A 44,767-nucleotide genomic window follows, 5' to 3' on the forward strand; every position below is an offset into this window, starting at 1 on the left:
TGGCGCAGAAGTCATTAGACGAACAGCGCGGAGCTATACAAAATAACCTGATAAAAATGCTAGGCGCAGATGAAATCAAGCGTCTCGGCGTGGCTGGTTTTAAAGAGCTGGTAGATCGTGAGCTAGGCCGCTTAAGGCGAATTGCGGCAGACCCGCCAACATGATCCCATCACTATTTCCATTAGTTCAACAGCGTGGCCCACAGCCGCGCTAAAGGCGATCCAGCCAATCCTCAAACTGTGCAATAAATGCACTCCCGCCCCACTCAATTTTCTGAATTTTCGCTCTCATTGGGTAGCGTTCACCGTGCTAGGTTAGTTATCCACATTTAAATGCATGTAGGGCCTAACATTCAAAGCATCTATAGGAAATACATGCAAAACTACTTCCCTATGGGTTTTCTATTACATAAATATATTTACCTTTTACGTCCCACTACGTGGGGATAATGTCCGCCCTTGCAGCGGCCAATGGCCGCGCCGGTTCGGAAATCGGCGCAAGCGCCTCAAAGGTAGCTCCCAGGCGCACGCGCCCGGGCAAATCGCTGAATATTTCTTTTGTCTCCGACCGGAAACACATTTATAGCGTTAATGCCGAGCCATGAAAGGCGCTTACCAGGAAGAGGGGGCAAATTCGGCCCCTGTGGCCAGCTGTGAGCATTCAGCGAAAAATCGCGAACGTTCCTGGCTATTGAAGCAGTAGCCCATATGAGCGTTCTACGCAGCAGGAAAGCCGGTCTAAGAGAAAGTTAAAACTTGTATGTTAGGACAAAAAGTCCTAATGTATATTCATCGGTAATAAATCAAATGGATCACAAATGACTGATGCAAAAATAAAAGCGGCTCAACAGGACGCTATTGCGAAAGGGCTAAACCCTAAAACACTTCTCCCATATGTGGCCGGCTGGGAACGGCCAACAGGTGACGATATGCGAATCATCATGACGCTAGCCGGCTTCACCGGTTCAGCTGCAGGGAATTACGCCGGCGTTGAAGGGCGGACAATCAGAAAGTGGATCGCCGGCGCACCTGGTCCAACTTATGCCGGTTGGTGCTTGCTTGTTTATGCTGCAGGCCTTGGCATGATACCGCCAAATCACAAATGATAGGTTTGAAATATACAAATCGGAGGTTTGTTTAATGAGCGGCATAATGTTGAAGCGCAAAGGGCGAGCCGACTTTATGGACATGTTTTCCGCCGGCGCCTTTTCCAAAGTTGTGGCCACAAAGAACGAGTTTGACCGCTGGCAGCTGTTCGGCCTGTGTGCTGCTGGAAACATGGCGGTGTTTGTAGAGAAAGCGCGCGGCGGCGTCCGAGAATGGTCCGGCCTGGATTACCTGGCGGAGTTCTGCGGGAAGATGGGGATCGAGCGCTGGGAAGTACACGCGCGCCGGATTAATAATTAAATAATTAAAGAAATCTTTAAAATAAGTCTTGCAGGGTAGGAAAAAAAGTCCTAGTATATCTCTATCGGCCGGGCATACCGCCAAGGCCAAACCGGAGATAAACCCGATGAATAACAAAGAAATCGCACAAACTATCCTGAGTCAACTCGGCGGCAACCGTCTTATTGCAATGACCGGCGCGAAAAATTTCGTGGCCATCGAGAGAGGGCTGCAGTTCGACCTCCCGAAAAAGGCGCATTACGTTAAAAACGGCATCACGCGCTTGCATATCGTTCTTGACGCCTCAGACACATACACCATCAAGGCGTTTAAAATTCGAGGGATGAACGTTACAGCGGTAAGTGAAGACAGCATGATCTATTGCGATGTGCTGCAGGCGACTTTCACTCGCTTAACCGGTTTAGATACACATCTGTGATTAAGGCCCCTCCGGGGGCTTTTTTTTTGCCGTTTTTATTTGTACTGGGGTTGTACGCCGGAACCCCAGAAAATTCCGTCACCAAAGCTAAAGACCATATGATTTGCATGACGTTGAATAAATTACGGGTTATGTGACGACTTTCAGCGTCAGAATCGTTGTTTTAATGATTGTCACTCAACCGGTCGTTTGTGTGATAGCCCCGCTGTTGCTGAACACGGAAAAATCCAGGTTTGCGGCGTAGAACCCCTGTACTGTATAAAAATACAGTTATTTGGGGCGGTATGGGATTTCTTACGATCGGCGGTACGGGCTACCTGTTTCAAAAACTAGGTGAGGAACTGCCTAAATTGCCTTTTTATTATTGTGGGGGATCCTTTGTGATACATCCGACGTCCTCTGGATGTGTTGTTTATCATTGGCAGGCGGCCCGCTGGCAGCTTTACAACGATCTGGTATACAAAGATCAGAATGAGGCTTTTAATCACGTCTATGAGGCGGAGAGCGCGCGCTCGGATAAACTTGAAAGAGCGATTAGGGATAAGTGATTAAAATAGGCGTTAGGCCGGGTTTTTGCCCTCAAATCAGAAACGCTATTTTGATAACAAATTAGCAACAATCATTAGCCCGGTTTTCAGGCTCTAAAACCTGCCCTTTTACCTGGTTAGTGTTGTTTCCGCGATGAGTACCAATCGCGCACGGCGCTTAACGGCCATTATGTTAAAAAGTCCTCAAATCGCTGAAATCTTCTTACTTGAACAAATATTAATACCCACCGTGGGTATTGGTGTTGACGGTGGGTATAGATCAGGGTATAATTACCTCGATTTTGACTAAGAGAGGGAAAATGACAAGCGATGAACTAATAAAGAAAGTAAAGGCGAACGGTTGGGATTTGGTGCGGATCAATGGGTCACATCATATTTTCGAGAAATCAGGGGAACCCCTACCGTTAGTAATTCCGCATCCGCGCAAAGATATGGCGATCGGAACGCTCAATAAAATACTAAAACAAGCAGGTCTGAAATAACGTAGTAAAGCGGTCCCCGGGCCGCTTCTTTAAGCAAACCAAAAGGTGCAACCATGAAATATCCAATTTATCTACATCAGGCAGACGACGGATCGTTTTCCGGTTTCGTGCCAGACGTGATCGGTTGTTACTTTGCTGGCGATACTATAGATGATGCCATTACGGATGCATCAAACGCGCTCGATGCTTATTTTGAGTATACGAGTGAAAAAGGCCAAGCGCCCGCAGAAGCTAAAACAGTAGCTGACCATCTTCATGATGAAGATTGCACAGGTGGAACCTGGGCTTATGTCGATATGGATTTAACGAAGTACGACGGAAAAGCAACAAAATTAAATATCACAATGCCGCAGTTTTTATTGGCTCGCATTGATGATTTTGTGAACTCACATCGTGAGTATCATAGTCGTAGCGGGTTCTTAGCTGAACTGGCACGACGTGAGCTAGCGAAACACTCGTAAGTCATAATTTTTTTCTTTCTTATCAAAATCAGGAAAGCCCGCCTTGTGCGGGTTTTTTCTGTCTTGATTTAAATAATTAAAGAAATCTTTAAAACAAACCTTGCAGTGTAGGAAAAAAAGTCCTAATATATCTCTATCGGCCGGGCATGACGCCAAGGCCAAACCGGAGATAGACCGATGACTTTAGATGTGACGATTCTTGGCACTAAGCGCTTTAACCTAGTATCCCGTGGTAATGATATGACGCTTGTGTTTGATGAAAAATTTGAATGGTGGGAAATGCATACGGATAACGCCTCCCATCGTGCCTATCGCGGCCTGGGCGTTCGAATTTTTAACACCTTGGCGGAAGTCGAGAAAGCATATAAGAGCTGGCGCGGTATAGGCGCGTTAGTTAATAATCTTGATTTAAATAATTAAATAAATATTTAAAAGCCCGCCAATTGCGGGCTTGATGCTTTATATGAGGCTGTGACACGTCACGCTAAAAAATGTGACGCGTCACAGGGGCTTTATTACCTAAAGACCTACGTTCTTTGCTGATTCCCCAGCATTACACCCTATCCGGTAAGCGGATCCAATCTGGACGTATTCAGCGCGTTCTATACCTGATAACTTTTGCGCCTGCAGGTCGAACTGCTTAATTTTATTGCGACAGGTTGCCGGCTTACCTTTGTAGGCATCGCGCGCCCCACGCCAGCACATATCAAAAAGAACATCTGGGCTTGCTGGCCCGTTCCCGCTGGCCATTGTGTTACATGTGCCATTAATACGCATTTCAAGCATAGCGGTGTTTTTTGCGTGTACTGCAGGTGCCAGGAGCATCGCCAGGGCGGCGGAAATAATAACTCTTTTCATTATTGTGTTTCCTTTCAAAAAATCGCCACTCTTGGTGGCTAAGTAAGCAATAAAGGCTACTGTGTAACTTTATTGAAGCTGAGTGATTAGATAAGAAACTTTTGTAGATTGAATATCAATCAATTGTTTTTTTGTCGATGCTGTTGCATTTTATTTGATCTGAATTTTGTGATCAAATCTATGTTTTTGACAGTGATTTAAATTTTTATGGATGTGCATTTTTTTTGGAGATATAGTTCGATTCTGAGTTTTATAATAAAGGGTGTATATGTTTAAAAAACTGTTTGGTATACCATTGATTATTGTTTCAATATTTAGTGGGGCATGTAATGCTAGCAATACTTACATGATGGATTTTAGTACGCCGGCAAAATATGTGTCTTCGTTAAATAACATAAGGAAAGACTTAGGTAGACCTCTTTCTAATATTGGGAACTCACAAGCGCAAATATTCGAGCTCTCTCCTCAAGCTGTGGGGAGCCGAGATGGTATTATAGTGGCTGTTCGCGGCATTGACTATCATGGTGATGACGAAATAACACCTGTTAGCTTTGTATTGGATCCAACTAATTTATATGTGGCTGGGTTTATAGCAAATAATATCTATCACCGTTTCTCAGATACGGCAGAAATTAATGCGCCTGGTGTAAGTAGTACAATTCAAATGAATCAGGAATCATCATACACAGCCCTTCAAAGGGTGGCAAATATGCCTCGCAATGGAATGGCGATAAATAGAGCTGTTCTTTCAGATGGTTACGCGCAATTGGCTAGATTCTCTGAAAGCAGTCTTAATCAAGAGACAGCAAGGGCAATGCTACGCTATATAACTGTAATTCCTGAAGCTTTACGTTTTAGACAAATTCAAAGAAATTTTCGACCTTCGTTAGATTTAGGTGGTGAAGGTTATGTTATGGGTGATTCGGATATTGGCTTGACGCTAAATTGGTCAGGAATAAGTTCAACTCTTAACTCTGTAGATGAAATTGAATCCCCAGGCATCCGTGTTGGTGCTATTGATTTGCCCAATGCAACAGCTATTCTTGCAACAATTGCCATTTCATTAAATTGCAATGCTAATTATCGAACGGCGGGGGAATGTTCTGTTAATGATTCAGTTATCATAGATAAGGTTGTTTGGAATAAAAAGGAAATAGCTGCTTTTCTTTAAATGTTATTTGGATCTATAAATGGAGTTTAACATGAAAACTAGTATTAAAATTATCGGCGCCATTGCCATTTCGGCTTGTTCTTTGTTGGCACATGCGGGTGAACTACCTGAAAATCGCGCTTTTGGTTATGTGACATCTATTAATGTTAAGCAAGGGGATTATAATGACTTGGCCCAAGTATTTGTTACTACATCCACAGGTAATACTATAGAGTGCAATGAAAGGGTTTCTGGGAATAACCGAAGTCCTAACTTCATAGAGGTTGCAAAGTTATCTATGATTTTCCATTATAATGTAAGTACGCCATATAATGAACAGTGCAATCTAAAAGTAGCAATCTAAAAGTTCAACCCGCCGCTAACGGCGGGTTTTTTATTTTTAGCTGCTATTTTTAGATAATCTAGTTATTCCTGCCTGTAACATTGTTGCTAGCACATCAACACTAATCACCCGTTCAACAACAGCTTTCATGCATTCCGAATCGGTTGGCATGATGTACACGGCGCCAGGTGGCAGGATTTTAAATTGCGGCTCGAGCCTGGCGCTAAATGTCAGCTCGGCCTTGATACCATGCAGCAGATCCGCCAGGAGGCCCGAGGCGGCCTTGTTCACATCTACCGGGTCCCAATCTGCCATGCTTATCTCGTTCTCTTCTGCGAACGTCCTACAGTCCGCCAGGACGCTTAACACATAATCGCGGGCCTCGTTCCGATATGCCGGCGCCGCTTTAAATTGTTCGTGTTCCTGGGCGCCCTTTGCGGCGATCTCCTGCAGCTGCTTTTGCTTCACCTGGTCGGCTTGTTTCTGCTGCCTGGCCAGCTCCTCGGCCATCATGTTAAAGGCTTTGATGTAGGCGATCTTAATGGCCATCGCTTTCTTGCCGGTGAAGCCCATCACCAGGAGCATAAAGCCGTCTTTGGTCATACGGTAAATTTTCGAATCGCGCTGGCCACCTTTGCCAAAGGTCACTTTTTGATTATGAGCTGAAAAGTTAGCTGATAAAAAATCAGACGGTACTTCTAACGTCTCAATGCGCTGCATAACGTTTTTGTGTTCGCGGGTGAAGGCTTCAGCAACGGCTAATGATGTGGTGATCAGTTGGCCGTTCTGTGCTGTGATGAAATGCTCAGGGGTGGCTAAAAGCGGGTTTTGAGTTGTCATGGTGAGTATCCTGTAAGCGTTTTAAAATCACCGCCAGAAGGTCTCAATCTTTAACTGGTGGTGAGCTGTATGGGGTTGAGACTACCGGGCTTACAGGAAACCGGCCATCCTTGCGGATGCCCCACACAGCCCACCATTGAGGTATAGCTATGCTCAGCGCATAAAAAAACCGCTAACGCGGCATATGCGCCTGTAAGAATTCCGGGGTCTCAATCCCGGTCGCAGATTTTGCTACGACGTGGGAAAGATACCGCCTGGCCATCCTGCGCGCAAGTGGAAACATCGGCGCAATTCTGCGCCGATAATAATTTAAGCTGATTTACCCAGGCAGCGGATCAACATATCGCGCAACCATGCCGGCCGGTTGGCCAGGAGCGAGCATAGGGCGCCCGCCTGCAGTGATGGGAGGTCAGTTAGACGTGTTTTCAAAAGTTGGTTATATTGTTGCTCAGACATTATAACTATCTCCGTAGTTACTTGTGTCAGTAACGGCCGGGCCGCAATCCCGGCCGTTACACCTTTAAGCCTTAACCGTGTTTTTGTTTGTACTCGGCAAAGGACCTTTCTAAAAGCTCTTTCATGCTTAAATTGTTCATTGTTGCGAACGTTTTGTAATCAGTGAAAAACTCAGGGTCAACGTTAAAATTCATTGCCTTGCCGCCGTTGGACACCCTACCCGCTTTTGCCGTTGTCTCGATGCCGGTTGCGGTCTGGTCCAGGGATGGAGCAATGCCCTTCCCTTTTGGCTTGTTAGCTGGTTTCGATGGGCCTGCCATACTGATGCTCCTTTAAATATTTAATTATTTATTTAAATCTTTAATTTGTTAAATGTTCCAGCCGATCAATGATGCCCTGGACAACCTTGTCCGCCCTTTCACGCGGCGCGACATATGCGCATTCAATGATGCTGCGGCCGAGGTCCTGCGTTTTGCTGAGCGCTGGTTTTTGTGGAATGTAACCATCAATCATAAAATAAGGGGTCTGGCCTATGTATGCTCGGGCGTCCTCATAGTCCTGCGCGTTCTCGGCTACGGCACTGAATGCGATCGCCAACTTGTTGATAGGGATGCCGGCTTGCACCAGGCTGTTAGCCGTATTCACGGTGGATTCCAAATCATCGAGGCTAAAGCGTGTAGGGATAACCATTAGATCAACCATGTGGGCGATCTCGATAGTCGATTTTGACGCGAACGCGGCGCAGTCCAGCACAACCATATCCCACGAACCGCTTTCGATTTTCTTCTTCACCAGGGACGGCGCCCCGAATGACTGGACATCGAAAACAGGCTCGATGTTGTTGGCAATACGCCGGCGCATCCAATTGGCCATAGTGGCCTGGCCGATATCCAGATCAGCGCCAAGTACGGTCCAATCTGATTTTGCATAAGAGACGCCCAGGGCACGCGCCAGGGTTGATTTTGAAACTCCGCCTTTACCGGAGGCTAAAGCTACTGAAAGGGTCATTGTCGAAGCTCCTTTAAATATATATTTAATTAAAGATTTAAAGATTAGATGTATTGGAGCCTATCGCAAGGAAGGTTGGGTGTAAAGAGTGTTATAAATATTTATTTAAATAAATAATTAAAGATTGCGGGCGACATACGGCCCGCATTCAACTATGGAGATAGCACTATGTTTTTTATTTCTTTAATATCAATTTCTTGGCTTTGAACTAGTGAGAGTAAAGCCTCTGCTAGATCTTCGGATTGATCTTCTTCATCCAGTGCTCGCTCAATAATCGCGCAGGCTCCGATGTTTTTGGCAACCATGCGAAGCATCGAGAAAGTTAAAGAGGGGATATCCTCGATCATAATTCGGAACCTATCTATTTCGATTTCTTGTTCTAAAATCAACGACAGCCCCGCCTCAAGGTATTCCTTTTGAACTCCAACCACATCGTTAGAGCCCGTAATAATTACATTGTTTAACAATTTAATTAGAATAGATTCCAACGCTTTGTTTTTTGACAATATATCATTCGATATCTTGGTGTAGTTTAAATAAGAACTATTATCATGTCCTTGCATAATGACCTCTTTGGGCTTATTCCATTGCTGCGAAATGTGGTTATAAATTCATTTTGTGGTTGATTTTGGCCTGAAAAATGCACGACTCCCTGCCGTGCTAATGATTACCGCCAGACCCCCACGAAAACGACACGACCAAATACCGAAAGGTCATCATTTTCCTCAGTGATATGTGCCGGAGGAAAGTGGATGTCTTTCGTCGCGTAGATAATAAACCCTTGTTTACCTATTTCTTTGCGTGCCGCTCTAATTAGGATTCTTCCAGTATCAGCTCTAAATGCATAAATGTCTGTTTCTGTTACTGATGTTGCAGAAGTGTCTACTAATACGTTGGCACCTTTAGGAACCTCTTCGAGAAGATTATCTGGAGATTCGATTAGAGCTAACTTTGCTGGAGACAAGCCTTTACTGTTGAGCAATGCATTATTGAATGCCAGTGGATCCTCTATGGTTGTCGTCTTCCCAGCTAAGAAAGGATCGGCAGTAGAGAATGCCAGGGCGTCTGTATCGCCTTCATAATCAGTTAGCCCTGCTAGATAAGCCGCAGAAGTCCTATAAATATTTGCCAATCTTCTGATTGCACCTAATGGTGCCTGCCTAATTCCAGCCTCATAGTTTTGTAAGGTACTGCGCGGTATACCTGTTTCGTTTTGCACATCGATCACGCTTTTCCCCGCGTGATTTCTCTTCTGCTGCAACCGCAAGCCGATAACCTGCGTTATTTGTTCGTCTCTAGTTTTCATTCCGCACCCTTACCCAAATTGCAGTTAGGTTACTACAAATTGTAGTTTTGTATAAATTTTTTGCTTGTAACAACCTCAATTTGTGGTTATTTTTAAATTAAGTGTGGTTTGTGAGGGCGGGCCGTGACTCTTTCGGAATGGATTAAACTGCAGGGCGGGATTAAAAAGTGTTCTGAAAAACACGGTTTCTCACCGTCGGCGCTGGGGGCTTGGTCACGTTTAGAACGGTTCCCCAACCCCGATAACCAGGAGCGGATTATCGAGGCTACAGGCGGCCTGGTGGCGATCAATCAAATGCGTGAATTATTTCTAAGTAGCAAGAACGACAGCGAAATTAAGACACTGCGTCCGCGCCGTCTGCAGGGGTCGCTGATGGTCCGCGACCTTGGCCGCTTGAAAAAAATTTTTGATGAGCTGGAGCTGCCGGCGTATCGATGCAACTTGAACGGCCCCGGGATTGTCGCTCGCTGGGCAACGACAAACGTAACGGTTCAAGAAGTCCGAAATGCCGTGTTGGCGCTGTGGGATGTAGGCCGTGACGCTGGCAACGTTGAAGAAATTCACACGGCGATCCGCGAGGCCCGCCGTCTCTCTTTGAGAGGGTTATCATGATGATATTGGCGTTTATCGGTGGCCCTCACAGCGCGCAGGAAACTATGGCGGCTCAATTGGCCAAAGACCTGAAAGGGTGTTTCCGGGTTGAGCATGTGAATAACGACGCCAATAATTGGACGCCGGTAGAGAAGTGCGACAGGTTGCGCCGTGCGCTCTCAACTCGCAAAGCTAGCGACCTGGTGATCGTGGTTACTGGCATCACCCTACAGCGCGAGCTGGATTTTTTGCGCTATCGAAAGGCAACAATCTGCATCCCCCACGCCCCCCTACACAGACTTTTTGACGACAATCCGATCATGCCTGCAGACGTCTTTGTCTGTAGCCGTCCCGGCGCCCTGGATACCCCGCAGAAACGAAAAAAATACATCACCCCAGAGGAGGCTTTCTCCGCTTGCTATAGCCGCCTGCGTGGCTTTAAGGGGGCTGTATGAGCTATGTAATCGGCGCCGCGCGTTATTGCTCTAACCCATCATTCTGGCGCTTTCTGGCGGCGGAAACTAATACGCCAGTAAACGACAAAGAGGCGGCGGCTAACCAGCTGCGCATCTTGTGCGGCATCAAGTCCCGCAGCGAGCTGAACAGCAACCCATACGCACGAACGGCTTACGCCGGCCTGATCACTCGATTTAACGATTTTTTGCGGAGAGAGCGCCAATGAACGGCCGCACGCCAACCAAAAAGGAGCAGCTTTATATCACGGCGGTGATTCAGTTTGTTGGCTGCATTGCCTGCCTGCTTGATGGCCGCGAAGTTGAAAACCCGGGCGCGTGGACTGAATTCCATCACGATCCCGATTTTGGTAGCACGTCCCCGAGTTGCCATTTTCGGGGCTATGGCGCCTGCGCTGCGCATCATAGAGGCGTGACGCCCCCAGGCGCTCGACTACCTGCAGGCTTTGCGGTTCGCCACCCTGTGGGCAAGCCAAGCGTTAAATTTGCCGAGAAATACGGCACAGACGCTTATTTGTGTGCGCTGACGTGGGAGCGTTTACCGCAGAGCGTGAAAGACGAAATAGGGTTCGATCTCAGCCTGGGCGAAATACCGCCAGAGGCCAAATAACAATGCTGAAATATTCGAAATTACGCCAAACACCAGGGAAGTACGGAAATAAAAAAACGGTTGTCGATGGCTTCACATTCGACAGCAAAAAAGAAGCTGCCTATTACGGCCAGCTCAAACTAATGCAGCGCGCCGGCGATGTAGTGATGATTTTGCGGCAAGTGCCGTTTCATCTGCCTGGCGGCGTGAAATACGTTGCGGATTTTATGGTTTTTTATGCCTCCGGCATTGTTGAGGTTGTCGATGTTAAAGGCGTTCGCACTGCCGAGTATCGAGTAAAGAAAAAGCTGATAGAGCATCACTACCCGATCACCATTATCGAGGTTTAGCTATGCGCCCTCATGAGCTGGACGCCGTTCTGGAGCAGTGGGCCAGATGGATCCGAGCTGATGGCTATGGCGGCTCAACGTTCGGGTCAATGTTGGAAATGATGATGGTTACGGGCTGCACGTTTTCAGGTGGTGGCCGTGGCCAGGCACTGTGGACGGTTGAGGCAGATGTGGAGGGAGCAGTCATGGCCCTGGCCGCAGCTAACCGGCAAGCCGCAACGGTTATCAGAATAGAGTACGGGGCGTGGGATCTGGGGGGCCTCGACAAAAAAGCCAGACAGATAGACAAAGCCCACGCCCTTTTTATGTCGCTGAGCACGTACAAACGGCGCCTAGCAAAGGGCCGCGAGTTTATAGCGGCATGGTTGAGTAAACGACGAGCCGAGGCTCGATAGGGGGAGTAATGGAAAAACGCCGCCTTGCCGACGACAGAACGGCAATCCAAGACGCGATAGATATTTTAACGAAACTGACCGACGGCCATTCCCTGCGAATGGTACACGGGGTTTCTACGCGGCAACTGACTGCCGCCCGCGACGAGCTGGCGAAAGTGCTGGCCGGGTTGGGCCACTATGCGCAGTAACCGCCAGGAGGCGAGGGAAGCCGGCGACGTTAAGTTTTTAGGCCGCGTGTGCACCAAGTGCGGCGGGAATATTCGGTATGTGCGGAGCGGCTTTTGTGTTGATTGTCAGTTGAAAACCAACAGAGCGGAACGTGACGCCAGGAACGCGCCAACATCGTTTAGAAATCGCGTTTTTGTTATAGGTATACCGCCCGGTTTAAAGAAATAAATAATTAAATAAATCTTTAAGCATCACTTGATGGTTAGGACTAAAAGTCCTATTGTCTTTTCACCGGCCGGGCATACCGCCAGGGCCAAACCGGAGATAGACCGATGAAAAATACCACTTACGACCTGGGCAATAACGAAAGCGTTAGCGTTGGTGTTTTCCCTAACAGTGACGGCACTTTTACCGCAATGACCCGCACCAAAAGCAAGCCATTCAAGACTGAAACCGGCGCCAAGAACTGGCTAAAGCGCCAGCTGGCTGGCAAGCCTGCAGTCAACAAATTCCGCCTTCAATACCGTGTGTGCGGCGTGTGGGTGAACGGTAACACCTTTCCGACAAAGCAGGGCGCCGAGACGTGGGGCGCCCGCGAATGCCGCAGCATGACGCGCTATGACGGCTATCAGGTTGTTCCGCTGCGGTAAATACCGCCAGGCGCGCCCGTCATGCCGGCGGGCGCACAACTGAAAGGGCATTCCCGCCGATCGCTGGTGGATGGCAGAACGGGGGCGTTACTGACCTGGAATGCTCTTTCAGTTGTGATGTGTGCAAGCGCACTGCAGCGCCGGCCGACGCAAAGACCTGTAAATCGGCTGAGCCGCAGCAGCTGGCGGCCAATACCAAAACTGAGCGGCAGGAAATAAGCAGGGGTAGCGCCCTGGTGTCGCAACACTGATTGCTGTGTGTAGTCATTGGCCCCGCTAGCCGGGGCGTTTTTTTACACTGAACCCGGCTTTAAATCTTTATTTAAATAATTCTTTAAAGGACACCTCGACAATGTGCCAAAAGAAAGAAATCACCGCTGTAGAGCTGGCGGCTTGCCCGTTTTGCGCCGGCGCCCCGGCGGAGGTTATCCGCTATGAAACCACACAGAAGCCGTTAACGCTCGGCGATGAGTTGATCCCGGGTTGGTACGAGGCAATTGTTTTTTGCCATGAGTGCGGCGCCCAAAGCGGCGAGGTATCAGCCGAGGTACATCAGCCAGAAGATATGGAATTGCTGATCGCCTCCTCCCGTGTGGAGTGGAATCTACGCGACAAGCGCAACCAAGACCTTTACGCCTCCGCGTTATCTGATGGCCTCATTGTTGCCCCAGTTGGCGCCGATGGCTGGATCCCCGTTAGTGAGCAATTGCCGCCGTATGGCGTACCCGTTGACGTGGTGTGTATGGGGCACGTCCAGCACATAGCGCACAAGCTGGCGCAGGACGGCGAGGCCTTTAGCTGGGAGATTTGCTCAGAAGACCATGAGGAGCTGGTGGAGCTGGATGCTATTTCACACTGGCGCTACCGACCTATTTTCCGTACTGCAGAAGGAACCGCAGCATGAAAGCATACACATTTACCGGTACAAAAATCGGCTTTGATGCCGAAGAAATCAGCCAGGTAATCGCGCAGGCCTTGGCCAATAAATACGGCTTAGTTTGTAGCGTGGAAATCCACGCCGTTAACCCTGGCTCGTACAGCGATGATTTTTCTATCCAGGTCATCCCGGGTGAGAATCGGCTGGTGGCTGCTGTCGTGGAACGTGATCAGGAAGGTTTCTGGACGCACCCGGGTTATTTCGAGCCTGCCGGCGGTGGAGAGTATGGCGCCCCGGGCGAGTTTGAGGCCTGGCTTGATGCGTTCAATCTCGAATGTGTAGCGCTGGCCATGTCAGAGGATGACGGGATCCCGGATCAGGACGTTGTTGATTGGGATTATGGCCATTGGGACGCCAGCAATTGGAACCCAACGGCACCAGATGGTGAAGGCTGGTTTATCGGCTCGATTCACGACACCGAAGATGGTCCGTTCTGCGTCTGGCTGCGTGCTAAGGCTGGTGGCCAATGAAATCTAACCATGCAGCCCGCCGGCAGCTGGGCATGTCGTATAAATTCAGCCGGCGCCAGCGTTATCCGTGGGTGTTCCTATTCATCCCGCCACCAATTGCACTGCAATTCTTGCTCCCGGAGCGCGCTAAGGGGCTGGGTGTGACGGCTGTGAAGTATGAACCGACACCGTTTCACAATTTCATTATCGACGCAGACGCATACGGATATTACCCGGTATCGGCATTTTATCCGGCCCATGTGGCCAACGGGAGGGGGTAGGGATGAGCCAAAGCATAGAAGTAAAGGTCCGTTACGCCAGTGGGACCTATATCGCCAGGCATCAAGGAAAGCAGGCATCAAACACGGCCAGCGCCAAATGTGCGGCTGAAAGGCTGGCTGGTAAGTTATTCCGCGAACTGCAGCGGGTATCTGTGATGCGCATCGATGCTGGCCAGGATTATCAGCCTGGCATGTTTCGGATCACGCCGGACGAGTCGCAAAAATGCCGTGCGTGTGGATGTTCCTGGAGCCGTGCGTGCGCTGGTGGCTGTCATTGGGTTGAGGCCGATTTGTGCAGCAGCTGCGCACCTGGGGAGGTCCAGCTATGAGCGTCACACTGTCACAAGTTACCAGTCTTTTAGAGAGCCAGGGGCCATCTTCCCTTGAAACCCTGGCGCACATCCTGGACGAGCAAGAGAGCACGCTGCGAGCGCTGCTAACAGGCGCTTATCGTCGCGGGCATTTTGGCTTTGATAGCGGGCTTTATTTCGTCCTGAGTGAAGCGGAGCAAGCCGCCGTTAAATTAACCATGTCCCCGCCTGCAGCGCCGGCGCCTAAGCCGACACCTAAGCCCGAACCTGCGCCGGCAACAAAGGCAGCGGCAAAACCTGCTGTTACGTCTGCGCAGCTGCGCGAACTGCTGAGAAAGCGCGGAAAAATGACAGCTGCAGAGCTGGCCAAAGAGCTTGGCATCAAATCGGGGATGATTGGGCCGGCATTCTCACATGACCGTAAAGCGGGGCGTGTCGTGATTGTGACGCTGGATAAGGTGAATTACTACAAACTGGCAGAGCCGCGCGATACGGCCCCGCCTGCAGCTCCTGCAGCGCCAGAAGATAAGCCCGCATTACCTCCCATCGCTGATACACGGCTATATCCTGGAGCCTCCCTCAAAGAGGCGCCAGCGGGCAGCGTGCCGGCAGTGGCCAACACTCAAACGCTGACTATTCCCACGGTGGACTTTATTACCTCTGAAATTCATAGGCTGGTGGGCGAACTCCGCCAGGCTAAGGAGCTGCGCGCGGCAATCATCAACCTGACCCGTTTAACAAAGGGCGCCCAGGTGGAGGATGTGAACTGATGGCCAAGCAAATCAATTTTGAAGGAGCACAGCTTATTGGCGGCGGTGGGCTGATACAGGGCGATATTTATGTGCGCCGCAGTTGGATGATTATTCTTGCCGATGGCACTAAATATCAGCGTGAAGTCTATGGCCGGAGCGATGAGCCAGGCTTGGAAATATGGGAAAAGTGGTGCAAACCCGGCCCGGACGTTTACCAGGCGCCGCACTGGCGTAAGGCATCGAAAGCAGACCGTATGCAACTGCAGCAATGGCTGCGCGCACATTCTGATTATTTGCCTGATGGGGGGCCTCATGGACAATAGACAACCGGATCATTTGCCTGCCGGCGTTTCAACAATCCCGGGAATTCTTGCGGATAAGACGACTAACCAGACTCAGCTGGCCGTAACGCTGGAAATAAGCCGGGGAACGCTGAGAAAGTATTTACACGATAATGCCGGCGCCTATCACGTTGTTGTTAATGGTGTGTTTTACAGCCGCCAGGGCTATCAGAATGGAGCTGTTAAGCAATGAATATAACCGAACATGGAAACACATTTACCTGCGATTGCGGGTTTAGCTGGCAGCGTGGTTTCAGTGGTTCGCACGACTGCGCGCAGGGGTTACGCCGCCAAATCGAAGACTTGAAAGCCACAGCGCCAGGACTTGGCAAACTCCCGCCGCTGACTGCTGAATTAGCGAACATCCTCGGCCGGCCTAATTTCCAATGCTGCCACCTGGCGCAGGCGCTGCGAGCTGGTGGCCATGACATTCCGCGAAAGGCAGAGGCAGAACAGGCTGCTGTGATTTATTTCATGCTGGGGCATTACCTGGAACACGGTGAGAAATGGAGCGAGAAGGCCGAGGAGGAGTTACAACGGCTTGTAGCATCGGGGGCGCTTTAATGATTAGGGACCTAAAGGACATCGCCAACTATTGGCGCATGGTTAAATCTGGTGGATTTTTATCGCCTAAGGCTGACGCTAATGAAATCAGCATAACTATCTATGCGTTAGATGCCGCCATTAAGAGGATCACCCTGTTGGAGCTGTCGCAGCGGCAAGACACTACAAACTGTATCGAGGGTGATTTGAGTTCTGAGGTCACGCTGGCTTTTATTCGGGCGTTGATGGCCAACACGGGTACAACTGCCGGTAGTGATTTAGACACTCCGCTGCTGGTGGATTCTGACTATCGCCGGCGCGCGCGTGATTATGCGGCCGATATGTTCCAGCGTTGGTATCGCCAGGCGACAGCGGCGGGAATTTCTGTAGATGACTTTAACCGGGCTGATATTGATAAATTTGCTGATGGGTTGCTGGCTGATGCCCTGACGCGTTTTAGGGTTGAGATAGGATTTAATCAGCATTTAGAGGCTAAGGTAAGTTTCCTGCCGCAAGATGTTATCCAGTTGGCGCCGTCCAGCAGGGAGAGCATGAGTAATTTAGTTCAAAACGTAGTTGATACGGATGTACTGCAAGAAATGCTAATGGCTGGCGTTGCACGCTTGGGACGTGCGGCAAAATAAATGGGTGGCTGTGACGCGTCACGGTTAAAAAATGTGACGCGTCACAGTAGGGGAATAAATCATTATTTCTTATTCAAGTCGTTGCTAACTGTTTTCTGAGATACGCCTAAGCGGTCGGCAATTTGTTGCTGGCTCAATCCCGTGCTCCGCAGGCGTTGCGTTTCTTGCCGACGCTGAGCCAAGGACATTGGATCGCAAGTTGAAACAGTTCGTTCTGAGAAACCCGTCCCCTCATAGGTGGTAACTCGGACGTGTTGGCCGGTTCTTCCACTAATGCCGGATACTGTGACTTGACCCGATTTACTGGATGCTTTCCAATCGGTCAATTGTAAATCCTGTACCAAATTACCAATAACTGGAGCGGTGGAAGGAGCTAGAGGAGGTATAACCTTTGGTGGTTTTGCCATTTTATTCAATCTCTTTTTTAAGTAGGTATGTAATTTACTAGTAAATCTGCTATTAAAGTATGGTGCTCCATGAAGGCCGTCAACATTCTTTTCGGTTTCATAAATCGACAGCTTAATTTCTGCTCGATAGATGCCGGGAAAAATAAATGACCACAAAATGAATCAATAAAACTTCAAAATGAATTGACGAATGTGAGCCTTTGCTATACCTTTTTTCATAACGTGATGTATTTGCGTTCTCGGTACAGATGACCTCGCTTCACCCAAAAGCCCTAGCCTAACCGCTGGGGCTTTTTCTTTGCTGGCTGCGCTTATGCGTGGACTTTTTCCTTTCTGATACCCGGAGCCGGGCAATGAATAACCAACACCTGCCGCCGGGATTCCTGGAGGCGACTTTGCTGTGGATGAAAACTAATGCACCCGTGCTTTATGGATCGTTCGCGGCGTTTGGCATGGCTACCTTGCTGACGCTGCGCGATGGCAAGTCATGGATGGATGCCGTTTATGCCGGCGCCATTTGTCTGCTGATCTCGATGGGCGTTATCAATTCGCTGGAGCTATTCGGAATGAGCCAGGACAACGCCTTGCTGATTGGCGTTGTGATCGGCGGGATAGGTGTAGAGCGTTGCCTGGCAATCTTGCGCGCCTTTTCCAGCATGAAAACGCATGTACCAATGGAAGAGAAGGATAAACCGAAAAATGACCGCTAATTATCGTTTCAGCGAACGCAGCGAAGGCAATTTAAAAGGCGTCAATTCCGAGCTGGTGGCTGTTGTTCGCCGTGCCCTGGAGTTGTCGCCCGTTGATTTTACCGTTATCGAGGGGCGCCGAACCCAGGAAAGACAAAAGCAATTGGTAGCCGCCGGCGCGAGCAAAACCATGAATAGCCGCCATATTTCCGGGAATGCGGTAGACCTGCTGCCCGTTGGCGCTAACTGGAATGATCATAAATGCTGGCTGCCGGTGCTGGTGGCCATGCGCCAGGCTGGCCAAGAGCTTGGCCTAAAGCTGCGATTTGGCATCACCTGGACGGATAATCCAGAAGATAAGCCGGCGAAGTTCCTGGACGCTCCCCACGTCGAGATCCCCGCGTGATAGCCGCGTTACTTAAATATTGGCGGGTGGGCCTGCTGGCCGTGCTTGTTGCTGCCCTGGCTGTTTCGATGTGGTCCGTCTCGTACTACTCAGAACGAGCAGAGCGGGCCGAGGGGCAGGCGCGCCAGCTGCAGGCCGATAACTCCCTGCAGGGGGAGGCTATCGCTACCCAGGGGTTTCAGTTTTACCGAATGAACCAAATAGCCGGCGCGGTTGCTGGGTATCAAATGGCCGTCGGCCTGAAATCAGAAGAGGCGCAAAATGAAATCCGGACGATTGTTAAGCGTGATCCGGTTGGCCGGCAGTGTGTTAATCCTGTTGTTGCTCAGCGGGTGCTCAACTACGCGAACCGTTTACGTGCCGGCGCAGTGCCAGGCCTTGCCGCCGGCGCTACTGCAACAGATACCGCCACCGCTGCCGCCGGCTGCCGATTGACCTACGGCCAGGCTGTTTACTGGCTTGAGCCGCTCCTGGTCACTGTGGACAAGCTGAACAGGCAACTGCAGGGAATACAGGAAGCCGACGCGGTGCGGACGGTAAAGCAATCAACCAAGGCCATATGATATGCAGGGCTATATGCTTGGGTGGAATACCGGTAACATTAAGCCACAACTAACACGTCAGGAGGACGAATGAAGCGTTATTTGTTACCAATGGTATTTATGTTCGCGTTGAGTGGTTGCGATCAAGCACCCCGGTTTGATGCATCGAGTCAGGAGGCTTTCTCATATTCAGGCGAGAAGATCATTGATGCTTTGCCTAAAGATAAAAAAGAAGAGTTGTTGCGTGCAGGTGTAGAGATTGAGCGTTATGCCGACGTGGCAACAGGCGGTAGAGATAAGGCCGCTGCTAGTAGGATGTATATGACTATTTTCGATGGAAAAACTGTTGATGAAGTCATAAAGGAGTCCAAAGAACTAAGAATAAAGACAGAGGAAAAACTCCAACAAAAAATGTCTGTCAACAACGGGTAAAAAGTGATCCACTTACCGTCACCACCAACGGTCGAATATTGATCCACCTTGTTTACTCAGGATTAGCTTCCGCTATAACCCCGGCCTTTCGTTTCTGCTTCAGCCGATAGCTCTCCCCTTTTATCTGGACTACGTGTGAGTGATGTAAGATCCGGTCCAGCATCGCCGATGTCAGGGCTGCATCACCGGCGAACGTCTGGTCCCACTGCCCGAACGGCAGGTTAGAGGTCAGGATCATCGCGCTCTTCTCGTAACGTTTGGCTATGACCTGGAAGAACAGCTTGGCTTCCTCCTGACTGAACGGCAGATAGCCTATTTCGTCGATGATGAGCAGTTTTGGGGCCATGACACCGCGATTGAGTGTCGTTTTGTAACGCCCCTGACGCTGGGAAGTCGACAGCTGTAACAGCAGGTCCGCTGCTGTTGTGAAGCGAACCTTGATGCCCGCCCGTACTGCTTCGTAGCCCATGGCTATCGCCAGATGTGTTTTTCCCACGCCCGAGGGGCCCAGCAACACGATGTTTTCGTTACGTTCGATGAAGCTCAGGGAGCGCAGCGACTGGATTTGCTTCTGAGGTGCGCCGGTGGCGAAGGTGAAGTCGTATTCCTCGAACGTCTTCACCGCCGGGAAGGCTGCCATCCGCGTGTACATCGCCTGTTTACGCTGATGCCGGGCCAGTTTTTCCTCATGTAACAGGTGCTCCAGGAAGTCCATGTAGCTCCATTCCTGCTCCACTGCCTGTTGCGACAGCGCCGGCGCCGCGCCGATAAGACTGTCCAACTGGAGCTGTTCGGCAAGCACCATTAGTCGTTGATGTTGTAGTTCGACCATCATGCGGCTCCTCTGCAGAACGTGTCATAGATGGACAGCGGATGATGCAACGGTTGCCTGTCGAAGGTCACCAGGCTTTCGTCTACCTGCACGTCATACTGTTTTTTCTCCGGTGGCAGTGCCAGCATGGATTGCTGTTCCTCCACCCAACGATCACAGGGGCGGGTCCGGATAGTTTCATGTTTCCGTTGATTGGCCACATCGTACAGCCAGCGCAGGCCGTAACGATTTGCGGTTTCAACATCGACTGTGATCCCCATCGGGCGCAGTCGCGTCATTAACGGGATGTAGAAGCTGTTGCGGGTGTACTGCACCATTCGCTCCACCTTACCTTTAGTCTGTGCCCTGAAGGGGCGACACAGCCGGGGAGAGAAGCCCATCTCTTTGCCGAACTGCCACAGGGAAGGATGGAACCGATGCTGTCCGGTCTGGTAAGCATCTCGCTGGAGCACCACCGTTTTCATATTGTCGTACAGAACTTCCCGCGGTACACCGCCGAAGAAGCTGAACGCATTGCGGTGACAGGCTTCCAGGGTGTCGTAGCGCATGTTGTCAGTGAACTCGATGTACAGCATCCTGCTGTATCCCAGAACGGCAACGAACACATGAAGCGGTGATTTGCCGTTTCGCATGGTCCCCCAGTCAACCTGCATCTGCCGCCCGGGCTCGGTTTCGAAGCGAACGACCGGTTCTGCCTGTGCTGGCAGGGTCTGTTTGCGGATGAACTCTCTCAGGATAGTCAGCCCTCCACGATAGCCCAGCTCCATGATTTCCCGGGCAATAACAGTCGCCGGGATTTTGTAGGGATGCGCATCGCTGATCCGCTTAGAGATATAATCGCGGTATTCATCGAGCAGTGATGATGATGCCGGGCGTGGTGAATACTGCGGCTTTTCAGATTTGGCTTTCAGGTGGCTACGGACAGTATTGCGCGAAATACCCAGTTCCCTGGCGATGGCCCGGATACTCATTCCCCGCTTGTGCAGGACTTTAATTTCCATACGAATCTCAAAAGTGATCATAAGCTCCCCTGTATTCAGAGGAGCAGATTAACCCCTGGATCAATTTTCAACCGCTGGGGTGGATCAGTTTTGCACCGTTGGTAACAATGTCTTCCAACTAGTCAGTCTAACCCACCTTTCGGTGGGTTTTTTATTGGCTTTTGAATGAGAACTCATGAGGTCAATATCGAGGTTAGGTGTTAAATGATAATGCTTCTCAAATGCTGCGGGTCCTTCCTGGAGTTCAAAACACCGAGGGGCGGTAGACGCGCGAAAAGTCGCTATTTATGAGTTTTTTAGACGCGGATCCTACTTCCTTCTCACTTAATACCTAACCCATTGTTTTTAATTGATTCACCTATAGCCAAAGCGGGAAGCGATCCGGCTGGGATCCTCTCGATTTTCGGGAAATCACTTCCCGGTTAAAAAAATGTTAATAAAAAGGAGTTTCGGGGGGATTTATGAATGTAACAAAGGCACAACTGGCGGACCTCTTCGAAGTTTCAACACGCACTATCACCACTTGGCAATCGCAAGGGATGCCGGTTGTGGCCGGCGATGGTAATGGTGGTAAAGGCGGGGAAAACACCTATTCGACAAAGGACGTTATTACCTGGTACGCCGACCGCGAGGCCTCGTTAGAAAACGAGATATTGCGTAAAGAGCTGGATGCCCTGCAGCAAAGCGGGGAAGAGGCCTTGCAGCCCGGCACTATCGATTATGAGCGCTACCGTTTAACCCGCGCTCAGGCCGATGGCCAGGAATTAAAGAACGCCAAAGACTCCGCCGAGGTAGTGGAAACCGGCTTCTGCATGTTTGTCCTGTCAAAGGTTGCGGGGGAGATTGCCGGCATTCTTGACGGCATTCCTCTCTCAATGCAGCGGCGCTTTCCTGACCTGGAAAATCGGCATATCGAATTTTTAAAGCGGGATGTGGTGAAAGCCATGAATAAAGCGGCTGCGCTGGATGAAATTCTTCCGGGGTTGCTGAATGAGTATATCGAACAAACGGATTGATCGGCTGCGTTATTGGGTTGCCGCCGGTCTGCGTTCGCTATTCCGCCCCGTTCCTATGACGGCTGTCGAATGGGCTAACGAATTTTATTACCTCCCCAAAGAATCCTCCTATCAAGAGGGGCGCTGGGAAACGATGCCGTTTCAGGTTGCGATCATGAACGCAATGGGGAGCGATGACATCCGGGAGGTAAACCTGATTAAGTCGGCGCGCGTCGGCTATTCAAAAATGTTGCTGGCCGTCGTGGCGTATTTTATCCAGCACAAACAGCGAAACGGGCTGTTGTGGCAGCCGACGGATGGCGACGCTGAAAATTTTATGAAGTCGCACGTCGAACCGACGATCCGCGACGTTCCCAGTCTCTTAGCAATGGCGCCCTGGTACGGAAAAAAACACCGCGATAACACGCTTTCGATGAAGCGTTTTTCGAACGGTCGGGGTTTCTGGTGCCTGGGAGGTAAAGCGGCAAAAAACTACCGTGAAAAATCGGTCGATTATGTTGGCTATGACGAACTGGCCGCCTTTGATGAGGATGTGGAGAAAGAGGGGTCGCCGACGTTCCTGGGTGATAAGCGCATAGAAGGCTCAGTGTGGCCAAAGTCGATACGCGGATCTACACCGAAAATCAGGGGCATATGCCAGATAGAACGCGCCGCCAGTGAATCCGGGCATTTGATGCGTTTTCATGTGAAATGCCCGCATTGCGGCGAGGAGCAGTTTTTAAAGTTCGGCGATCGTGAAACGCCATACGGTTTTAAGTGGGAATCAGGGAAGCCGAAGACGGTTTTTTATCTCTGTGAGCATAACGCCTGCGTGATACGTCAGCAGGAACTTAATTTTAGTGATGCGCGTTATATCTGTGAAAACACGGGCCTTTACACGTCTGATGGTCTCCGCTGGTTCGAATCGACGGGGCAGGAGGTTGATCCCCCTGAATCAGTCTCCTTTCACATCTGGACCGCTTACAGCTCGTTTACTACCTGGGCGCAAATCGTTAAGGACTTTAGAAAGACGAAGGGCGACACGGGCAAGCTGAAAACGTTCACCAACACGACGCTAGGAGAAACCTGGGCCGAGGAAGTGGGGGAGCGACCGTTACCTGAAACCCTGGTTGAACTGGCAGAACATTACCGGGCAGAGGTACCCGATCGTGTGGTTTACCTCACTGCCGGCATTGACTCCCAGCTCGACCGTTACGAAATGCGTGTTTGGGGCTGGGCGCCAGGTGAAGAAGCCTTCCTGATCGACCGCGTGATTATCATGGGCCGGCACGATGAAGAAGAAACGTTGCTGCGTGTTGATGAGGCCATCAACAAACAGTACCAGTTAGCCGACGGCACGATCATGACCATTGGCCGCGTTTGCTGGGACTCCGGCGGTATCGACCCGGCGATTGTTTATAACCGTTCGAAAAAGCTGGGCCTCTTCCGGGTAATACCGATCAAGGGAGCCAGCGTTTATGGGAAGCCTGTGGCCAACATGCCGCGAAAGAAAAACAGTCATGGCGTTTTTCTGACAGAAATCGGCACAGACGTTGCCAAAGAAGTCATTTACAGCCGCTACAAACTAGAACGTTCCGCTGATGGCTCCCCCGTTCCTGGGCTTATCCACTACCCGAATAATCCGGCGGTTTTCGACCTGGCCGAAGCCGAGCAGATGACGGCAGAGGAACTCATAGAAAAATATGAGAAAGGGAAAATTAAATTGCTCTGGGACGCCAAAAAACGCCGAAACGAGGCCCTCGACTGTTTTGTTTATGCCCTGGCGGCTTTGCGTATCAGCGTTTCGCGCTGGCAGCTGGATTTGGATGTGTTACTGGCCAGCCGCCAACAATCACCGTCCGGCCAGCAGGCCAGAAGTAATAATGACCTCGCCGCTATTGCGGCTCAATTGGGAGGATAACGTGGCGACACTGGCACAATTGGAAGAAGCCCGAAAAGCCTTACACGAACTGCTAACGGGTAAACGTGTGGCATCGATTCAAAAAGACGGGCGCGCCGTGACATTCACCTCCGCCACGTTAAACGAGCTGCGCGCCTATATCTCTGATTTAGAGGTTCAACTGGGGTTAGCCAGTCGGCGCCGAGGTCCGGCGGGGTTCGGGGTATGAATAAAAATCAAACTTTACTTGGCCCGGATGGCGCGACGCCGCTGCGTGAATACGCCGGTTATACCGGTGGCGGTGTAGGCTTTGGTGGCCAAATTGCCGGCTGGCAACCCTCTTCACAAAGCGTAGACGCCGCATTACTGCCGCAATTTGAACGGGGGAACGCCCGGGCTGATGACCTGGTGCGAAATAACGGCTACGCAGCCAATGGCGTGCAGTTGCACCAGGATCATATCGTCGGCTCATTCTTTCGCCTTAGCTATCGGCCAAACTGGCGATATCTCGGCATCGCTGAGGAAGAATCCCGAGCGTTTTCTGACGAGATAGAGGCGGCCTGGCGAGAGTACGCAGAGGACCCCGATTGTTGCCTGGACGTGGAGCGCAAACGAACCTTTACGATGATGATCCGTGAAGGCGTGGCCATGCACGCGTTTAACGGGGAAGTCTTTACCCAGCCTTGCTGGGATCGTGCTCCGCATCGGCTGTTTCGCACCCAGTTTAAAATGGTCAGCCCCAAACGTATCCGAAACGCGCCCGGAGTACTCGACAGTAAAACGCAACGCGCCGGTGTTTCGCTGGACAAATATGGCGCCGCCATTGGTTACAACGTGGTGGATGACAGTTACCCGAGCTGGGGCGCCCGGCGCTTTTCCTACGTACCCCGCGAGCTGGCGAATGGTCGGCCAGCGATGATCCATATTTTTGAACCGTTGGAAGATGGCCAAACACGTGGGGCTAACCGGTTCTACAGCGTGATGGAGCAAATGAAGATGCTCGATACGCTGCAGAATACGCAGCTGCAGAGTGCGATTGTTAAGGCGATGTATGCCGCAACCATTGAGTCGGAGCTGGATACAGAAAAAGCGTTTGATTACATCCTGGGGGCGGGGAACGTGAAAGGCCAGGAACCCCCGATGAATAAATTCCTGGAGCAATACCTGATTTATTACCAGGCCGCGCAAGTGAAGTTTGGCGGCGCCAAAGTCCCGCACCTGTTCCCAGGGGATAAACTGGAACTGAAAACCGCGCAGAACGCGGATAACGGCTATTCAGTCTTTGAACAATCGCTGCTGAGATATATCGCTGCCGGCCTGGGGGTGTCCTACGAGCAGCTTTCCCGTGATTATTCGCAGGTGAGTTACTCCAGTGCCCGGGCATCGGCTAATGAATCCTGGCGTTACTTCCTTGGTCGCCGCAAGTTTATTGCGTCACGCCAGGCGAGCATGATGTTTTCCTGTTGGCTGGAAGAAGCATTGATCCGTGGGGTGGTAAAAATGCCATCCCGCGCACGTTTCTCATTCAGTGAGGCGCGATGTGCCTGGAGTAATTCAGAATGGATCGGCGCCGGCCGCATGGCCATTGATGGCCTGAAAGAGGTGCAGGAGTCCGTCATGCTGATAGAGGCGGGCTTAAGTACCTTTGAAAAGGAATGCGGCAAGCTGGGCGAAGACTATCAGGAAATTTTCCGGCAGCAGGTTCGGGAGGCAGAAGAACGTAAGGCAGCCGGCTTAACACAGCCTGCGTGGGTGGCTGCAGCTTTCCAGGCTCAGCTGCAGAATTCTACACAAAACGAGGGAGGTCAGCGTGGATCAAGCGCGTAACTTGCCCCATATCGCCAGTATGGCACTCAATGAGCCGCTTTTATTAGAACCCGCCTACGCGCGGGTTTTCTTTTGCGCGTTGGGTAACGAGCTGGGCGTGGGGCGCCTGATAGATGGCACAACAAACACGGTCTTATCACCGCCGCAAATGACCGAATTAGCCGCGTCCTATGGTCCCGGACGAATGACTGTCTCGGATAACGGCTATGACATCCAGGACCGGATCGCCATTGTCCCGATATCGGGGACGTTGGTCAGCAAGTCCGCCGCTTTGCGTCCGTATTCTGGCATGACCGGCTACAACGGGATTGTTTCCAGGGTAACCGCGGCAATTAACGATCCCGACGTTGACGGGATTTTGCTCGATATGGACACCCCGGGAGGGATGGTCGCCGGCGGATTTGATGCGGCCGATATTATCGCCCGTCTGCGTAGTCAAAAGCCGATCTGGTCATTGGCCAACGATATGAACTGCAGCGCCGGTCAGTTGCTGGCCAGCGCGTGCTCTCGGCGCCTGGTCACGCAAACGGCCAAAGCCGGCTCTATCGGGGTACTGATGGCCCACAGTAATTACGCCGGCAATCTGGAGCAAGCCGGCGTCGATATCACCCTGATTTTTGCCGGTGCTCACAAGGTGGACGGGAATCCCTGGGAAGCCTTGCCAAAGGAGGTCCGGGCAACATTTCAGGCAAAAATGAACGCGATCCGGCAATCCTTTGCGGAAAAAGTATCGGGCTATACCGGTATTTCCGTTCAGGCGGTGCTCGATACCGAAGCGGCCGTGTATACCGGCCAGGAATCGATAGACGCAGGTCTATCCGATGAGTTGGTTATCAACACCGATGCGTTAGCGGTCATGCGTGAGGCTATCAGTAACTCAAAAGTAACCCGGTCTATAGGAGGCCAAATGTCAGTAAATCAAACCCAAACCGTAGCGGATACGCCAACTGGATCGGAAGTGGCCACAGCACAAACGGCAGCGGCTCAGCCCGCAGGAAGTGTAACAGCGGCCGTTAATGATGCCATTCAGGCCGAAAATGCCCGCATCATGGGGATTTTAGATTGTGATGAGGCCAAAGGCCGCGGAGTCTCTGCGCGTGCCTTGGCAGCCACGCCAGGCATGACGGTAGAAAATGCCCAGCGCATTCTTGCCAGTATGCCGGAAAGCGCTCAGGCCCGGACTGAAACGGGACTTGATCGCCTGATGGCCGATTCTCCCGAAGCCCTGGGACAAGGGGCAGCGGCAAAGGCCGAAGAAAACGACTTAATGAACACCCCGGTGTAAGGAACCCCAGAATGGTAAATCAAGAAGAGTTTAAGCATATTCAGCCCCTTGGTGGCAGCGATGCGGCACATACTGCGATCGGCATTAGTGGCCTTACTGCGGCAACGCCGGCACTCACCCCGCTAATGTTGAAAGAAGACACTAACAAGCTGGTGGCATGGGATGGGGCAAAAGCCGGGACGGCCGTTGCTATTTTGGCGCTGGCCATCGATGGCCCTCAACCGAAAATCACGTACTACAAATCCGGTACATTCCGGGTTGAGGATGTGCAATGGCCAGAAGCAGCGGCCACTGATGAACTGAAATTTAACGCCTTTGTTGGCTCGGCTATCAGCGTTAACTAATAGCTCCCGATCACCACTTTATAACCGCGCCTGGCGCGGTTTTTTTATGAGGAAAACTCATGTCCCAATCCATGTACTCGACGAGCAAATTGATCGCCGTCACAGAGACAAAATTCAAGTTTGACCCGCTGTTTCTGCGTGTTTTCTACCGTGAAAGCTACGAATTTGATACTGAAACCGTAGACCTGGCCAAGATCCCCGGAGAGGTCGCAATGGCGGTTTATATCTCTCCAACGGTTGAGGGTAAAGTGCTGCGTTCGCGTGGCGGCCTGACCACGCAATTTAAGCCGGGTTACGTTAAGCCAAAGCACGAAGTTAACCCGCAAATGGTGCTGCGTCGTCTGCCAGATGAAGATCCGGAGCAGTTGAAAGACCCCGCTTATCGTCGTAATCGCATCATCCTGCAGAACCTGAAAGATGAAGAATTGGCTATCGCCCAGGTTGAAGAAAAACAGGCTGTCGATGCTGTGATCAGTGGCAAATACATCATGACCGGCGAAGCGTTCGAAGAGGTCGAAGTAGACCTGCAGCGCGACCCGGCCAACAACATCACGCAGGCTGGCGCCGGTCGCTGGTCTACCCAGGACAAGGAAACCTACGACCCGACCGGAGATCTGGAGGAGTACGCGCTCAATGCGTCCGGGATTGTCAATCTGGTTGTGATGGACCCAAAAGCCTGGTCCCTCTTCCAGTCTTTCAAAGCTGTGCAGAAAAAGCTCGATACCCGCCGGGGATCTGTGGCTTACCTGGAAACCGCGTTGAAGGATTTGGGTAAAGCGGTGTCGGTTAAGGGCATGTATGGCGATGTGGCCATCGTGGTTTACGTTGGCCAGTATATCGACCCTAAGACCCAGAAAAAAACCAACTACATGCCTGAAAACACCTTTGTGATGGGTAATAACGAGGCGCGGGGCATCCGAACCTATGGCGCTATTCAGGATGTTGAGGCGCTGAACGAAGGCATTACCAAGGCCCGCCGTTATCCAAAAAACTGGATTCAAACGGGCGATCCGGCGCGCGAATACACCATGACGCAAACCGCGCCGCTGATGCTATTGGCTGATGCTAATGAATTCGTGGTGGTGAAAGTCGCTTAACCCATCCTGTAGGGGCTACGGCCCCTTTTCCCCTGTTTTAGAGAGAGAACACAATGGCTGCTAAAGACGATTTGATCACCAAGCTGGGCGAGTTGGGCAAGGTGCTGGGCCGTGAACTGAGCACGGAAGGAACTATCGCAGTTTTGCAACTGCGGATCCGCGAAGCCGAAGAGGAAATCGAGGCTCTGGAGGAAGACGGCGACGGTACCGACGGTGGCACCGGTGGGGCGTCTGGTTCCGGTCCGTTGCTGCAGACGACCACCGAACAACGCCAGCCAATGGCGCCAAAATCAGAAGGCGAAATCGAGTGGGTACCGGTTCGCGTGCTGACGACGTTGCATATCAACGCATTGCATGAAACGCGAAATCAACCGGTGAAAATGGCGTATGCCGGCGATACGGTCCGCGTTCTGGCCTCGGACGTGGACGAGCTGGAAGACGCTGGCCACGCGACAGAGCTTTAAGGGGGCGGCATGGATGGGTTCGATAACCTTTTTGATGAGGCCCTTTTCGATGCTGACAGCCGAATTATTGAGGTGATGGGGCGGGAAATGGTGGTGTCTATCAATGGTGCGCCGACGCCTGTCCGTGCCGTTTTCGATGAGCCTGCCGCTGATACTTCCCTGCCTTATGGCGCCGCAACGGTTCAGGACGTCGCCCCTCGGCTATTTGTTAAAACGGCGCTGATTGCAGGCCTGAAACCGAAAGATCGGGTGGAGATTGGCGCAGAGTCCTTTTGGGTGGTGAAGGTCGGCCCGGACGACACAGGAACCTGTGTTGTTACATTGGCGCGCGGAGTGCCAGGGAAGCCCGCGCCGGCGATCGACAAATGGAGTAAATGATATGGCCCGCGCAAGCAGGTTAAGGCGAGATTTACCCTTTGATATCGATCTGCAGGTACTGCAGCGGATCGCAATTTCTGCCGGCGCCAACCATACGCAATACATGCGCGCGTATAGCAGGGCCTTAAATCGCACCATGACAACGCTAAAAAAACGCGTTGTTGGGGATATGAAAGCCGGCATAGCGCCCCGTAACTTATCCCTTATTCGTAAGCGTCTGTTGTCGTTTCGCTTAACCCGTGGCGCGCAGCTGGATGAGGGGAAATTGTGGTTTGGTCTGAATGCAATCAAGGTTAAGGATCTCAAAGGCCGAGTTAAAGGTCGGATCCGTCCGCACCATGACCGCAGGGCCCCCCAGACAGGGCGATTTATTGCCGCCAGGCGTAGGGCCTCGGCAGAGGTCGGTTTTGAGCCTAAAGGCGAATTGCTGACGGCTAAAAACTTCCCTGATGGCGAGGTGGGCCGAACGCGTGCCGGTCGGCGAACGGTATTAATTCGCGACCCGCAGACCCGCCGCGCGAAAGAGGCGGAGGTCGATATTTACGCCCCGATGCTGGACTACATCGAGGACAACGCCTTTTCAGACGTTGCGCGGATTTTCTTCCATCACTTTGAAATGGATTTAAAAGGCCGCGTGAAGATGCGGATTAACGTGTGAGGGACGTATGCCAACACCGATTTTAATGGCCAGCTATCACGATGCGATATTGTCTGCGCTGCGCGAAATTGCGTGGGTAGTCAACGCTGATGATTACCCGGAGGTAGTCACGCAGTTGGAAACGCCGGCGGTGTATTTGTCTATCGCCGGCTGGGAGAACTCCCCCGGCTCTGATGGTCAGTTGCGCGTTGAATTTGAGCACGATCTCTTTGTTGTTGTGGACCGCTCAGCGACGGCCGACATTTCAAAACCTCAGATATATATTCGCACGGCTGCAGCTGACCTTAGCCAATGGATAGAGGGTAAAACGTTTGGGCTTGAAGGGCTGGAGCCGGCGGAGTTTGTCAGAGCTGGCCCTGATGATTTTGATTTGGCGCTGGATGATTACATTGTCTGGCGGATCACCTTCACCCAGGTGGCCGCGATGGGTGAAGATCCGTTTGAATCGAAAGCAGGCCCACTGAAAAAGGTATTTTTGGGCAAGGCTCCGAATATCGGCAGCGCGCACATTGACGACTATCGGCTGATCTACGAGAAAAAAGAGGGCGCCGGCGATGAGTGATGACGCGTTATCAGACCTGCAGCGCCGGGTTGCCAATATGGTCCGCCGGGGGGTTATTCATTCTGTACGGCATGGCCAGCAACCGGCCTGCCGCGTCGAACTGGGCGACATCATCACAGCCTGGCTTCCTCTGTGTATGGGATTTTCAGGCGCAAATCGCACGGAGTCCAACCCCTGCGCAGTTGGGGACCCTGTGACCGTGTTATCTGAGGCCGGGGAACTGAATAACGGGCGGGTGCTTCCCGGTGGTAATACGGGCGTCATGCCGGCGCCAGAAGGCAGCGACGCGGAGCACATCACCCGATACAGCGACGGCGGCGAGTTTCGCTACAACCGCGAAGACCACGCCTTTACGCTGGCACTGCCGGAGGGCGGCACCTATGAAATTATCGGTAAAGGGACGTTACGCGGGCCGGTAGAAATAACGGACACGCTGACGGTGAAAGGGAAAACGGAGCTGCAGGCGGATACTGCAGTCACCGGGGACCTGTCCGCCACAGGGAAAATCTCCGACGGCAAAAGCTCTCTGGACCGGATCCGGGAAATTTTCAACACCCACACACATCCCGATCCGCATGGCGGGAACACCGACAAACCGAACAACGAAATGTAACCCGCTCCGGCGGGTTTTTTTATGGGGGCACTATGCAGGGAGTTAATGCAGCCAACGGTAAACGCCTGGCGGATACGCCTCACTTGCGCCAGTCCGTCTTTGACATCCTGACCACGCCGATCGGTAGCCGCGTTCTGGTCCGGGATTACGGCAGCGATTTACTGGACCTGGTGGACAACCCCCAGGACGAAAGCACGCGGGTGCATATCATCGCCGCCACGGCCAGCGCCCTGGCGAAGTGGGAGCCGCGTCTGCAGGTGAAAACGGTGGCGGTCCAGTTTGCCGGCACCGGGCAATTTGATTTGACGATTTACGGCATCAACACAGAAACGGGCTACCCGATCACTTTGGAGGAGTTAACGATAAATGGCGACCAATTCCGCGACGATTAACCTTTCAGAATTGCCCGTTCCTGACGCGGTGAAAGTCCCTGACCCCGCGCTGATTTTTGCCGGCTGGCTGGCGCGACTCCGCGAGCTGGACCCGGATTATGATGCCTTGCTGGAGTCTGACCCGGTGTTTAAACAAGGGGAGGTCCTGGCGTATCACTCAACACTGATCCGCCAGGGCATGAATGACTCTATTCGTGCGGTGCTGTTGGCCAGCGCCCAAGGGAACGACCTGGATCAGTTGGGCGCTAATTTTGATGTGTTGCGCTTGCTGATAACACCGGGCGACCCGAACGCCGTCCCGCCAGTGGCACCAGTCTATGAAGACGACGAGGCGTTTAGAACCCGGATACAACTGGCATGGTCCCGGTTAAGTACCGCCGGCGCCGAAAACACCTACACCTTTTTTGCCGCGTCTGCAGACCCTGACGTTTTAGATGTTCGGGCATACGGCCCCGAAGATCATCAACTGCTTGGAGAGGTGTATCTCTATGTGCTGTCCCGGACCAATGGGGGGATCCCGTCGGCGGAGGTGCTGAAAAAGGTTGCCGAAGCGGTCAATAAAAAAGAGGTCCGGCCGCTGACCGATTTTGTCACGGTGAAGCCGGCGGAAATGGTGGATTTTGAAGTCATTGCAGATATCCAAATCCCCTACGGCCCGGACACTGACACGGTGATGAAAGCGGCAGAGGATGAGCTGGCCAAGTACCTGGCCATTGTTAACCGTCTCGGCCGGCTGGTGTCGTGCTCGGCCATTGACCGCGCATTGCATCAAGCCGGAATAGTGACGGTAAAACTCACTTCACCCGCTGCAGATATCAGCATGGCAATGGGGCAGGCGCCGCGATGCTCAAAAGTGACGCTGCGTAAGGTGATCATTAATGCCGAATAAATTTAAAACCCTCCTCCCGCCCAATGCCATCCCGGCAGAGCGCGCCCTGGAGCAGGCGACAATTGAGGAGGTGCTCTCTATCCCTGACCTGATCCGGATAGTGAAAAATCCGGCGTTGTGCCCTGTTGAGCTGCTGCCGTGGCTGGCGTGGGAGTACAGCGTGGATACCTGGAACACGGATTGGACAGAGGCGGAGAAACGGGCGGCAATCGCCCGGGCGGCGTATATCCATCGACACAGGGGGACCCGGGCGGCGATCGAAATGTCGTTATCCTCTTCACCGTTCGCTAGCGATGTAGTCGAGTGGTTCGAAAAAACGCCCCGGGGAGAGCCTTACACGTTCTCTCTCGATGTGACCCAGGACGACCGGCCGATCACGTTAACGGACGTGCAGGACCTGAAAAGCGCGGTAATGAAAGGTAAAAACCTGCGCTCCTGGTTCGATGTGTCGTTTAAAGGCAGCCTGGACGGTAAGGCGATTTTAGCCGGCTACATGATTGCATCTGAGTCATTCTCAATCATCCCTGTGTTTGAGTTTATCGGCGTACATATCAACGGCTGGATGACGTCGGAGTTTGCGCCTACGTCGTCGTTTGATGGGGCTGTTTACACGCTGGTAACGCAAGGCAACTTTGGCGCGATCACCTGGCACGTAACAGGCCCGGCGACGGTGGCCAGTGACGGAACGGTAACAATCACCGGTCCCGGGGCAGTCGCTATCACGGGGACAGATGCTCGTAACCGCTCGATCAGCCACGCAATCAACCCTGTTCGTTACCTTGTTCCCACGCCGGCAGATATTCAGCTTAGCCAGTCTGAGATGCCCGCGTTTATTGAAAAACAGGGCGGCAGAATGTGCCTGGTTGAGGATTTAATTCGTTGGCCGCAAGCCGGCGGAACGAAGGTCCGCGAAATGGGGCATCTGTGGGGGGAGTGGGGAAACATGGCAGCCTACGGCTGGCGCAAGTTTTGGATGGGTTCAACCTCGGAGGAAGCCCGCTGGGTTACTGCTTCCCCGGGGAGTCCCTCAAATTTCAGTCGGTTTGTGCGGTTAACCTCTGCGACAACCGGCAGCGTTTCGCCGTGGGACCCTAACGATTATTCGACGGCTGCAGTGATTGAAGTGGAGAAAAAATAATGGCCTCAGGATTAATTTTAACCGCCGTCGGCGCCGAGGCGATAGAGACGGCTTATCAGGCCGGTGAGGTGGTCACTATCCCGATCGTCGCGTTTGGTGATGGTGGCGGGGCCTCTGTGACCCCTGACCCTGCAGTAACCAAGCTGGTTAATAAATTTGGGGATGTGCCCTTTACGCAGGGGGATTCGGGTAGCGGCATGATTGCCGGCCAGGCAGTCATAAACGCCCGTGAATATCCAGGGGAAGTAGTCCGTGAGTTCGGGCTGATGAGTAGCGCCGGCGTTCTGATTGCCTATGGCGCCTATCCCGACAGCTATTTACCGGAGCAAAACGACTCCATCGTAAAAGAGCTGGTGATTAGCTTTGCCATGCCGCTGGTACACGCTGAAAGCGTGGTGCTGGAGATTGATCCGAATGTATCGGTATTGACGATTGAAGAAGCGGACGCCCGTTATCTTTTCAGAAAGGGCGACACGGCGACGGGCGATCTGGGCGCCCCAATGTTCCAGGCAAACGGCACTAACGGCATACCGGCCGGCGCAGGCATGTACAAGGAGCAATTAGATAACCACGCCCCATTTTATTCACCTGATTATCACTGGTCTGTAACGCCAGGAAGCACTTATATCCCCCTCGTTAAAGGGCGAGGCACTCGAAAAGGCAAAGGGTGGCCGACGGCCGTCAGCTTTGGCTACCTTATGCCAGGAACGGATATGCACGCGCATCCTGTCATCCATGCTATCGGTGATAGCGGGATGGAGTGTATTTGGGAGTTTGATACCCAAACCGGAGGCCTAAGAAGTAAAGCCGGGACGTTTGCAATAGAAGAACAGCAACCGATTGTGCCGCTGCCGTTTTCGGGTGATTCCCCGCCGCCTGGCCATGCATTAATGCTGGGGCAGGCTTTTGATAAAAACGCCTATCCGCGCACGGCGCAGGCGTACCCGTCGGGTGTTTTCCCCGACATGCGAGGCCGGACTATTTTGGGGAAACCGGATGATCGCGTCCCGTTATCGTTGGCTGATGGTGAGGTTAAGAGTCACGGCCACGGCGGTGAAGTGGCCGGTGCTGACTTGGGTTCACCAGAAACAACAGAAAGCGGGGGATATAGCCCGAAACTGCGTTCTTATCCATCCAATACGGCATTAGACGGGGGATCCAGTAGCCGTCACTCCATTGACCAGGATCGCGGGTTTACTGATTACGGACTGATTGAAGGTGTTCCACCGCATAAACACAACATCCCGTTAGGGTGGCACGGCCACGGTTTACGCATTGACGCGTTCGGCGCTGCGAAAAACACCGTTGATAACATCGCATTTAACTACATTGTGAGGCTGGCATGACAGAGAGCTTTGAGTTTTCGGATATTCCCCGCTGGGTATGGGTTTACCGCTTTGACGATGCCGGCATTTTTACCGGCTCCCTCAATTTTTACGTGGCACCGCATACAGGTTTGCCGGCTAATTGCACCCCGTTAAAGTGCAATCCGAAGACGGGCCAGGCGGGTGTATGGGATGGCGCTCGCTGGGAGTATGTGCCGGACGTGCGAGGCGCGAAATATTGGGATCAGCGTGGAAATCAGTTTGTCATGATGGAGCTGGCCGCGTTTCCAGAATGGGCTGTAACTGATGCGCCGCCAGCGGCAGAGCCTGGCCATGCTGTTTTGCATACGGGCGACGCTTGGCAGCAAATTGAAGACCGATCAGGGCAGACCTATTACACCGCAGACGGTAGCCCCCAGGTAGTGCCCGACACCTATTTCATCTTGCCTCCTGACTGCACATTTACGGCGCCAGCAACCCCCTGGGACCAGTGGGACGGTGAGCAGTGGGTAACAGATACCGCCGCCCAACAGCGGGCTGCAGTAGAGCAAGCCGCGCAAACCCTGCAGCTGTTGCGGCAGCAGGCAGATCGGCAGATTGAATTGCTTAACGACGCTGCAGAGACGGGGATTAGCGAGGAAGGCGATGAACAACGCCTGGCCAACTGGAAAAAATACCGCGTGCTGTTAAGCCGCGTCGATATCAGCCAGGCCCCCGATATCCCCTGGCCCGCGTTGCCAGCCTGATAAACAACCCCCTGACCGCCGCCGGCGGTTTTTTTATGCCTGGAGATAACAATGGCAGATTTACATGGTGTGGAAACAATAGAGCTGAATATCGGCTCGGTAGCCGTGACAACCATTCAGACCGCGATTATCGGGCTGGTGGGGACGGCGCCAAATGCGTCTAAAGGGACGGTAGCAAGCCGGACCACGGGCACCCCGTTACTGGATAATGAACTGACGTTTAACGCCTCAGCGCCGGGGCGCCTGGGCAATCAGTACAGTGTTAAGGCAGTCGCCGGCGCTGCAGAGGCGAAAACCTCGGCCAGTTATGCGGCCGGGGTGCTGTCGATCATCCTGGGCGCAGATACTGAGGGCGTGATAACAGCGACCGCGGCCGAGGTGGCTGCAGCGGTGAAAGCCGTGGCCGATAGCAAAATCATTGCCGTTGAAACCACGGCACCGGGGATTGTGGCGCCATTCACGGCCCTGTTAGCCGGCGGGACCGATGAGCCGTTTCCGCTGAATACGCCGGTGGCCGTGATTGGCGGCACCCAACTAAGCGCCCTCGGCGCCGGCGGCACGCTGGGCGAGGCGATCACGGACATCACCGACCAAACGAACGCGCTAATTATCGTCGTGCGTGCGGCGGATAAAGCGGAAGGTAAAGCCGCTGCCGTGCTCAGTACGGAAAAGGGCGTGAAGTTAACGACCGAAGGCGGGGCGAAATTGCTCACAGAGCAGAAATTTGCGGTGGATCCCGACGTGCGGGCCAGTCTGATCGCCGCTATGGGGGCCTGGTCATTAAGCGAATCTGTCACCCGTTACCGGCCGCGCATTTTGATTGCGCCGGGTTTCAGTGAAGACGATGCGATCGGGAAGGCGCTGGAAACGGCCGCAAACAAATTGCGCGCGGTGGCCTATGTTGATTGCGAGTCGATGGCCACGGCTCAGGAGGTTGTGACCCGTCGCCAAATGTATGGTGCCCGGGTGGAGCTGTTACGCCCGCGCGTCTCGAAAGTGAAAGCCAACGGTGAAATCACCTTTCGCCCTTACTCCGCATCGGCTGCAGGCCTGCGCGCGCGGATTGATTTAGAAAAGGGCTGGTGGTGGAGCAAGTCCAATCAGGCGATCGCGAACATCCTCGGCGTTGAACAAGTGGACGAGTTTATCCTCGGCGATCGTAACTGCCAGGCCAATTTATTGAACATGGAAAACGTCACGACCATTATCCGCCGTGATGGCTTTCGGCATTGGGGGAACCGCCTTTGTATCCAGGATCCGCAATGGCAGTTTGAATCAGTGCGCCGTACTGCAGACGTTATCGAGGACAGCATCCAGGAGACGGCCTTGCTGTACGTCGATCGGCCGCTCGACCTGGAGAACATCGATGACATCCTGGGCACGATTAACTCCTATATGCGCACGCTGACCAAGCTCAAAGCTATTTTTGGCGGCCGGGCCTGGCTGGATGAGGAGCTGAACACCGCCGAAACCCTGGCGGCCGGTGAGGTCTATATCGATTATGACTTTGGTCCGAAATCACCGACAGAACGGATCACGATGCGGGTTCGCATTAACAACCAATATGCAGTAGAGGAGCTGGGGACAGTATGAGCGATAAAGCAACGGTAAGAGCCTGGACATTTTTTGCCGGCGGTTTTCGTATCCAGGGCGCGCATGAGTACACGCCGCCGGAGCTGTCGATCGTCAAAACAGACCTGCGCACCGGCGCGCAGGATGCCCCCACGCCGATGGATGACGGGATGGAGGCGCTAATCTGCCAGATCAAGTTTTACGGCATCGATACGGATATGCTGACCCGTTTTGGTTTTGTGACGGGCAATCGCAATCGCTTTGCGGCCTATGAGGGCTATCTCAGCAACGGCCGCGCACTGGGGGCGATTGACGAGATAGAGGGATTTGTTTCGAAAATTACGCCTGACGCCCGGGATAACCAGGCGTTGTCAGAAAAGGCGACCACGGTCGAAATCGCGATCAATTACTACAAACAAACGTTTGAAGGCCGCGAGCTGTTCGAAATCGACACGGAGCGCTTTATTCGCCGTGTGAATGGCGTGGATCAGTTGCGCGGCATTGCCGCCAAAATCCGCCTTTAATCCTTAATCATCCTCGTTATCAAGCGGCCCCCGGGCCGCTATTTTATTGGAGCAATTTATGAGTTACCCCGCGCACAAACAAGAGATCACTTTCTATTCCCCGCTGACCCTCGAAGACGGCAGCGCACTTACCCGTGTTTTCATGCGGGAGCCGCTGGTGCGGGACCGTATCGAGTTCTCCCGGATGAAAGGGAATGACCTGGAGAATGAGGTGGCCATGATCGCCAACCTTTGCGATATGAACGTAAGAGACGTAGAGAACCTAACCTCGGCGGACTTCTCCCAGTTGGAGGATATGTTTAACGATTTTTTGCTACCGCCCGAAAAGCGGGAGAAATCGACATCCAGCGAGGCCTAAGGCTGCTGGGGCGCCGGCTGCATTACACGCTAGGCGACTGGCTGAACATGCCTTTCAGCGTGTTTAGTGATTTTCTGGTGCTTGAAGTGGAGATAATCAATCGTGGCCGGACTTAGCCAAAAATTAAAGGCCGTTATCAGTTTCGGCGGCAATATCGACTCCTCCTGGGGCCGGTCTACGGACGGTCTGAAAAAGGGGCTGAGTTCTGTCGAAAAACAGTCTGAGAAGCTGACCAAACAACAGAAGGCCCTGGCTTTAGAGATGAAGCAGGCCAAATTAGCCGGCAAGGATATTGCCGGTTTAAAACGGGACTATGCCGGCGTTACGCGCGAGATAAAAAAAGCGGATGCCGCGCAGGTGGCTTTAAATCGTGACCTGCAGCGCGCCGAACGGCTGCGCCGCTTTGGGTCTGGTGCTAAAACGGCGGCCGGCCGAACGTTGAAAGCGGGGATCGGGATGACCCTCGGCGGCGGAGCGCTGGCGGCAGCGGCCGGCGCCATACTTTCCCCGGTAAATATGAACGCCCGGACCGCTGAATCGGTCGGCAAGGCGAGAACCTACGGCGTGGGCATCGAGACGTATAACGCCTGGGACAGTTTCGGGAAACAGATGGGGCTGAATGGGGAGAACTTTGGGGACCTCCTGGAGGAGCTAAAAAACAAGGCCGGCGAATACAAGGCGACCGGGGAGCAATCCTCGCTTAACGATGCTTTCAAGATGCTGAAATTTGGCGCCGGCGATTTTGCCGGCCTGACCAATGAGCAGCAGTTTGAAAAAATCATGGAGCGCGCCCTAACGCACAAAGACGAGCAGGAGGCGGCGTCCGCGGTCGATATGCTGATGGGGGGCGAGGCCAATAAAATCCTGACGTACATGCGCCTGACCGGCAAAAGTTACAAGGAGATGATGGATCAGCAGAAGCGTTACAACCTGGTCACGAAGGAGGGCGCTGATGGGGCCATTCGCGGCAATGTTGCTTTCAGCAATCTGCGCAGCGTATGGGGATCGGCCGTGGAGGAAATCGCCGGCAAGCTGGGCGGCTCGTTGGCGCCCAAGGTGACACAGCTTGCCAATGAACTTTCCGCCTGGTTCAAAAATGGCGGCATAGAAATTATCTCCACCACGATCAGGAACAAATGGATCCCGAACCTGGTGGAGTTCGCCAACGGGATAATGACGGTTACAAAGCTGTTTCTGGCCATCGCCAGAAAATTAGCCTGGCTGTTGCCCGATGAGCAGAGCGACAAAAAAGCCATTGTGCGCTCTCTCGGCAAAGGGGATATCGAGGGAGCGCGTGATTTTGCCCAAACGCGGGGACAGTCTGCCTGGCTGGAGTCCATTTTGAAGGACCCGGAGAAGCAGAAGGCACTGCAGGGCATTTACAGCGATGCGCAATATTCATTGTCCAGTGAGCGGATTATGAGTCCTGGTGCGTATTGGGATAAGGCCGACGATCGGATGCTGGCCGCTATCGGGGAAACTGACAAAGGTGATGATCCGTTAGAAGGGGCCTTTTCTTTCCTGTCGTCACTGACCAATCAGGGCGCCGCTGGCGACAAGCCGGCGATGACAGACAATCGCCGGCAAGAGGTCAATATGACGGTGATCGCTCAACCTGGCCAGGATGCGCAAGCGGTGGCGGATAGCGCGGTGTCGTCAATGAAAAATATGGATGTATTCAACGGCAACAATGCGATGCATGACCCAGCGGAGGCCTGGTAATGGTGGACATTATTGGCACGATCACGGGCGCCTATGATGCACGGCGGCCGGCGGACAGCGCCAGCATTATGATGATGCTCGGCACCTTTGAGTTTTCTATCGACACGACGACCTATAACCAGTTGACGCGGGAAGCCCGTTGGCGCTGGAGTGAGCAGGAGCGGATCGGCAAACAGGACTTGCTGCAGTACACAGGGAAATCCGCCCGGACGGTCAAAATGGACGGGGAGGCGCATTCCCAGTTTCGAAACGGTGTGGCCAGCATTGATACGCTTTATGACCTGGCCGACAAGGCCGAGCCTCAGCAACTGGTGAGCAGCGCCGGTGATGTGTTGGGCTGGTGGGTTATTACCGATTTTACCGACACGACGCCGGCGTTTTTGCCTGGCGGCGCTCCTCGCAAGAAAACCTACTCGATCACGATAAAACACTATGCCGACGAATTATCTAACCCGTGAGGGTGACGTACTGGATGCCGTCTGTGCGGCCCACTACGGCGCGGAGAACCTTTCGCAGACCGTTGTAACGGTTTTAGACGCTAATCGCGAACTGGCGGCACTGGGGGCTGTTTATCCGGCAGGGTTAATCATCACCCTGCCGGACATAGAGACGCCAACGCCCGAATCACCGATCCAGCTATGGGATTAATTGATGCAACAAAAACAGCCGGCCGAATTTCGGCCAGAATTCCGCATTATTGCGGAGGGGCAGGATATAACCGCGATCATTCGTGAAAACCTGGTGGATATCAGCTTAACGGACAACGGCGGCGCCACGGGCAAAACTGACGAGCTGCAAATTACCCTACTGTCTGAAACGCTAAAACTTCCCTCAAAAGGTGCGCGCCTGAGCGTTGCCCTGGGCTTTAATGGCCAACTGGTCGATAAGGGCTGGTTCGTGGTGTCTGGCCGCGCCAGTAGCGGGCCACCGCGCAAGATCCAGCTTTACGCCACATCGGCCCCAATGAACGCGCAAAAACAGCCAGGCAATGTGCAGAGCCAGAAAAGCCGCAGCTGGGACGGCGTGACGCTGGGGGACATCGTGAAAACGGTGGCCACCGATAACGGCCTCATTCCCAAGATAGCCGCGCAGCTGGCCGACATCGCGATAGAACATATTGACCAGGTGAGAGAGTCCGACGCGGCGCTGATGACCCGGCTTGCGCGTGCACATAACGCGGTAAGCAAGGCCGCCGGCGGTTATTGGTTGTTTCTGGAGCAGGGGGAAGCCACTACCGCCAGCGGTGGCGCACTCAGTAACGTCACGATAACCCGGGAGGCGCTATCCTCGTGGAGCTATTCAGATGGCCAGCGTGGGGCCACAACGGGAAAGCCGGCGAAGACGGCAGACGGTAAAGGCAAAAAGGGCAAGGTGAGTGTTGCCTATTACGATCCCGCTGATGGTCGAACGAAAACCCAATCGCTGGAGCATGACGGACCCGACCAGGCCAACCCTTTCACGCAGCCGAGCAAGGCCCAGGCGGACAGCAGCGCCAAGTCAAAAATGACGCAGGCCAACCGGAACGAAAGGCGAATGACGCTAAGCGGGCCGGGCCGGCCGCAGTATGTGCCGTTGACTGCCGAAAGTCGGATAACAACGGCGGGATTTGGTGAGGAGGAGGATCGCACCTGGTTAATCGAGTCCCTGGCGTTCTCTTTGAGCAGCTCAGGCCTGGCGATGGCGTTTAACCTGGTCACTGATATTAAACCGCCTGCAGAGAGCAAAGCGAAAGCTGAGAAGAAAGAAAAAAAATCCGATGGGATTGGATATTATTAACGCTATTCAAGTAAGGTAAAATGATGGAAAAGTTAAGGCTTGTCCGTTCTGCTCAACAATTAAAATCAGGTAGCCGAAATATTCAAGATAGTGAATTATCATTGTCAATATCCAAGCTGCCACCTACTGATAAATTAAACCTCACTGCTTTAGTTCCCGTTGTTAATGAAGGGGTGACTGAGGCGGCGACAATACAAGATATCGTTGATTTACTCGATGGGGGGGCGCCTGGTGATATCAAGTTAGATCCCAGCGCAAATAATTTGCTAAGTAAGAGTGACGCGGGACTTATGTTAGACCGTTATAAGGCCCCTTGCGTGGGTATTACCGGCACGTATGTGAGTACCGGCGCGGGGCCTGACTTCACTAAGGATAACGCGTTTAGTGAAACGGGCGGCATTTGGAGAGTAAAAAACACGCTCATGCTTAGCCGAGTACCAAGCACGGCTAATGGTGCGGTCATTGTTGATATCACGCTGGGAAAAATACCCTGTGACAGTTCCGGGATCCCTTTGCAGTATACGCTAAGTGTCGGGACAACAAGTAAAAAGGTCGGTGGAGTCTGGCGCCAGCATTCTGTCATGATATTGGCCATTGTTGGCGCCCCCATTAAATTAATGGATGTTGTTTCCGGAGTTTTAGAAGATTACAAAGAGGGGGTAGCGTGGGGGGTAAGCGTTAAATATACGTTTGGGGATATGGTCCCATCGGTCCCATAGCTTTATAGAGCGAGAATAAGTCCCGTGTTATACTTCTTCCTAAATTAAAACAAGGAGGTGGTATTCATGGCAATTCGTTTTAGAAAGCGCATACGCATAGCTCCAGGCATTTATATTAACATAGGAAAGAAAGGAATCAGCACATCTGTAGGCCCGCGCGGAGCCTCCTTAAACATTGGTAAGCGTGGCGTCAATGGAACGGTAGGGATACCCGGATCTGGCCTTTCTTATTCAACGAAATTATCAGATGGAAAGGCTAAAAAAGAGGGTGAAAAGACAGAGTTTCCGCTCTGGTTTCGCTTGGCTGTTGTCGCTGCTGCATTCTTAATTGTGTATATACTAGCGCACTAATTAAAAAAAAGAGGCGGAATTAACCGCCTCTTTTAGTATTCCCTGGTGCTGGTGGCAATTCTATTTTTTTACATTTCCAATAAACACCGCACGGATAAATTTTCCGATTCTTGTTACTGTCCGTTTTAAAATTGATGCTGGTTTGCACTTCTTACAGTAGCCCGGCTCGGCGTTAGCCCAACTGGTGGTTTCTGCTATCCATAACCCGCACGTTCTGCAAAACGTCATGTTGCACGCAGACATGAGACACCTCCATATGAAAACCATATTAAGGTTGAGTGTATTGTCGGTGAGTTGCAAATGGTTATGGCCGATCGATAAATCGCTATTGATCGGCGATGACGATCATAAAAGTGATGCCTGGGAGCCGAAAAGATCGGCAAATTGAGGCGCTTTTGCGTTTTCGTTTGACGTACAGAGGGTTACGAGTAGAATCAAAAAGCAGTATGAGGATCCTTTAGGGATCCAGATCGGATTACGAACAATAAGCGCTCGACCGCCGCGAGATCTAATGCGAAGCTCGGAAAGGTGTGCTAGAGTCTGTTCGTGGCCCCAAAGTGTGGTTTTACGCCACAAACTGAATTAAAGGCCTCTCGGCGATGTTTACCGGGAGATACAAAAGCAAAACCCCCGCAGCTGGTAACTGCGGGGGTTCTGCCGGAATCCACAAGAAAAAATCTATCGGACGCCTCGACAACTCCGATAATAGACGTGGATACCGGCAAAAGCAAGCGCAATGCGCCGAGATTCCGTGTTCATGTTTACAAAATACGTTAGCAATCCTACACCTGTCTTTGTGCCTCCTCAGTCTCATGAGGAGCGGCCTGATTTCGTTCGAAAACTGTTTGATTCTGCCTCTAACCGAAAAGTTTGGTTGTGGGTGGGGTTCTACGGTATTCAGCCGATAGATCCGGCCACGCATAAGCCTATCCCCCGCCATCGGTTCTTTAACTCACATCGTGCGCAGGCAATCCAAGCGATTACCCTGGGTATTATTTATCATTTGGATGTGATCACCGGCATAGCGCGGGTAAGCGTTGAGCAACTAGCGCAACAATGTGGCTTATCCACAAAGCCTGGTGCTATAACCCGCGCTAGCCGTGCCATCGTCACGCTGGAGCAATATGGGTTACTCAAATGCGAAAAGGAACGCGGTAGAGAAGGGGCGCGGGCACAAAAACGTATAGAGATAACGCCCTTATTTATTGATATGTGCGGCGTCAATCCGAATGAATTTGCACTTGCTCAGTTGGCTGCAAAAAATGCGATCAAGGTGGGCGTACTATGAGTTATGTACATAACCCCTACCCGACCTTTGAAGCGCCAGCCCATCATGGCCAACGTCCCGCATTTATTCGAAAGCTGGTTAACTATGCCGCTAAACGCAAGGTTTGCTATTGGGAAGGGTTCCGCGCCCTGTGGCCGATTGACCCTGCAACACTCAAGCCGATCTATCGTCAACGGCATTTCAACCTGCATCGCGCTCGAGCTATACAGGCTGTAGTTCTTGGCATTGCCCATCATCTTAATATTGTTACGGGCATTGTTAAGGGAGCTAGCATAGAGCTACTAGCGCACCAGTGCGGCCTGGCCACAAAGTCAAAAGCAGGTAATGAGTCAATTACCCGCGCCAGCCGCGCAATCATTACCCTAGAACAATTTGGCGTTTTGAGGTGCGAAAAAGTATGGGATAAGACGGCGGGAACGTGGATCCCTAAATTGATAGAGATCACCCCTCTATTTTTGGATATGTGCGGCATTAACCGTGCGGAATACGAGAGGGCGCAGCAGCAACAGCTCGGCTTTGAAAAGCGGGGCCTGTCATTGGCCGAACAAGAAGAGTTAACGATCAGTGAGGCCCGCCGGCGCGCAAAATTATTACATCGGCAGGCAGCTTTTGAACGCCGGCGTAAACAAGATAAAGATCACGCAGCCCGAAAACTGGCTAAAAAGCTGGCGCAGAAGTCATTAGACGAACAGCGCGGAGCTATACAAAATAACCTGATAAAAATGCTAGGCGCAGATGAAATCAAGCGTCTCGGCGTGGCTGGTTTTAAAGAGCTGGTAGATCGT

64 protein-coding genes and 1 pseudogene are annotated in these 44,767 nt (G+C 52.3%); 55 read left to right on the top strand and 10 right to left on the bottom strand.

Annotated elements, in window-relative coordinates; translation table 11 throughout:
- Window positions 1–817 precede the first annotated feature (817 nt).
- The 6 genes from ACJ8QF_RS23965 to ACJ8QF_RS23990 all read left to right on the top strand — a co-directional run bounded on the left by ACJ8QF_RS23965 (window position 818) and on the right by ACJ8QF_RS23990 (window position 3,735).
- A complete protein-coding gene (locus ACJ8QF_RS23965; RefSeq protein ID WP_442537915.1) occupies window positions 818–1,105 on the top strand; it encodes a hypothetical protein in 288 nt (95 codons plus the stop codon).
- Between the two features lie 46 nt (window positions 1,106–1,151).
- On the top strand, window positions 1,152–1,406 hold the full coding sequence (locus tag ACJ8QF_RS23970) for a hypothetical protein (RefSeq protein ID WP_258090783.1): 255 nt from the start codon (window positions 1,152–1,154) through the stop codon (window positions 1,404–1,406).
- Between the two features lie 106 nt (window positions 1,407–1,512).
- On the top strand, window positions 1,513–1,824 hold the full coding sequence (locus ACJ8QF_RS23975) for a hypothetical protein (RefSeq protein WP_258090784.1): 312 nt from the start codon (window positions 1,513–1,515) through the stop codon (window positions 1,822–1,824).
- A gap of 847 nt (window positions 1,825–2,671) precedes the next feature.
- A complete protein-coding gene (locus tag ACJ8QF_RS23980) occupies window positions 2,672–2,854 on the top strand; it encodes a type II toxin-antitoxin system HicA family toxin (RefSeq protein WP_442537916.1) in 183 nt (60 codons plus the stop codon).
- Between the two features lie 53 nt (window positions 2,855–2,907).
- Window positions 2,908–3,315 (top strand): type II toxin-antitoxin system HicB family antitoxin, encoded by a 408-nt coding sequence (locus tag ACJ8QF_RS23985; protein WP_442537917.1) that lies wholly within the window; start codon window positions 2,908–2,910, stop codon window positions 3,313–3,315.
- Window positions 3,316–3,492: 177 nt separating this feature from the next.
- Window positions 3,493–3,735 carry a hypothetical protein gene (locus ACJ8QF_RS23990; protein ID WP_442537918.1) on the top strand — a complete coding sequence of 81 codons (243 nt, stop codon included), beginning with the start codon at window positions 3,493–3,495 and terminating at the stop codon, window positions 3,733–3,735.
- Between the two features lie 99 nt (window positions 3,736–3,834).
- Here ACJ8QF_RS23990 and ACJ8QF_RS23995 read toward each other — a convergent pair whose 3' ends face one another.
- A complete protein-coding gene (locus ACJ8QF_RS23995) occupies window positions 3,835–4,173 on the bottom strand; it encodes a hypothetical protein (RefSeq protein WP_442537919.1) in 339 nt (112 codons plus the stop codon).
- Between the two features lie 268 nt (window positions 4,174–4,441).
- Here ACJ8QF_RS23995 and ACJ8QF_RS24000 point away from each other — a divergent pair, with 268 nt between their 5' ends.
- Together ACJ8QF_RS24000 and ACJ8QF_RS24005 are read left to right on the top strand one after the other, a co-directional pair.
- Window positions 4,442–5,344: a ribosome-inactivating family protein gene (locus ACJ8QF_RS24000; RefSeq protein WP_442537920.1), complete on the top strand. Its 903-nt coding sequence runs from the start codon at window positions 4,442–4,444 to the stop codon at window positions 5,342–5,344.
- A gap of 31 nt (window positions 5,345–5,375) precedes the next feature.
- Window positions 5,376–5,687: a hypothetical protein gene (locus ACJ8QF_RS24005; protein WP_442537921.1), complete on the top strand. Its 312-nt coding sequence runs from the start codon at window positions 5,376–5,378 to the stop codon at window positions 5,685–5,687.
- A 36-nt stretch (window positions 5,688–5,723) separates the two neighbouring features.
- On the opposite strand, the gene ACJ8QF_RS24010 is transcribed toward ACJ8QF_RS24005, so the two are convergent.
- From ACJ8QF_RS24010 to ACJ8QF_RS24035, 6 genes are all read right to left on the bottom strand, one after another.
- Entirely contained in the window at window positions 5,724–6,506 is a 783-nt protein-coding gene (locus ACJ8QF_RS24010; protein WP_442537922.1) for a Rha family transcriptional regulator, read from the bottom strand.
- Window positions 6,507–6,556: 50 nt separating this feature from the next.
- Window positions 6,557–6,706 carry an ash family protein gene (locus ACJ8QF_RS24015; RefSeq protein ID WP_442537965.1) on the bottom strand — a complete coding sequence of 50 codons (150 nt, stop codon included), beginning with the start codon at window positions 6,704–6,706 and terminating at the stop codon, window positions 6,557–6,559.
- A gap of 327 nt (window positions 6,707–7,033) precedes the next feature.
- Complete coding sequence (locus ACJ8QF_RS24020; protein ID WP_442537923.1) at window positions 7,034–7,282, bottom strand: hypothetical protein; 249 nt, start codon at window positions 7,280–7,282, stop codon at window positions 7,034–7,036.
- A 40-nt stretch (window positions 7,283–7,322) separates the two neighbouring features.
- Window positions 7,323–7,970 (bottom strand): ParA family protein, encoded by a 648-nt coding sequence (locus ACJ8QF_RS24025; RefSeq protein WP_442537924.1) that lies wholly within the window; start codon window positions 7,968–7,970, stop codon window positions 7,323–7,325.
- 152 nt (window positions 7,971–8,122) lie between these two features.
- A complete protein-coding gene (locus tag ACJ8QF_RS24030; RefSeq protein ID WP_442537925.1) occupies window positions 8,123–8,533 on the bottom strand; it encodes a hypothetical protein in 411 nt (136 codons plus the stop codon).
- Window positions 8,534–8,637: 104 nt separating this feature from the next.
- Window positions 8,638–9,276, bottom strand: a complete 639-nt coding sequence (locus tag ACJ8QF_RS24035) for a helix-turn-helix domain-containing protein (protein WP_442537926.1) — start codon at window positions 9,274–9,276, stop codon at window positions 8,638–8,640.
- Window positions 9,277–9,399: 123 nt separating this feature from the next.
- Between ACJ8QF_RS24035 and ACJ8QF_RS24040 the strand changes: the two genes are divergently transcribed.
- The 15 genes and pseudogenes from ACJ8QF_RS24040 (at window position 9,400) to ACJ8QF_RS24110 (ending at window position 16,750) form a co-directional block, all read left to right on the top strand.
- On the top strand, window positions 9,400–9,888 hold the full coding sequence (locus ACJ8QF_RS24040) for a hypothetical protein (RefSeq protein ID WP_442537927.1): 489 nt from the start codon (window positions 9,400–9,402) through the stop codon (window positions 9,886–9,888).
- Window positions 9,885–10,322, top strand: a complete 438-nt coding sequence (locus ACJ8QF_RS24045) for a hypothetical protein (protein ID WP_442537928.1) — start codon at window positions 9,885–9,887, stop codon at window positions 10,320–10,322. The genes ACJ8QF_RS24040 and ACJ8QF_RS24045 overlap by 4 nt, the downstream gene beginning before the upstream one ends.
- The gene (locus ACJ8QF_RS24050; RefSeq protein WP_442537929.1) at window positions 10,319–10,549 is read left to right on the top strand and encodes a hypothetical protein; all 231 of its coding nucleotides are present in this window, start codon (window positions 10,319–10,321) and stop codon (window positions 10,547–10,549) included. The genes ACJ8QF_RS24045 and ACJ8QF_RS24050 overlap by 4 nt, the downstream gene beginning before the upstream one ends.
- The gene (locus ACJ8QF_RS24055) at window positions 10,546–10,950 is read left to right on the top strand and encodes a Ref family recombination enhancement nuclease (protein ID WP_442537930.1); all 405 of its coding nucleotides are present in this window, start codon (window positions 10,546–10,548) and stop codon (window positions 10,948–10,950) included. The genes ACJ8QF_RS24050 and ACJ8QF_RS24055 overlap by 4 nt, the downstream gene beginning before the upstream one ends.
- Window positions 10,951–10,952: 2 nt before the next feature.
- Entirely contained in the window at window positions 10,953–11,279 is a 327-nt protein-coding gene (locus tag ACJ8QF_RS24060) for a DUF1064 domain-containing protein (RefSeq protein ID WP_442537931.1), read from the top strand.
- Between the two features lie 403 nt (window positions 11,280–11,682).
- Window positions 11,683–11,862 (top strand): hypothetical protein, encoded by a 180-nt coding sequence (locus tag ACJ8QF_RS24065; RefSeq protein WP_442537932.1) that lies wholly within the window; start codon window positions 11,683–11,685, stop codon window positions 11,860–11,862.
- Window positions 11,863–12,174: 312 nt separating this feature from the next.
- A pseudogene (locus ACJ8QF_RS24070) lies at window positions 12,175–12,321 on the top strand (DUF1391 family protein); the annotation flags it as partial.
- A gap of 523 nt (window positions 12,322–12,844) precedes the next feature.
- The gene (locus ACJ8QF_RS24075) at window positions 12,845–13,396 is read left to right on the top strand and encodes a hypothetical protein (RefSeq protein WP_442537933.1); all 552 of its coding nucleotides are present in this window, start codon (window positions 12,845–12,847) and stop codon (window positions 13,394–13,396) included.
- Window positions 13,393–13,899 (top strand): hypothetical protein, encoded by a 507-nt coding sequence (locus ACJ8QF_RS24080; protein WP_442537934.1) that lies wholly within the window; start codon window positions 13,393–13,395, stop codon window positions 13,897–13,899. Before ACJ8QF_RS24075 ends, ACJ8QF_RS24080 begins: the two co-directional genes overlap by 4 nt.
- Window positions 13,896–14,159, top strand: a complete 264-nt coding sequence (gene sra, locus ACJ8QF_RS24085; protein ID WP_442537935.1) for a stationary-phase-induced ribosome-associated protein — start codon at window positions 13,896–13,898, stop codon at window positions 14,157–14,159. The genes ACJ8QF_RS24080 and sra overlap by 4 nt, the downstream gene beginning before the upstream one ends.
- 325 nt (window positions 14,160–14,484) lie before the next feature.
- Window positions 14,485–15,240, top strand: coding sequence for a hypothetical protein (locus tag ACJ8QF_RS24090; protein WP_442537936.1), 756 nt, complete (start codon window positions 14,485–14,487; stop codon window positions 15,238–15,240).
- Window positions 15,240–15,545 carry a hypothetical protein gene (locus ACJ8QF_RS24095; protein WP_442537937.1) on the top strand — a complete coding sequence of 102 codons (306 nt, stop codon included), beginning with the start codon at window positions 15,240–15,242 and terminating at the stop codon, window positions 15,543–15,545. The genes ACJ8QF_RS24090 and ACJ8QF_RS24095 overlap by 1 nt, the downstream gene beginning before the upstream one ends.
- Window positions 15,535–15,756, top strand: coding sequence for a protein ninH (locus tag ACJ8QF_RS24100; protein ID WP_442537938.1), 222 nt, complete (start codon window positions 15,535–15,537; stop codon window positions 15,754–15,756). Before ACJ8QF_RS24095 ends, ACJ8QF_RS24100 begins: the two co-directional genes overlap by 11 nt.
- The gene (locus ACJ8QF_RS24105) at window positions 15,753–16,127 is read left to right on the top strand and encodes a hypothetical protein (protein WP_442537939.1); all 375 of its coding nucleotides are present in this window, start codon (window positions 15,753–15,755) and stop codon (window positions 16,125–16,127) included. The genes ACJ8QF_RS24100 and ACJ8QF_RS24105 overlap by 4 nt, the downstream gene beginning before the upstream one ends.
- Window positions 16,127–16,750: a hypothetical protein gene (locus tag ACJ8QF_RS24110; protein WP_442537940.1), complete on the top strand. Its 624-nt coding sequence runs from the start codon at window positions 16,127–16,129 to the stop codon at window positions 16,748–16,750. The genes ACJ8QF_RS24105 and ACJ8QF_RS24110 overlap by 1 nt, the downstream gene beginning before the upstream one ends.
- A gap of 62 nt (window positions 16,751–16,812) precedes the next feature.
- Here ACJ8QF_RS24110 and ACJ8QF_RS24115 read toward each other — a convergent pair whose 3' ends face one another.
- Window positions 16,813–17,313 (bottom strand): hypothetical protein, encoded by a 501-nt coding sequence (locus ACJ8QF_RS24115; RefSeq protein ID WP_442537941.1) that lies wholly within the window; start codon window positions 17,311–17,313, stop codon window positions 16,813–16,815.
- Between the two features lie 197 nt (window positions 17,314–17,510).
- Here ACJ8QF_RS24115 and ACJ8QF_RS24120 point away from each other — a divergent pair, with 197 nt between their 5' ends.
- From ACJ8QF_RS24120 to ACJ8QF_RS24135, 4 genes are all read left to right on the top strand, one after another.
- Window positions 17,511–17,867 (top strand): phage holin family protein, encoded by a 357-nt coding sequence (locus ACJ8QF_RS24120; RefSeq protein WP_154871516.1) that lies wholly within the window; start codon window positions 17,511–17,513, stop codon window positions 17,865–17,867.
- Window positions 17,857–18,252 (top strand): M15 family metallopeptidase, encoded by a 396-nt coding sequence (locus ACJ8QF_RS24125; protein ID WP_442537942.1) that lies wholly within the window; start codon window positions 17,857–17,859, stop codon window positions 18,250–18,252. Before ACJ8QF_RS24120 ends, ACJ8QF_RS24125 begins: the two co-directional genes overlap by 11 nt.
- Complete coding sequence (locus tag ACJ8QF_RS24130; protein WP_442537943.1) at window positions 18,249–18,815, top strand: hypothetical protein; 567 nt, start codon at window positions 18,249–18,251, stop codon at window positions 18,813–18,815. Before ACJ8QF_RS24125 ends, ACJ8QF_RS24130 begins: the two co-directional genes overlap by 4 nt.
- 69 nt (window positions 18,816–18,884) lie before the next feature.
- Window positions 18,885–19,226, top strand: coding sequence for a DUF6694 family lipoprotein (locus ACJ8QF_RS24135; protein ID WP_442537944.1), 342 nt, complete (start codon window positions 18,885–18,887; stop codon window positions 19,224–19,226).
- A 52-nt stretch (window positions 19,227–19,278) separates the two neighbouring features.
- Here ACJ8QF_RS24135 and istB read toward each other — a convergent pair whose 3' ends face one another.
- Window positions 19,279–20,061: an IS21-like element ISSen3 family helper ATPase IstB gene (istB, locus tag ACJ8QF_RS24140; protein ID WP_032736786.1), complete on the bottom strand. Its 783-nt coding sequence runs from the start codon at window positions 20,059–20,061 to the stop codon at window positions 19,279–19,281.
- Complete coding sequence (istA, locus tag ACJ8QF_RS24145) at window positions 20,058–21,080, bottom strand: IS21-like element ISSen3 family transposase (RefSeq protein ID WP_442537945.1); 1,023 nt, start codon at window positions 21,078–21,080, stop codon at window positions 20,058–20,060. The genes istB and istA overlap by 4 nt, the downstream gene beginning before the upstream one ends.
- Before the next feature lie 440 nt (window positions 21,081–21,520).
- On the opposite strand from istA, the gene ACJ8QF_RS24150 reads away from it, so the two are divergent.
- From ACJ8QF_RS24150 to repA (ACJ8QF_RS24285), 28 genes are all read left to right on the top strand, one after another.
- Window positions 21,521–22,075, top strand: coding sequence for a terminase small subunit (locus tag ACJ8QF_RS24150; protein ID WP_442537946.1), 555 nt, complete (start codon window positions 21,521–21,523; stop codon window positions 22,073–22,075).
- The gene (locus ACJ8QF_RS24155) at window positions 22,050–23,975 is read left to right on the top strand and encodes a phage terminase large subunit family protein (RefSeq protein ID WP_442537947.1); all 1,926 of its coding nucleotides are present in this window, start codon (window positions 22,050–22,052) and stop codon (window positions 23,973–23,975) included. The genes ACJ8QF_RS24150 and ACJ8QF_RS24155 overlap by 26 nt, the downstream gene beginning before the upstream one ends.
- Window position 23,976: 1 nt before the next feature.
- Window positions 23,977–24,183: a phage head-tail joining protein gene (locus ACJ8QF_RS24160; protein ID WP_026142328.1), complete on the top strand. Its 207-nt coding sequence runs from the start codon at window positions 23,977–23,979 to the stop codon at window positions 24,181–24,183.
- Window positions 24,180–25,781 (top strand): phage portal protein, encoded by a 1,602-nt coding sequence (locus ACJ8QF_RS24165; protein WP_442537948.1) that lies wholly within the window; start codon window positions 24,180–24,182, stop codon window positions 25,779–25,781. Before ACJ8QF_RS24160 ends, ACJ8QF_RS24165 begins: the two co-directional genes overlap by 4 nt.
- Before the next feature lie 19 nt (window positions 25,782–25,800).
- Window positions 25,801–27,066, top strand: coding sequence for a S49 family peptidase (locus ACJ8QF_RS24170; protein ID WP_442537966.1), 1,266 nt, complete (start codon window positions 25,801–25,803; stop codon window positions 27,064–27,066).
- Window positions 27,067–27,077: 11 nt separating this feature from the next.
- The gene (locus ACJ8QF_RS24175; protein WP_442537949.1) at window positions 27,078–27,410 is read left to right on the top strand and encodes a head decoration protein; all 333 of its coding nucleotides are present in this window, start codon (window positions 27,078–27,080) and stop codon (window positions 27,408–27,410) included.
- Between the two features lie 59 nt (window positions 27,411–27,469).
- Window positions 27,470–28,507 (top strand): major capsid protein, encoded by a 1,038-nt coding sequence (locus tag ACJ8QF_RS24180; protein ID WP_197813968.1) that lies wholly within the window; start codon window positions 27,470–27,472, stop codon window positions 28,505–28,507.
- 53 nt (window positions 28,508–28,560) lie between these two features.
- Complete coding sequence (gene gpFI / locus ACJ8QF_RS24185) at window positions 28,561–28,971, top strand: DNA-packaging protein FI (protein ID WP_442537950.1); 411 nt, start codon at window positions 28,561–28,563, stop codon at window positions 28,969–28,971.
- A 9-nt stretch (window positions 28,972–28,980) separates the two neighbouring features.
- The gene (locus tag ACJ8QF_RS24190) at window positions 28,981–29,349 is read left to right on the top strand and encodes a head-tail joining protein (RefSeq protein ID WP_122078795.1); all 369 of its coding nucleotides are present in this window, start codon (window positions 28,981–28,983) and stop codon (window positions 29,347–29,349) included.
- 1 nt (window position 29,350) lies between these two features.
- On the top strand, window positions 29,351–30,007 hold the full coding sequence (locus ACJ8QF_RS24195) for a hypothetical protein (protein WP_427690254.1): 657 nt from the start codon (window positions 29,351–29,353) through the stop codon (window positions 30,005–30,007).
- A gap of 7 nt (window positions 30,008–30,014) precedes the next feature.
- Window positions 30,015–30,569, top strand: a complete 555-nt coding sequence (locus tag ACJ8QF_RS24200; RefSeq protein WP_411227369.1) for a hypothetical protein — start codon at window positions 30,015–30,017, stop codon at window positions 30,567–30,569.
- Entirely contained in the window at window positions 30,562–31,182 is a 621-nt protein-coding gene (locus ACJ8QF_RS24205) for a phage baseplate assembly protein V (RefSeq protein ID WP_442537951.1), read from the top strand. Before ACJ8QF_RS24200 ends, ACJ8QF_RS24205 begins: the two co-directional genes overlap by 8 nt.
- A gap of 32 nt (window positions 31,183–31,214) precedes the next feature.
- On the top strand, window positions 31,215–31,574 hold the full coding sequence (locus ACJ8QF_RS24210; protein ID WP_017892542.1) for a GPW/gp25 family protein: 360 nt from the start codon (window positions 31,215–31,217) through the stop codon (window positions 31,572–31,574).
- On the top strand, window positions 31,549–32,463 hold the full coding sequence (locus ACJ8QF_RS24215; protein WP_122078359.1) for a baseplate assembly protein: 915 nt from the start codon (window positions 31,549–31,551) through the stop codon (window positions 32,461–32,463). Before ACJ8QF_RS24210 ends, ACJ8QF_RS24215 begins: the two co-directional genes overlap by 26 nt.
- The gene (locus ACJ8QF_RS24220) at window positions 32,453–33,601 is read left to right on the top strand and encodes a phage tail protein I (RefSeq protein WP_442537952.1); all 1,149 of its coding nucleotides are present in this window, start codon (window positions 32,453–32,455) and stop codon (window positions 33,599–33,601) included. Before ACJ8QF_RS24215 ends, ACJ8QF_RS24220 begins: the two co-directional genes overlap by 11 nt.
- On the top strand, window positions 33,601–34,947 hold the full coding sequence (locus ACJ8QF_RS24225; RefSeq protein WP_442537953.1) for a phage tail-collar fiber domain-containing protein: 1,347 nt from the start codon (window positions 33,601–33,603) through the stop codon (window positions 34,945–34,947). The genes ACJ8QF_RS24220 and ACJ8QF_RS24225 overlap by 1 nt, the downstream gene beginning before the upstream one ends.
- A complete protein-coding gene (locus ACJ8QF_RS24230; RefSeq protein WP_442537954.1) occupies window positions 34,944–35,672 on the top strand; it encodes a tail fiber assembly protein in 729 nt (242 codons plus the stop codon). The genes ACJ8QF_RS24225 and ACJ8QF_RS24230 overlap by 4 nt, the downstream gene beginning before the upstream one ends.
- Before the next feature lie 51 nt (window positions 35,673–35,723).
- The gene (locus ACJ8QF_RS24235) at window positions 35,724–37,265 is read left to right on the top strand and encodes a phage tail sheath C-terminal domain-containing protein (RefSeq protein WP_442537955.1); all 1,542 of its coding nucleotides are present in this window, start codon (window positions 35,724–35,726) and stop codon (window positions 37,263–37,265) included.
- Entirely contained in the window at window positions 37,262–37,768 is a 507-nt protein-coding gene (locus ACJ8QF_RS24240) for a phage major tail tube protein (protein ID WP_442537956.1), read from the top strand. Before ACJ8QF_RS24235 ends, ACJ8QF_RS24240 begins: the two co-directional genes overlap by 4 nt.
- 58 nt (window positions 37,769–37,826) lie before the next feature.
- Window positions 37,827–38,126 carry a phage tail assembly protein gene (locus ACJ8QF_RS24245; RefSeq protein WP_442537957.1) on the top strand — a complete coding sequence of 100 codons (300 nt, stop codon included), beginning with the start codon at window positions 37,827–37,829 and terminating at the stop codon, window positions 38,124–38,126.
- Window positions 38,127–38,228: 102 nt separating this feature from the next.
- Window positions 38,229–39,848 carry a hypothetical protein gene (locus tag ACJ8QF_RS24250; RefSeq protein WP_442537958.1) on the top strand — a complete coding sequence of 540 codons (1,620 nt, stop codon included), beginning with the start codon at window positions 38,229–38,231 and terminating at the stop codon, window positions 39,846–39,848.
- Window positions 39,848–40,306: a phage tail protein gene (locus tag ACJ8QF_RS24255; RefSeq protein ID WP_122078824.1), complete on the top strand. Its 459-nt coding sequence runs from the start codon at window positions 39,848–39,850 to the stop codon at window positions 40,304–40,306. Before ACJ8QF_RS24250 ends, ACJ8QF_RS24255 begins: the two co-directional genes overlap by 1 nt.
- Window positions 40,281–40,496 carry a tail protein X gene (locus ACJ8QF_RS24260; RefSeq protein ID WP_442537959.1) on the top strand — a complete coding sequence of 72 codons (216 nt, stop codon included), beginning with the start codon at window positions 40,281–40,283 and terminating at the stop codon, window positions 40,494–40,496. Before ACJ8QF_RS24255 ends, ACJ8QF_RS24260 begins: the two co-directional genes overlap by 26 nt.
- 3 nt (window positions 40,497–40,499) lie before the next feature.
- Complete coding sequence (locus ACJ8QF_RS24265) at window positions 40,500–41,624, top strand: contractile injection system protein, VgrG/Pvc8 family (RefSeq protein ID WP_442537960.1); 1,125 nt, start codon at window positions 40,500–40,502, stop codon at window positions 41,622–41,624.
- 20 nt (window positions 41,625–41,644) lie between these two features.
- Entirely contained in the window at window positions 41,645–42,343 is a 699-nt protein-coding gene (locus ACJ8QF_RS24270; RefSeq protein ID WP_442537961.1) for a hypothetical protein, read from the top strand.
- Window positions 42,344–42,409: 66 nt separating this feature from the next.
- Window positions 42,410–42,694, top strand: a complete 285-nt coding sequence (locus ACJ8QF_RS24275; RefSeq protein ID WP_442537962.1) for a DUF4236 domain-containing protein — start codon at window positions 42,410–42,412, stop codon at window positions 42,692–42,694.
- 757 nt (window positions 42,695–43,451) lie between these two features.
- Window positions 43,452–43,982: a plasmid replication initiator RepA gene (repA, locus tag ACJ8QF_RS24280; protein WP_442537963.1), complete on the top strand. Its 531-nt coding sequence runs from the start codon at window positions 43,452–43,454 to the stop codon at window positions 43,980–43,982.
- Window positions 43,979–44,767, top strand: a 789-nt coding sequence (repA, locus tag ACJ8QF_RS24285) for a plasmid replication initiator RepA (RefSeq protein ID WP_442537964.1), incomplete at its 3' end; no start/stop codon positions are given. The genes repA (ACJ8QF_RS24280) and repA (ACJ8QF_RS24285), both read left to right, overlap by 4 nt.

The sequence above is a fragment of the Serratia sp. CY81684 genome (assembly GCF_052166595.1).
Classification (GTDB): domain Bacteria; phylum Pseudomonadota; class Gammaproteobacteria; order Enterobacterales; family Enterobacteriaceae; genus Serratia; species Serratia nematodiphila.

What these genes read in the sequence shown, in the direction of transcription:
- ACJ8QF_RS23965 (WP_442537915.1), top strand. Translation starts at nt 818, where the DNA reads ATGACTGATGCAAAAATAAAAGCGGCTCAACAGGACGCTATTGCGAAA.
- ACJ8QF_RS23970 (WP_258090783.1), top strand. Translation starts at nt 1,152, where the DNA reads ATGTTGAAGCGCAAAGGGCGAGCCGACTTTATGGACATGTTTTCCGCC.
- ACJ8QF_RS23975 (WP_258090784.1), top strand. Translation starts at nt 1,513, where the DNA reads ATGAATAACAAAGAAATCGCACAAACTATCCTGAGTCAACTCGGCGGC.
- ACJ8QF_RS23980 (WP_442537916.1), top strand. Translation starts at nt 2,672, where the DNA reads ATGACAAGCGATGAACTAATAAAGAAAGTAAAGGCGAACGGTTGGGAT.
- ACJ8QF_RS23985 (WP_442537917.1), top strand. Translation starts at nt 2,908, where the DNA reads ATGAAATATCCAATTTATCTACATCAGGCAGACGACGGATCGTTTTCC.
- ACJ8QF_RS23990 (WP_442537918.1), top strand. Translation starts at nt 3,493, where the DNA reads ATGACTTTAGATGTGACGATTCTTGGCACTAAGCGCTTTAACCTAGTA.
- ACJ8QF_RS23995 (WP_442537919.1), bottom strand. Translation starts at nt 4,173, where the DNA reads ATGAAAAGAGTTATTATTTCCGCCGCCCTGGCGATGCTCCTGGCACCT.
- ACJ8QF_RS24000 (WP_442537920.1), top strand. Translation starts at nt 4,442, where the DNA reads ATGTTTAAAAAACTGTTTGGTATACCATTGATTATTGTTTCAATATTT.
- ACJ8QF_RS24005 (WP_442537921.1), top strand. Translation starts at nt 5,376, where the DNA reads ATGAAAACTAGTATTAAAATTATCGGCGCCATTGCCATTTCGGCTTGT.
- ACJ8QF_RS24010 (WP_442537922.1), bottom strand. Translation starts at nt 6,506, where the DNA reads ATGACAACTCAAAACCCGCTTTTAGCCACCCCTGAGCATTTCATCACA.
- ACJ8QF_RS24020 (WP_442537923.1), bottom strand. Translation starts at nt 7,282, where the DNA reads ATGGCAGGCCCATCGAAACCAGCTAACAAGCCAAAAGGGAAGGGCATT.
- ACJ8QF_RS24025 (WP_442537924.1), bottom strand. Translation starts at nt 7,970, where the DNA reads ATGACCCTTTCAGTAGCTTTAGCCTCCGGTAAAGGCGGAGTTTCAAAA.
- ACJ8QF_RS24030 (WP_442537925.1), bottom strand. Translation starts at nt 8,533, where the DNA reads ATGCAAGGACATGATAATAGTTCTTATTTAAACTACACCAAGATATCG.
- ACJ8QF_RS24035 (WP_442537926.1), bottom strand. Translation starts at nt 9,276, where the DNA reads ATGAAAACTAGAGACGAACAAATAACGCAGGTTATCGGCTTGCGGTTG.
- ACJ8QF_RS24045 (WP_442537928.1), top strand. Translation starts at nt 9,885, where the DNA reads ATGATGATATTGGCGTTTATCGGTGGCCCTCACAGCGCGCAGGAAACT.
- ACJ8QF_RS24050 (WP_442537929.1), top strand. Translation starts at nt 10,319, where the DNA reads ATGAGCTATGTAATCGGCGCCGCGCGTTATTGCTCTAACCCATCATTC.
- ACJ8QF_RS24055 (WP_442537930.1), top strand. Translation starts at nt 10,546, where the DNA reads ATGAACGGCCGCACGCCAACCAAAAAGGAGCAGCTTTATATCACGGCG.
- ACJ8QF_RS24060 (WP_442537931.1), top strand. Translation starts at nt 10,953, where the DNA reads ATGCTGAAATATTCGAAATTACGCCAAACACCAGGGAAGTACGGAAAT.
- ACJ8QF_RS24065 (WP_442537932.1), top strand. Translation starts at nt 11,683, where the DNA reads ATGGAAAAACGCCGCCTTGCCGACGACAGAACGGCAATCCAAGACGCG.
- ACJ8QF_RS24075 (WP_442537933.1), top strand. Translation starts at nt 12,845, where the DNA reads ATGTGCCAAAAGAAAGAAATCACCGCTGTAGAGCTGGCGGCTTGCCCG.
- ACJ8QF_RS24080 (WP_442537934.1), top strand. Translation starts at nt 13,393, where the DNA reads ATGAAAGCATACACATTTACCGGTACAAAAATCGGCTTTGATGCCGAA.
- sra (WP_442537935.1), top strand. Translation starts at nt 13,896, where the DNA reads ATGAAATCTAACCATGCAGCCCGCCGGCAGCTGGGCATGTCGTATAAA.
- ACJ8QF_RS24090 (WP_442537936.1), top strand. Translation starts at nt 14,485, where the DNA reads ATGAGCGTCACACTGTCACAAGTTACCAGTCTTTTAGAGAGCCAGGGG.
- ACJ8QF_RS24095 (WP_442537937.1), top strand. Translation starts at nt 15,240, where the DNA reads ATGGCCAAGCAAATCAATTTTGAAGGAGCACAGCTTATTGGCGGCGGT.
- ACJ8QF_RS24100 (WP_442537938.1), top strand. Translation starts at nt 15,535, where the DNA reads ATGGACAATAGACAACCGGATCATTTGCCTGCCGGCGTTTCAACAATC.
- ACJ8QF_RS24105 (WP_442537939.1), top strand. Translation starts at nt 15,753, where the DNA reads ATGAATATAACCGAACATGGAAACACATTTACCTGCGATTGCGGGTTT.
- ACJ8QF_RS24110 (WP_442537940.1), top strand. Translation starts at nt 16,127, where the DNA reads ATGATTAGGGACCTAAAGGACATCGCCAACTATTGGCGCATGGTTAAA.
- ACJ8QF_RS24120 (WP_154871516.1), top strand. Translation starts at nt 17,511, where the DNA reads ATGAATAACCAACACCTGCCGCCGGGATTCCTGGAGGCGACTTTGCTG.
- ACJ8QF_RS24125 (WP_442537942.1), top strand. Translation starts at nt 17,857, where the DNA reads ATGACCGCTAATTATCGTTTCAGCGAACGCAGCGAAGGCAATTTAAAA.
- ACJ8QF_RS24135 (WP_442537944.1), top strand. Translation starts at nt 18,885, where the DNA reads ATGAAGCGTTATTTGTTACCAATGGTATTTATGTTCGCGTTGAGTGGT.
- istB (WP_032736786.1), bottom strand. Translation starts at nt 20,061, where the DNA reads ATGATGGTCGAACTACAACATCAACGACTAATGGTGCTTGCCGAACAG.
- istA (WP_442537945.1), bottom strand. Translation starts at nt 21,080, where the DNA reads ATGATCACTTTTGAGATTCGTATGGAAATTAAAGTCCTGCACAAGCGG.
- ACJ8QF_RS24150 (WP_442537946.1), top strand. Translation starts at nt 21,521, where the DNA reads ATGAATGTAACAAAGGCACAACTGGCGGACCTCTTCGAAGTTTCAACA.
- ACJ8QF_RS24155 (WP_442537947.1), top strand. Translation starts at nt 22,050, where the DNA reads ATGAGTATATCGAACAAACGGATTGATCGGCTGCGTTATTGGGTTGCC.
- ACJ8QF_RS24165 (WP_442537948.1), top strand. Translation starts at nt 24,180, where the DNA reads ATGAATAAAAATCAAACTTTACTTGGCCCGGATGGCGCGACGCCGCTG.
- ACJ8QF_RS24170 (WP_442537966.1), top strand. Translation starts at nt 25,801, where the DNA reads ATGGCACTCAATGAGCCGCTTTTATTAGAACCCGCCTACGCGCGGGTT.
- ACJ8QF_RS24175 (WP_442537949.1), top strand. Translation starts at nt 27,078, where the DNA reads ATGGTAAATCAAGAAGAGTTTAAGCATATTCAGCCCCTTGGTGGCAGC.
- ACJ8QF_RS24180 (WP_197813968.1), top strand. Translation starts at nt 27,470, where the DNA reads ATGTCCCAATCCATGTACTCGACGAGCAAATTGATCGCCGTCACAGAG.
- gpFI (WP_442537950.1), top strand. Translation starts at nt 28,561, where the DNA reads ATGGCTGCTAAAGACGATTTGATCACCAAGCTGGGCGAGTTGGGCAAG.
- ACJ8QF_RS24190 (WP_122078795.1), top strand. Translation starts at nt 28,981, where the DNA reads ATGGATGGGTTCGATAACCTTTTTGATGAGGCCCTTTTCGATGCTGAC.
- ACJ8QF_RS24195 (WP_427690254.1), top strand. Translation starts at nt 29,351, where the DNA reads ATGGCCCGCGCAAGCAGGTTAAGGCGAGATTTACCCTTTGATATCGAT.
- ACJ8QF_RS24200 (WP_411227369.1), top strand. Translation starts at nt 30,015, where the DNA reads ATGCCAACACCGATTTTAATGGCCAGCTATCACGATGCGATATTGTCT.
- ACJ8QF_RS24205 (WP_442537951.1), top strand. Translation starts at nt 30,562, where the DNA reads ATGAGTGATGACGCGTTATCAGACCTGCAGCGCCGGGTTGCCAATATG.
- ACJ8QF_RS24210 (WP_017892542.1), top strand. Translation starts at nt 31,215, where the DNA reads ATGCAGGGAGTTAATGCAGCCAACGGTAAACGCCTGGCGGATACGCCT.
- ACJ8QF_RS24215 (WP_122078359.1), top strand. Translation starts at nt 31,549, where the DNA reads ATGGCGACCAATTCCGCGACGATTAACCTTTCAGAATTGCCCGTTCCT.
- ACJ8QF_RS24220 (WP_442537952.1), top strand. Translation starts at nt 32,453, where the DNA reads ATGCCGAATAAATTTAAAACCCTCCTCCCGCCCAATGCCATCCCGGCA.
- ACJ8QF_RS24225 (WP_442537953.1), top strand. Translation starts at nt 33,601, where the DNA reads ATGGCCTCAGGATTAATTTTAACCGCCGTCGGCGCCGAGGCGATAGAG.
- ACJ8QF_RS24230 (WP_442537954.1), top strand. Translation starts at nt 34,944, where the DNA reads ATGACAGAGAGCTTTGAGTTTTCGGATATTCCCCGCTGGGTATGGGTT.
- ACJ8QF_RS24235 (WP_442537955.1), top strand. Translation starts at nt 35,724, where the DNA reads ATGGCAGATTTACATGGTGTGGAAACAATAGAGCTGAATATCGGCTCG.
- ACJ8QF_RS24240 (WP_442537956.1), top strand. Translation starts at nt 37,262, where the DNA reads ATGAGCGATAAAGCAACGGTAAGAGCCTGGACATTTTTTGCCGGCGGT.
- ACJ8QF_RS24245 (WP_442537957.1), top strand. Translation starts at nt 37,827, where the DNA reads ATGAGTTACCCCGCGCACAAACAAGAGATCACTTTCTATTCCCCGCTG.
- ACJ8QF_RS24255 (WP_122078824.1), top strand. Translation starts at nt 39,848, where the DNA reads ATGGTGGACATTATTGGCACGATCACGGGCGCCTATGATGCACGGCGG.
- ACJ8QF_RS24260 (WP_442537959.1), top strand. Translation starts at nt 40,281, where the DNA reads ATGCCGACGAATTATCTAACCCGTGAGGGTGACGTACTGGATGCCGTC.
- ACJ8QF_RS24265 (WP_442537960.1), top strand. Translation starts at nt 40,500, where the DNA reads ATGCAACAAAAACAGCCGGCCGAATTTCGGCCAGAATTCCGCATTATT.
- ACJ8QF_RS24270 (WP_442537961.1), top strand. Translation starts at nt 41,645, where the DNA reads ATGATGGAAAAGTTAAGGCTTGTCCGTTCTGCTCAACAATTAAAATCA.
- ACJ8QF_RS24275 (WP_442537962.1), top strand. Translation starts at nt 42,410, where the DNA reads ATGGCAATTCGTTTTAGAAAGCGCATACGCATAGCTCCAGGCATTTAT.
- repA (WP_442537963.1), top strand. Translation starts at nt 43,452, where the DNA reads ATGTTTACAAAATACGTTAGCAATCCTACACCTGTCTTTGTGCCTCCT.